This is a genomic window from Neisseria flavescens (assembly GCF_005221285.1).
Classification (GTDB): Bacteria; Pseudomonadota; Gammaproteobacteria; order Burkholderiales; family Neisseriaceae; genus Neisseria; species Neisseria flavescens.
In genome coordinates this window covers 343,294-399,196 of the sequence record NZ_CP039886.1, presented here as the reverse complement: position 1 = coordinate 399,196, position 55,903 = coordinate 343,294, and the positions used below count along the sequence as shown (strand labels likewise).

Here is a 55,903-nt window from a genome sequence, read left to right as displayed (position 1 = left end):
ATCGCGGATTTCAAATTTGTAGAGGGCATTGAGTTTGACTGCCGGAATAAAGATGTCCCAAATGCCGTTGTCGCGGTGGAAACGCATCACATGGCGGCGGCCGTCCCAGTTGTTGAACTCGCCGATAACGGACACGCGTTGCGCATTTGGCGCCCATACGGCAAAACGTACGCCCTTCACGCCGTCCAACTCGGCAAAATGCGCGCCTAAAGTCTCATAAGGACGCAGGTGTTTGCCTTCGGCCAACAGCCAGGAATCCATGTCTTGCAACGCGGAACTGAAATGATAAGGGTCTTCTTCAATTACATGCTCGGAGTCTTCGGTATAACGGATACTCAAAGCGTAATCGGGCGCATCATCGGGCAAAACAGCCACAAAGAAACCGCGTGCATCAATTTTTTCAGACGGCACGATGAGTTCGCCGCTGCGGCGGTTCACAATATCCACGCTTACTGCGCCGGGAATCAAAACGCGCACTACTTCATCGCCCTCTGCAAGGCGGTGTCGTCCCAGATAAGCGAACAAGTCGCTGTGGGTGGCAAGAAACAGGCTTTCGACCGTATCGCGCTCAATTTGGTCAAGTTCATGATAAGCCTTGATTTGGCTGTTTGTTTTCATGCGTACCTCGTCAATAATGGCAAGTTGGCCGCCCATGAGGCGGTGCTGTAGGAAATCTTCCAAAGAAACCGGCATTTTTTGCGCCCAGTTCGGATAGCCGTCCGGCACACCGGGGACATTCAAATTGTCAATGACGCCCAGCAGGTTTTCCAGTTGTACGGCGTAAAGCTTGCTGCGGCTCAATGCACCGTATTTGTGCAAAGCCGCCAGCAAGGTTTCATCGGCTTTTGCCGGCATTTGTACGTCTGCACCCAGACAGCCGGTATATTTCAATTTATCCAGCAAATCGGCTTTATCGTGTTCGCGCTCATCCAAGGCCGTCTGAAAAGCGGCTGCATCAGGCAAAGTACCGAGTTTGAACATCGTATCCAAATCTTTGCCTATCCAATAACCTGCCAAGGGCGCGACATCGTGGGTACTGATGACCGTAATCGCCTGCTCGGGGTATTCTTCAGGTAATTGGAAACCGTTCCAGCCCTTGCTAAAATACATCACTTTGTAGGAGAACACTTGATAGCGGTTGAGCAGATAACGCACTTGATCGGGTACCGTCCCCAAATCCTCGCCAATGATGACGCAACGGTTGCGTTGGCTTTCCAAAGCCAATATGGCAAAAGTCACTTCGGCGTCGTAATGCACATATGCGCCGAAATCTGCTGTTTTATCGTTTAAAACCCACCACAAACGACACAATGCCATCACATGGTCAATCCGCAACACGCCATACAGGCGCATGTTTTCGCGCAACAGATGGGCAAACTTTTCATAGCCCGTATGTTTCAACATCGACGGATTAAGCGGCGGCAAATTCCAATTCTGCCCGGTCGGCCCCAAAGGATCGGGCGGTGCACCGACTGACAAGTCCATACAATAATCTTGGCGGTTTAACCAAGTATCTGCGCTGCCTCGCGCCACGCCGACCGCCAAATCGCCGTAAATACCGAGTTTGACACCATATTCGGCAGCGGCTTGGTTAACTTCTTGCAACTGTTCCGCGCAAAGCCATTGCAGCCACATATAAAAACGGATTTCCCGCTCATGACTGCGCGCGAATTTTTCTACTGCTTCGCCATCAGGCTGATGAAATTCAGACGGCCACGACTGCCAACCCACTTGTCCGGGGCGGCTGTAATACTGGTCCAAAGCCTCAAACAAACCGAGGCCTTGCAAAGCTTTGCCTTTTTCTAATACAAATGCTTCAAATGCAGCGCGTTCATTTGCTGCAGCTTCGCCAGTATCTTGTTCAAATGCGTTAAACGCCATATGCAGCGCATCACGTTTGCATGCCCAAACTGCCGTATAAGTTACCGTTTCTGTAACACGCAAAGCAGCGATGCGCTGACGGATTTTCGGTTGTGCCAGCCAGTTTTTCAGTTGTTCGTTATAAGTAAACGCACCGACTTTCTCGATATCCAAATAAATCGGATTGAGCCATTCGCGCGAAGAAGGGCTATACGGGCTGGCAAAGGCAGGCTTGCTGGTAAACAAGGCGTGCAAAGGGTTGATACCGACAAAATCCAGCTTTTTCTCTGCCGCATATTTCATCAGGTTCAGCAAATCGGTAAAGTCGCCTATGCCCCAGTTGCGCTCGGAACGCAGGCTGTACAAATGCATGGTCAAACCATTCATCCGTCCTCCATTCGCAAGCAGTTTGGGTTGGTAAACCGATTCAGGCGCAACAATCAGGCGTACAAGGCAACATTTTCCGTCGGTCTCGGCCGACAAAGTGTAATAACCGCAAGCCAGCTGGGGCAGCTTAATCCAAAGCGTATCGTTGTCGCCCGGATATAAAGTCAAGGTCTGGCACTCATCCGCCTCATCAATCAATACGACCACTTCCGCACCATGAAATTCAGACGGCATCTGTAAAGACTCTTCGCCGTTTTCATGCGCGACTATCGTATTCAGATAAAGGCCGTCTGAATCCGGTTTGCTTTTGTCCAAAACAGCAACGATCGATTCCAAAACTTCAGGCTTGGTCGCATGATATGTACCGTTGATGTCGTGGTAGCCTAAATCAATACCGGCCTCTACAGCCTGCTGCTCCAATGTCTCACTCATTGCATTCTGCCTGTTTTACCAATATCTGAATCTTAATACAGATTTTGTCGCACCGTTACATGTAATTCATTGTAGTCTCTAACAAAATCCATATTTTCCTGTTTGATTTGACCTGCGCCAAAATTTCCTATTTATCTGTCTTGTAAAAACTTAAAGGCCGTCTGAAAAGGAAGGTTTCATTCCTTTTCAGACGGCCTTTATCATGCTTCAAGCCTGATTAGTGGTGGTGATGACCGTGCGGGCCATGTACGTGACCGTGGGCAATTTCTTCCTCAGTCGCATCGCGTACACCTTCAACAGTCGCTTTGAACAATACTTTCATACCGGCCAAAGGATGGTTGCCGTCCACTACGGCTTTACCGTCGGCAACATCGGTTACACGATAAATCAATACATCGCCGGTTTCCGGATCATCGGCTTCAAACATCATGCCGACTTCAACTTCAACAGGGAATACGCTTACATCTTCAATACGCACCAGCTCAGGATCTTGCTCGCCGAAGGCATCATCAGGCGACAAAGCCACTTCAACAGTATCGCCTACATTTTTGCCGTGCAACGCTTCTTCCACCAAAGGGAAAATACCGTCATAACCGCCATGCAGGTAAGCAATCGGCTCTTCGGTTTTGTCCAACAACTGGTTGTTTGCATCGTACATTTCATAATGCAGGGAAACTACGGAATTTTTAACAATAGACATCATGTCGTCCTTAATCAATATTTAAAAGTCAAGTTCAGGCTATTCTATCACAGCTGTAACTAAACAATCGGTTTACCTTAAACAAATACTTTTGGCGGACACAACAAAACCGAAAAAGTCCATATGAAAAACAAAATTGAATGATCCCAATCCATAAAAGTTGCTTTTTCACAACACGAAGTTGCTAAATTACAAAAAACTTCCCAAACGCAAAAACATTCCAAACCCTTAAAACCAACAACAGTTAAAAATAATCAAACTATTGAATATAAATAACTTTTAAAATTTTCATTAATTATGAATATTTTTAGATGATTTTTTACCTGCCTCCCTGATTTACATATTTTCGCTAATTTTGTATTGATTTTAGTATGCAAACGGTTAAGCAACGTTGCATTGACCAACCCCGTGGGGCATAATAACGACAATTCAGCAATGAATTTCTACTGTACAGGCCGTTTGACGGCTATTTTTAGTTTAAATCGATTTAAAAAAGGTCCTCAAAAATGAAAAAATCTCTGTTCGCTGCTGCTTTGTTGTCTTTAGCTTTGGCCGCTTGTGGCGGTGCTGATAAAGCTGCTGAAACTGCTGCTTCTGAAGCAGCTGCTTCTGCTACTGAAGCTGCTGCTTCTGCTACTGAAGCTGCTGCTTCTGCTGCCGAAGCTACCGAAGCTTCTGCTACTGAAGCTGCTGCATCTGCTACTGAAGCTGCTGCATCTGCTACCGAAGCTGCTGCTTCTGCTACTGAAGCCGCTGCTTCTGCTACTGAAGCTGCTGCTTCTGAAGCTGCTAAATAATATTCTTTTGAATATAAGAAAAGCAGGATACCATTGCGTATCCTGCTTTTTTACATTCTTCATACTCTCCTTCCCGACTTTTCCGCCTGACTGCCATGCACCTTCACGACCGTTTTGCTGAGTTTCTTTCCGCCTCTGAAATCATTGAAGCCACTCCGGCCTTGTTAAACGACCAACGCCGCCGTTTTGTTTCTTCACCGGATATTGTCTTACAGCCGAACTCTGTCGAAAGCGTGCAGAAAATCATGCGTTTCTGTTTTGAAAACAGCATCCGCGTAACCCCGCAAGGCGGCAATACCGGATTATGCGGCGCAACGGTAACCACCGAAGGCGTACTGCTCAATCTCTCCAAGCTCAACCGTATCCGCGATATCAACCTTGCGGACAACAGCATGACGGTTGAAGCAGGCGTGATTTTGCAAAATGCTCAAAAGGCAGCAGCCGAAGCCGGACGACTGTTTCCACTCAGCCTTGCCAGCGAAGGCTCTTGCCAAATCGGCGGCAATATCGCCTGTAATGCCGGCGGTTTAAATGTCTTGCGTTACGGCAGTATGCGTGATTTGGTATTGGGTTTGGAAGTCGTTTTACCAAACGGCGAACTGGTTTCCCACCTTCAGCCCCTGCATAAAAACACAACCGGCTATGACTTGCGCCATCTTTTTATCGGCAGCGAAGGAACACTGGGCATCATTACCGCCGCCACACTCAAACTCTTTGCCCAGCCCAAAACCAAAGCAACCGCATGGGTAGGTTTAGACAATATTGAATCCGCCGTCTTACTTTTGACTGCGGTGCAAGGCCATTTTGCCGAACGCTTGACCAGCTTCGAGCTAATCAGCCGCTTTGCCCTCGATTTATCTTCGGAATTCAGCCAACTCAAAAAGCCTGCCGATGCGGAATGGCATATTTTGATTGAACTTGCAGATTCCGTTCCCGATGCAGGACTGGATGAAAAGCTTGCCGAATTTCTCTATCAAAACGGATGGGAAAACAGCATCTTGGCGCAATCCGAGCAAGAGCGCTCCGACTTATGGACCTTGCGTGAAAATATTTCCGCTTCCCAACGCAAACTCGGCACCAGCATCAAACACGACATCGCCATCCCTATCGCCCAAGTGGCCGCCTTTGCCCGCCAATGCGCCCCTGCCTTGGAAACCCGCTTTCCCGGCATAAAAATTGTCTGCTTCGGACATTTAGGCGACGGCAGCCTGCATTACAATACATTCCTGCCAAACGTATTGAGCAACGAAGCCTACCAATACGAAGACGCCGTCAATACCATTGTTTATGAAAATATCCTTGCCTGCCACGGTACGATTGCCGCAGAACACGGCGTAGGCATCATCAAAAAACATTGGCTGCCCCGTGTGCGTACGCAGGCCGAACTCGTTCTGATGCATGCCATCAAAAATCAGCTTGACCCTTATGGCATTATGAATCCAGACAAACTCCTGCCTTCTTTAGATTAACCAATACGAAAAGGCCGTCTGAAACGTGAACTGGCCCCCAAATCTTGGACACTCATAAAAGCCTATTCAGGCACTCTGTGTAAGCCGGGTTCTGTATGCGACAGGACTCAGCTTTTTCAATTTCAAACTGCAACGCTCGCGGTTGTAGTAATCCATATAGTCATCTATCTGTTTCATCAATTCGTCCACCGTCAATTCTCCTGCACGGTAGAAACACTCCGTCTTCAGCACCGCAAAGAAGCTTTCCATCGGTGCATTGTCCCAACAATTCGCCTTTCGTGACATGCTTTGAACCATGGAATACTCCGCAAGCAATTCCCTATACCCCGCCGTACGGTACAGCACACCTTGGTCCGAATGAAGCATCGTTCCTTTATCAGTCAGCCGGGGCGCCGCTTTTTCGAGCATTTCCTTCACCATTTCACTGTCGGCTCTGCGGCTCATGGCGTAGGCGACGATCTCGCGGTTGAACAGGTCCAATATCGGCGAGAGGTACAGTTTGCTGTCCTTTCCTTTGAGTTCGGTTACGTCGGTCAGCCATTTTTCGTTGGGCTTTCGGGCTGTGAACCGGCGTTTGAGGAGGTGTTCCGATATTTCGCCCATGGCGGGATGGCGGTAGGCTTTTTTTGCCCGTATAAGGGCTTTCAGTCCTAGCTGCCTCATCAGCCGCGCCACTTTTTTGCGGTTCCAATCCAATGCTGCGGCAATGCGCCTTTGCCCGTAGCGTCCTTTATGCCGCCGGTAGGTTTCGACGAGGAGGGCTTTGTCGGCTTCATCGGGGTCGGGTCGGTCTTGGTGGTGGTAGTAAAAGCTGCTTTGGGGCAGGTTTGCGATGTGCAGCAGGTATTTGAGCGGGTGTTGCGCCCTCAGTGTTTGGACGGTTTGGCTTTGTCCTTTTCGGTCTGTTTTTTGCTGAGGGCTTTTAACTCCTTTAGGTAGGCAACCTTTGCGCGCATATAGCACAACTCTTCGATAAGCTCTGCCTGTGTTTTTTCGTGGTCGGGTTTGTCGGCGATGAAGGGGTTTTTGCGGTGTTGGGGCATGGTTTTGGATTGGGGATGTTCGAGTGCGCCGATACCGCCTTCTTGATAGGCGCGTATCCATCGTCGCAGGTGGGTTCGGGAGATGCCGTAGTGGTCTGCGGTACGCTGTTGGCTGCGTATGTGCAGGTAGTGGAGTACGGCTTGGTATTTGAAGTGTAATGTATATTTGCCCATAAAAAAACTGCACCTTGTGAGTTGGAGGGGGATGTCCAACTTTTGGGGTGCAGTTCAACATTTCAGACGGCCTTTTATCTTATCCAAACTATTTCAATGCCGTTTTCCAATCCAATCCGCCCAAGGACGGTACCTGTATCACTTCATTGGTATCCAAATTGACCGCTGTCAGCTCTCCGCCCCACAACGCTCCGGTATCCAAAGCGATAACCTGATCGGTATTAACGTAGCCCAATGACGACCAATGTCCGAACACGGTAATATAATCCAAATTCTGCCTATCAGGCGCTTTAAACCAAGGGCGCAGGTAAAGCGGCATTTTTTTCAAAGTAGATTTATATTCGTAATCCAATTCGCCTTTGTACGTCAGCGCCCGCATACGGGTAAAGACGTTGATAATCATGCGTAGGCGCTCATAGCCTGTCAAATCGTCCGTCCACTCGGTCGGCTTGTTGCCGTACATTTTGCCAAAAAATTTCCTGTATTTTTTACCTTGCAACTCATCCTCAGCTTCACGGGCAAGGCTTTCTGCCTTATCAACCGACCATTGCGGCAAAATACCGGCATGCACCATCACATGTCTGTCGCCGCGCACCAAAAGCGGTTGATGGCGCAGCCAGTCAAGCATGGCATGACCATCGGGATGGGTCAAAATCGGCTCAACCGTATCACTGCGTTTGAGCGTTCCTTCACCGCAACCGACTGCTAAAAGATGTAAATCATGATTGCCCAAAACCATTTGCACACTGCTGTCATGCTCTTTGGCAAATTTCAGGGTTTCCAAGGACTTCGGGCCACGATTGACAATATCGCCAACCAGCCAAAGGGTGTCCGTACCATGATTAAAGCCGATTTTGGCAAGCAACAAAGTCAGCTCGTCAAAACAGCCTTGAATGTCTCCGATTGCGTAATGTGCCATTATTATTGTTTTCCGTTGTTATTATTTTCAGACGGCCTCAAGCCCAGCCCAGGCCGTCTGAAAACATCAATTATGCATTTAAAACCAATACTGCCTCTGCTTCAACCTGAACGCCTTTAGGCAGGCTGGCCACGCCAACCGCCGCGCGCGCAGGGAAAGGTTGTTCGATAAATTCAGCCATCACTTCATTGAATACGGCAAAATTGGCCAAATCGGTCAAATAAGCATTGAGTTTGACGATATCTTGCAGCGAACCGCCGGCCGCTTCGGCTACGGCTTGCAGGTTTTTAAATACTTGCACTGCTTCGGTGCGGAAGTCGCCATCGCCGACCACAGTCATCGTAGCCGGATCCAAAGGAATCTGACCGCTCATATAAACCGTATCGCCTGCACGGACTGCTTGGCTGTATGCGCCAATCGCGGCAGGAGCTTTGTCGGTATGGATAATGGTTTTAGACATGATATTCTCCTCAAGTAGAAATGTCAGAATCAGGTGGAAGCTTCGAATTTTACTTTCAACAGAAATACGTTTCAATAAAAGCATTCAATTAATGCGTTTAGCCCGTCTTGTTCTTCCCCGATTTTAAACCTACAATCCCACACATTATTCATTTCAAAGCCGAAATTATCATGTTTTTTGTCTTATCCCCAGCCAAAAACCTCAACGAAAAAGACCCCTCCCCCGTCAGCAGCTTTACCCAGCCCGACCTTCTGTCCAAAGCAGAAATCCTGATGCAGGAGTTGCGCCAGCTTGCCCCTCAACAAATCGCCGAGCTGATGCATGTTTCCGACAAAATCGCCCTGCTCAATGCTGAACGCAATGCCGTATGGCACACGCCGTTTACCCCTGAAAACGCCAAACAGGCCGTATTTATGTTCAACGGCGACGTCTACGAAGGCATCGCCGCCAATACGCTCAAACCGGAGCAAATCGACTACCTGCAACAACACGTCCGCCTGCTCTCCGGCTTATACGGCGTACTGCGCCCGCTCGACTTGATGCAGCCCTACCGCTTGGAAATGGGCACGGCCTTTGCCAACTCGCGCGGCAAAAATCTCTACGAATTTTGGGGCGATAAAATCACCGACCTGCTCAACCAAACGCTGAAGCAGGCCGGCAGCGATGTCTTAATCAACCTCGCCTCACAAGAATATTTCAAATCCGTCAACACCAAAAAACTCAACGCACGCCTGATTACACCGATTTTTAAAGACGAGAAAAACGGCAAATACAAAATCATCAGCTTCTACGCCAAGCGTGCGCGCGGTTTGATGGTGCGCTACGCGGCAGAATACGGCATTACCGATCCTGAAATGCTCAAAAATTTTGACTACGAAGGCTATTCATTCAATGAAGCAGCTTCAAACGAAGCCGAATGGGTATTCATGCGTAAAGAACAATCTAAATAAAAACAGAATACTAGATATTTTTTCTAAAATACCTCTTGGCAAAGGCTGTAAGTTCCATTAATATTACGGCTTCAAGAGTGGAAGCGTGGCAGAGCGGTTTAATGCAACGGTCTTGAAAACCGTCGAGGGTTGATAGCCCTCCGTGAGTTCGAATCTCACCGCTTCCGCCATTCTTGATATTTTTTTATCTAGTAAAAATGAAATGCGAGACTTGATGATTCAAGTCTTTTTTATTTTCAAATCCAAAGAATACCCAAGGGCCGTCTGAACTGAACTGGTCCCCAAATCTTGGACACTCATAAAAGCCTATTCAGGCACTCTGTGTAAGCCGGGTTCTGTATGCGACAGGACTCAGCTTTTTCAATTTCAAACTGCAACGCTCGCGGTTGTAGTAATCCATATAGTCATCTATCTGTTTCATCAATTCATCCACCGTCAATTCTCCTGCACGGTAGAAACACTCCGTCTTCAGCACCGCAAAGAAGTTTTCCATCGGTGCATTGTCCCAACAATTCGCCTTTCGCGACATGCTTTGAACCATGGAATACTCCGCAAGCAATTCCCTATACCCCGCCGTACGGTACAGCACACCTTGGTCCGAATGAAGCATCGTTCCTTTATCAGTCAGCCGGGGTGCCGCTTTTTCGAGCATTTCCTTCACCATTTCACTGTCGGCTCTGCGGCTCATGGCGTAGGCGACGATCTCGCGGTTGAACAGGTCCAATATCGGCGAGAGGTACAGTTTGCTGTCCTTTCCTTTGAGTTCGGTTACGTCGGTCAGCCATTTTTCGTTGGGCTTTCGGGCTGTGAACCGGCGTTTGAGGAGGTGTTCCGATATTTCGCCCATGGCGGGATGGCGGTAGGCTTTTTTTGCCCGTATAAGGGCTTTCAGTCCTAGCTGCCTCATCAACCGCGCCACTTTTTTGCGGTTCCAATCCAATGCTGCGGCAATGCGCCTTTGCCCGTAGCGTCCTTTATGCCGCCGGTAGGTTTCGACGAGGAGGGCTTTGTCGGCTTCATCGGGGTCGGGTCGGTCTTGGTGGTGGTAGTAAAAGCTGCTTTGGGGCAGGTTTGCGATGTGCAGCAGGTATTTGAGCGGGTGTTGCGCCCTCAGTGTTTGGACGGTTTGGCTTTGTCCTTTTCGGTCTGTTTTTTGCTGAGGGCTTTTAACTCCTTTAGGTAGGCAACCTTTGCGCGCATATAGCACAACTCTTCGATAAGCTCTGCCTGTGTTTTTTCGTGGTCGGGTTTGTCGGCGATGAAGGGGTTTTTGCGGTGTTGGGGCATGGTTTTGGATTGGGGATGTTCGAGTGCGCCGATACCGCCTTCTTGATAGGCGCGTATCCATCGTCGCAGGTGGGTTCGGGAGATGCTGTAGTGGTCTGCGGTACGCTGTTGGCTGCGTATGTGCAGGTAGTGGAGTACGGCTTGGTATTTGAAGTGTAATGTATATTTGCTCATAAAAAAACTGCACCTTGTGAGTTGGAGGGGGGATGTCCAACTTTTGGGGTGCAGTTCAGTGTTTTCAGACAGCCTTTTCCTTTTCTACAAATCAAATGCGGCGTTAATCAAACGTTTGGTGTAATCGTTTTGCGGATGGTGGAAAATCTGATCCGCGCTGCCGTACTCAACCATTTCACCCTGCTTCATCACAATCACATTATCGCTGACGGCGCGCACGACAGACAAATCATGACTGATGAACATATAAGTCAGGCCGTATTTCTTCTGCAAGTCGCGCAAAAGTTCGACCACTTTGGATTGTACGGAACGGTCAAGCGCAGAGGTCGGCTCGTCCAAAAGGATGAATTTCGGGCGCAGGATAACGGCGCGTGCAATCGCGATACGCTGACGCTGGCCGCCGGAAAATTCATGCGGATAACGGTTGAGCGCGTCAAGTGGCAAGGATACTTCCTTCATGACTTCCAAAACGCGCTGGATACGTTCTTTTTTGGTCATTTCAGGATGATGAACTGTCAAACCTTCGCCAATAATTTCGCCAACGGTCAAACGCGGAGAAAGCGAACCGAACGGATCTTGGAACACAATTTGCCGTTGCGATTTCAGACGGCGTGCTTCTTCAGCGGTATAGTTTTTCAGGTCTTTGCCTTCAAAGGAGATATGGCCGGTATAAGGCAGCATCTGCATGACAGCTTTGCCCAACGTGGACTTGCCGGAGCCGGACTCGCCGACGACGCCCAATGTTTCGCCTTCTTTAATTTTGAGGCTGATGCCTTTGACGGCGTCAAAAGTTTTGAGCGGTTTGCCGAAAAAGTTTTGCTTCAATACGAAAGAAACATTGACATTATCGGCATCGATTAACACACCGGCGTTGTTTTCTTCCGGCTCTTTCATGCCTTTGGGAATGGCATTGATGAGTTCAGCGGTATATTCGTGTTTCGGATGGGCAAATACTTCTTTGATTTTGCCGCGCTCGACAATTTCACCGTTGCGCATGACGCAGACGGTTTTGGAATAGTGTTCTGCCAAACCCAAATCGTGGGTAATGAAGATAATCGCCATGCCCATTTGCTGTTGCAAATCATGGAGCAAATCGAGAATCTCGGCTTGAATGGTTACATCCAAAGCCGTGGTCGGTTCGTCGGCAATCAGCAGGTCAGGTTCATTAATAAGCGCCATGGCAATCATAATGCGTTGCAGCTGACCGCCGGAAAACTCATGCGGATACTGCTTCATGCGGCGTTCGGCTTCTTTAATACCCACACGCTCCAGCAATGCCAATGCCTTCTGCCCTGCTTCTTTTTTGCCGAGCTTTTTATTATGCACACGCGCCGCTTCAATCAGTTGCGCACCGATACGCATAAACGGATTGAGCGAGGTCATCGGCTCTTGGAAAATCACGCTGATGCGGTTACCGCGCAAATCACGCAGGGTTTTCTCATCGGCATCCAAAATGGAAATGCCGTCAAAAGTAATGCGCGAATCTTTGCTGTATCGGGCAAATTTCTCAGGCAGCAGGCGCATAACGGACATGGAGGTTACAGACTTGCCCGAGCCGGATTCGCCGACCAAAGCCAATGTTTCGCCCTCTGCCACTTTAAAGCTGACATTACGCACGGCGTGCACGTTTTTTTCATGCAATTCGAAATTGATGTCCAGATTTTCTACAACCAGTAACTGTTTTGTCATTTTGATTATCCTTTTGGTTACGGTTTAGCGGTCTTTCGGGTCGAGCGCATCGCGCAGGCCGTCGCCGATAAAGTTGAAACAGAACAAAGTGGTTACCAAGAAGAAACTCGGCACGAGCAGCTGCCATGGCGCGGCTTCCATCGAAATCGCACCTTCTTGCAGCATCGAACCCCAACTGGTCATCGGCTCTTGCACGCCCAAGCCCAAGAAGCTCAAAAAGGATTCAAACATAATCATGCCCGGCACCAGCAAAGAGGCATACACCATCACCACACCCAAAACATTCGGAATAATGTGGCGCGTCACGATTTTACGTTTTGCCACGCCGCTCACACGCGCCGCTTCGACAAACTCTTTATGCTTCAAGCTCAAGGTTTGACCGCGCACGATACGCGCCACGTCCAGCCAAGACACCAAACCTACGGCGGCAAAAATCAAAAGCAGATTGCGGCCAAAGAACGTGGTCAGCAGAATCACGAAAAACATAAACGGAAACGCGTTCAAAATTTCCAAAAAGCGCATCATCAGCGAATCGAGCTTGCCGCCGATAAAGCCGGCAATCGCGCCATAAAGCGTACCGATGACAACGGCCACCAATGCGCCGGCCACACCGACCAGCAAAGAAATACGTCCGCCGGTTGCCGCACGCGACAACAAATCGCGGCCGAGCAAATCCGTACCCAAATAGTGATGGGTAGAAAAGGACGGCGGAATCTGCATATTGTCCCAGTCGGTGAAGTCGTAGGTATAGCGGACAATCCATGGCGCCACAATCACAAAAATGCTGATCAGCAACAGGATGATAATGCTGTACACCGCCGCTTTGTTCTGTTTAAAACGCCGCCATGCGTCGCTCCACAGGCTTTTGCCGTGCACTTGGGCGTATTCTGCTGCCTCTGCGAAGGCCTGAGTCTGCTTCTTTTTGAATAACATAATGTTCTCTCTCGCTTTTTTATTCTTTCTTCAGGCCGTCTGAACGTTTCAGACGGCCTTTGCGCAAATGGGATTAATAACGGATTTTCGGGTCAATAATGGCATACAGAATATCGAGGATGGCGTTGAACAAAATGGTCATAATGCCCACCAAAATCGTCAAACCCAAAATCATGCCGTAGTCACGGTTGAGCGCGCCGTTGACAAACAATTGTCCGACGCCGGGAATACCGAACACGTTTTCAATCACAATGGAGCCGGTAATGATGCCAACGAATGCCGGGCCTAAGAAAGAAACAATCGGCAACATGGCGGGACGCAGCGCATGGCGCAGAATGATGCGGCTCATGGGCAGGCCTTTGGCGCGTGCCGTGCGGATAAAGGGGCTGTTCAATACTTCAATCATCGCGCCGCGTGTAATCCGCGCGATACTGGATACATAACCGATGGACAAAGTAACGACGGGCAAAATTAAGTTCATCAGTGCGCCATCGTTCCAACCGCCCGCTGGCAGCCATTGCAGCCTGACGGCAAACACCAGCACCAATACCGGCGCCATCACAAAACTGGGAACGACAATGCCGGTCATCGCTCCGCTCATCAGCGAATAATCCAGCCAGCTGTTTTGTTTTAAGGCGGCAATGATGCCGATAAACATGCCGAAGATGGCGGCGATTAAAAAGGCGTAGAAGCCAAGTTCTGCCGATACCGGCAAAGATTGGGCAAGCAACTCATTAACGCTGAAATCTTTATATTTGAACGACGGTCCTAAATCCCCCTGCGCCAACTGCTTGAGGTAGTGGAAATATTGGAGGTACATCGGATCATTGAGGTGATATTTCGCTTCGATGTTGGCCATGACCGCAGGCGGCAAATTGCGCTCGCCTGTGAACGGGCTGCCCGGTGCGAGCCGCATCAGGAAAAACGATACGGTAATCAACACCAGCATGGTCGGGATGGAAGCACATATCCGTTTGATGATGAATTTCAACATAATCAGGCTGTCCTGTCTGAACATACCGGACTCATGAAAACAAAGCTGACCTGAAGCGGAAATCGGATGAATGGCAGCAGGCGTCTGTAACGTCGCCGCGCCGGTTTCTCTCTCTATTCCGACCGGGTTATTGTTTTTATTCGGAGTCGGGTAAGGTTTTTTTAGTTTTTAGATAATTGTTGTTATAAGGCCGTCTGAAACTTTGTATCCGCCGTTTCAGACGGCCTTTCACGTTAACGCGCCAAAGGTTCGGTGCGTTCAATCAGCCATGCTTTGGCCGCGCCTTCTGTCAAAGGCTCAAGACGGCGGCGCACTTCGGCGTGATATTGGTTCAGCCATTCGATTTCGCTGCCGGTCATCAGTTTGGTATCGATCAGGCGCGTATCGATTGGGCAGAGGGTAACAGTTTCAAAATACAGGAATTTGCCGAACTCGGTTTCCTCAGGATTTTCAACCGGACGGTTGATTACCAAACTTTCGATACGGATACCCCATTTACCCGGACGGTAAAGACCCGGCTCGTTGGAAGTCAGCATGCCTGACTTCATCGCGTGATGCGGTTGCGGCACGGCGGCAACGGCAATGCTTTGCGGACCTTCATGCACATTGAGGAAATAGCCCACGCCATGACCTGTACCGTGACCGTAATCGCATTGCGCCTGCCAGAGCAATTTGCGGCAGATGGCATCAATCATCGGGCCTTTGATGTTTTCAGGGAAAATAGTTTCCGCCAGAGAAATATGCGCTTTCAACACCAAAGTGTAATCGCGCTTCATGGCCGCACTCGGATTGCCGACAGGCACCACGCGCGTGATGTCGGTCGTACCGCCCCAGTATTGGCCGCCGGAGTCAATCAGCAGCATACCGTCGCCTTTGATTTTGCTGTTGTTTTCCGGTGTCGCGCTGTAATGAGGCAAGGCGGCATTGGCATTGTAGCCGGCGATGGTGTCGAAACTTGGCGAAATAAAGCCGGGACGTTGGCTGCGGTGTTTGTAGAGCATGCCGTCGATGTCCAGTTCGCTCAATTCGCCGCCGTCTGCCAAAATTTGTTCAAACTCGGCAAAGAAGCCGCACAATGCCGCGCCGTCTTCCGCCATGGTATTGCGGATATGGGCGATGTCGGCATCGGATTTGACTGATTTGAAGAATGTGCTTGGGTGGATGGCTTCAATCAAACGAACGTCTTCAGGCAGGCGGCGCAAAGTACCGACAGCAGTTTTGTTCGGATCAATCAGCAATGCGCCCTTAACGCCTGCCAAATAGTCCGCTGCTTGCGCATAAGGCAACACTTCAAAACCTGCCGCTTTCAAAGCTTCGGCAGATTCGGCTTTCAGACGGCCTGCATCGGTAAACAATACGGCTTTGTCTTGACTGATAAACAAATGGGACAAGAACACGGGGTTGAACGGCACATCATCGCCACGCAGATTGGTAATCCAAGCGATGTCGTCCAAAGAAGAAACCAAATGTGCATCTGCGCCCTGCTCTTTCATGGCCGCACGGATACGGGCCAGTTTTTCGGCCGCCGTTTCGGAAACATAGTCGGGGTGATGAACGTAGATTTCCGGAGTCGGCAATGCAGGACGGTCGTCCCACACTTCGTCCAACAAGATTTCAGGATATTCGAGGCGGATATTTTTGGCGGCAAGTGCCTGTTTCAAACCGCGCTCGCCGCTGAGTGCAAACATATCGGCAGGTGCGCCGACGACTGCACCCTCGGGCAGATTGTGTGCCAACCATTCGGTATAAGGCGCATCAACGCCCATTTTTTGCAGCTCAATGCCGTTTGGCGCAAGCTGTTGGCCGGCCTGTTCCCAATAGCGGCTGTCCGTCCACACGCCTGCTTTATCGGCGGTTACCACCAAAGTACCGGCCGAACCGGTAAAGCCGGAAAAATCGCGGCGTGCCTGCCAATGCTCGGGCAGGTATTCGGAAAGGTGCGGATCGGCGGAAGGAATGACAAACGCGTCCACGCCATGTTTTTTCATGGCTTCGCGTAAAGCGGACAAACGTTGTTGTACAGATTTCATGTGTTATGTCTCCTGTTGTTTCAGACGGACTCTGTCATCAAGGCCGTCTGAAAACTTGTACTGTCTATAATCAATCTATTTTTTCGGTGCGAACGACCAGCTCTTGACTGTATAGTTCCGCAAAGGATCTTTGTCGGAATAGCCGATAATATCGGGTTTGACCATACGCACTTCAACCTGATGATACAGCGGAATCAGTGCGGCGTCTTCTTGAAGCTGCTTCTCCGCATCGGCATAAAGCCGGCTGCGTGCTTCCTTGCTGACACCATCTTTCAGCGTATTGTTCATAAATGTATCAAACGCCGCGCTTTTGTAGCGGAATGTATTGTTTGAGTTGTTGGATTTCAAGATATTGAGCATACCCGCCGGATCGTTGAAATCGGAACACCAGCCGCTGAACGAAACCTTGAAATTGCCTTGCGCACGCGTATCCAAATAAGTTTTCCATTCCTCGTTGGACAAAGTCGGACGGATAAACGGAATGGCGGCTTTCCACACCGACTGCACGGCAGTAATTTGTTTTTTAGACGCTTCGCTGGTGCTGTACAAAATATCAAACTCAAGCGGATGGTCATCGTTGTAGCCTGCTTCGTTCAAGAGTTTACGCGCAGTTTCGATGCGTTTTTCAGGCGTCCACTCTTTCCACTCCGGGTAAACAGGAATCACACCCTGCATTTGCGGCGGCGTCAATTGGAACGCAGGCGTGTCGCCACGGCCGCCTACTTTGACAACGATGTCGCGGCGCGTCAGCATATTGAGCGCCTTGCGGACGCGCGGATCGTTAAACGGCGCCGCTTCGTGGTTCGGCTCCAAATACCAGCTGCATAAAGAAGTTGTACGTTTCACTTGTCCCGGAAACTCAATATCCGCCACTTTGACCTGATCGCTGGGAATACCGTAAGTCACATCAATTTCATTGGCGCGATAACGGTTGTACTCGCCGCTGCCTGACAAGAAAACCGCCTTCGGAATGGCCACTTTGTCTTTATCGTAATAGTTGGGATTGCGTTCCATATTGATGTGGCTGTTGACTTTCCAATCCGTTAACAGATAGGCACCACTGGAAACATAATGACCGGGCTGCGTCCACTTATTGCCATATTTTTCGACAGTGGCGCGGTGAACCGGAAAAGTGAATTGCTGAATCAGCATATCGGGGAAATAAGGCACGGGCGCAATCAGCGTAAATTGCAGGGTCTTCGCGTCCAACGCCTTGACGCCCAATGTCTCAGGCTTGGCTTTGCCGTTTAATATATCTTCCGCATTTTCCACTTGGGCATCGACCAAATAGCTGCCGAAAGGTGCGCCGGTGGCCGGATCGGCAAGACGGCGGAAGCTGTACACGAAATCTTCGGCAGTAATCGGATCGCCATTGCTCCATTTGGCATCACGCAGATGGAAGGTCCAAATACGCTCGCCCTCGCTCTCCCATTTTTCCGCCAAAGCAGGAATGGTTTTGCCTTCGGCATCCGTACCGACCAAACCATCCATCAACTGACGGATAATCGCACCGGCCGCCATATCGCCGCTCATCTGAGGATCCAGCGTACCCGGCTCGACGCCGTTGCTGACCACCACGCGCTCATAATCGGTACGTTTAAACTCAGGAGCAGGCTTGACATCGCGGCTGCACGCCGACAACGCGAATACGGCAGCCAATGATGCAGCCAACAGCGGATAGGTTTTTCCGGCCATATTTCATTCCTTCTTTTAGATATTCTTCTTTTTCAGACGGCCTGATTATCAAACTACACTCAACTACATTTATTTAGAATTTTTTCAATGCAGTTAAATCATCTATTTCAAACCATAAAAATAGCGTTATAAACCACATATTCCATCAGAATAACAGTGAGCCGTCCAAGATTGTTGGCAAATTAACACAAAAATACGTAATTGAAAACTATTTTTCAATTTATCCTACGATAAGTTACAAATGTATTGATTTTTTATAATTTGTCAAATAAGATTATCCGAATTCCCCGTCCCCCAATTAAGAAAAAGACATAAAAGGAGAACAAAATGAACAAGTTATCTTGTTTTGTTGCCATTACCCTCATCGGCTCTTCCATGAGCATCGCCCACGCCGAACCTAAAATGAACGGTACCATCTACTTCATGACCGAGGTCGAGCACAACAATAAAACCGGTGTCACCAATACAACCATTTCCGATAAGAGTTCCAGTCTTTATCTCTCCGATGAAGTAGCACTCAACAACGACTTATGGCTGAAATGGCAACTTGGCTCCTTTATTTACTTCGATTCAGACAACTGGAACGGCTGGGGCACTGCCGACTCATACGTCGCACTCAACAGCTACAAAAATCTTGGCACCGTCAAAATGGGCTACATCAGTACACCAATGAACAGCATTTATCTGAACCCGTTCGACACCAACAGCTCGATTTTGAAATTCAGCAAAATTTCCCGCTTCGGCCAACGTCGCGTTTCCATGGCTTATGAGTCTCCTTGGAAAAACGGTTTCCAATTCAAATTCAACGTTTCCCCAGGTTCCAATGTTCCGCGTAGCAACAACGACTGGAAGCCGGATAAAAAACGTGACGGCGACTGGGTCTTCGGCTGGGGGGTAGACTACTACCACCCAAACAACGGCTTTAACGCGCACTACGCTGCCGAATACGCGTCCAACAACTCTCCGACCGAAACCAAAGACTTCCAAGCCCATGCATTCATGGCCGGATACAGCAAAGACAAAATCTCCGTCGATGCCGCGTTCCAATACGCCAAAAATACTTGCGACGGCTTCAGCTGCTGGGGCGTATGGAAAGATGAGAAAGGCAACGTAGCCGGTTCTTACGACACAGAAATCAACAACACCAAAGAATTTATGGTGTCCGGCTCATACAAAGTAGGCAATTTCAAACCTAAAATCGGCTTCGCCTACGGTAAAAGCTCTATCGGCGAGGACTACAAACACGTCGCCGTCAGCACCGATTACAGCTTCTCCAAACAGACGAGCGCCACACTCGGCGCCGGCTGGTTGAAAGAAAACGTCAATCCGAAATACGAGGGAGATTTGCCGAAAAAATCTTCTTACGCAGTGGGCATGGTATTCAAACACCGCTATTAATGCCTGACAGATTAAAGGCCGTCTGAAACAATTGTTCAGACGGCCTTTTCTACATCCTATAATTAAACTTGCAGCCCACCTTAAAAATCATTACATTGCCCACACTCAAGCAACAAAAACGTCATCATGAACGCCCACCGCACCCTCATCATCTCCGTTTTTATCGTCGCCAGCTGCGGCCTCGCTTACGAGCTCATCATTGCCGCGCTCGCAAGCTATCTTTTGGGCGACAGTATTTTGCAGTTTTCCTCCGTCATCGGGCTTTATCTGTTTTCAATGGGTATCGGTGCCCACCTGACCCAATACATTAAAGATAAAGACGTGTTGCACCGCTTTATCGAAATCGAACTTCTGGTCGGCATCATCGGCGGCATTTCCGCGCTGGCATTATTTGTGGCCTTCGGTTTATCCGCCGCCCCGTTCCGCACCCTGCTCTACGCCTTCGTGCTGATTGTCGGCATGGTTGTCGGCATGGAAATTCCTTTGGTCATGCGCGTGTTAAACCAAAAAGGGGCGGAATTTAAAGAACTCGTTTCCAAAGTATTGACCTTCGACTATTTGGGCGCACTTGCCGTCTCGTTATTATTTCCACTCCTGCTCGCCCCCAAACTCGGCATGGCGCGTTCCGCCTTGTTGTTTGGCATTTTCAACGCTGCCGTCGCCTATCTGACCGCCCGTGTATTCAAATCCGAATTACCCCGCTACCATGCCATCCGTACGCGTGCGTTTATCGTATTGACCGCGCTCATTACGCTCTTCGCCTACGCCGACCGTATCTCTTTCAAAGCCGAACAAAGCTATTTCGGCGATCCCGTTGTCTATCAAAGCCATTCTCCCTACCAACGGCTGGTCGTGACACGCTGGAAAGACGACACCCGCCTCTATATCAACGGCAACCTGCAATTCTCCTCACGCGACGAAGCCCGCTACCATGAGGCACTCGTTCTGCCTGCCATGCAGATGGTTCCCGATGCCGAACGCGTCCTGATTCTCGGTGGCGGCGACGGATTGGCGGCACGCGAAGTCTTAAAATATCCGCAGGTCAAAAATGTTACTTTGGTCGATCTCGACCCCGACATGACTGCTACTTTTAGAACCTCCGCCACTTTGAGCGCACTCAACCAAGGCTCGCTGTCCCATCCCAAAATGCACGTCGTCAACGACGATGCCGCCAAATGGCTGGAAGGGTCGTCTGAAAAATTCGACGTTATCATCATCGACCTGCCCGACCCGTCCAATTTCTCGCTGGGCAAACTCTACTCCGTCCCCATGTACCGCCTCGTTGCCCGCCATCTTCAGCCGCAAGGCAAGATTGTTGTGCAATCGACTTCGCCTTATTTCGCCCCTAACGCCTATTGGTCGGTCGTTGCCACCCTCGAAGCGGCCAAGTTGAATACCGCGCCCTATCACGTTTACGTCCCTTCCTTTGGCGAATGGGGATTTGTGTTGGCAGGCTTCGACCAAAACTTCCCCATTCCGCAAAAATTCGACGTACCCACCCGCTATCTCAATGCCCAGACCGCCGCCGAAATGTTCCGTTTTCCACCCGATATGGCAAGGCGCAAGGTTGAAGCAAATTATTTGAACAACCAAATTCTCGTCAGTTATTTTGAAAGTGATTGGAACAATGTGATGCGATAGAATATCTAAAGGCCGTCTGAAACATCTGCCTTCTTTTTATCTCCGTTCAGACGGCCTCATCGCCCGTTTACCCTTTTTCACACAGCATTTGCTTGAAAAAATAAGGTTTATCTTTATCTAGATAGAACACAATCGACACTATCCGTTGAATGAAGGAACAAACACTTATGCAGTATTTTGGAATCGGTTTTTTGGTTTTAATCTTTTTGGAAATCATGTCCATCGTCTGGGTTGCCGACTGGCTTGGTGGCGGTTGGACGCTGTTTGTGATGGCTCTCAGCTTTATCAGCGGTATCTTTATGCTGCGCCATACCGGTATCTCCGGCTTATTGCTCGCAGGCGCAGCCGTCCGCAGCGGACAAAACATTTCCCTCTATCAGATGCTGTGGCCGATTCGCTATACTGCCGCCGCGGTTTTCCTACTCAGCCCCGGCTTTATTTCAACCGCCGTTGCCCTGCTCTTGCTGATTCCGTTTAAAGGCAATGCGGCTGTTTCTTCTACGCAGTCTTTCCAAAGCCGTCAGACTTACAGCTCCGCCAAAGATGATGAAGACATTATCGAAGGCGAATATACGGTTACGCGCACCGGCAAAGCCGACAAACCGCAAGACTATATCGAACACAAACCCGATTGACGGCTTCCTTCATAACAGGCCGTCTGAAATAGGAATACCTCAAAAGTGTTTCATATTTCAGACGGCCTTAGTCATTTCCGGGCTTTGAAAATGTAAATATCGGTTTGTAATTCGGTTATTCCGCATAAATCATTTAAAATAAGCAGTTATTTTGATTCTAAAAACGACACGGTATCCAATGAACGTTCAACGTCTTTTCCCCCTCTCCCTCAGCTTGATTACCGCCGCTGTTTTATCGGCGTGCGCCACCCAAAACACACCGACTGCTTCGAAAAGCGAAACCGTCGTTCAGCCTAAATCCACTTCTATTCCTTCACGCCGCGCCGACAGCGAATCCAAAGTCCTGTCCGATTACAGCCAATACCAAAGCGCCATCGATGCCGCCAAACGCGGCGACGATGCTTGGGTACAACAATTTTTATCCCAAGCCAGCGACAGCGCAATGGCTGAAAACGTCCGCAACGAATGGCTGAAAACCTTGGGCGCGCGCGGCCAATGGGATTTGTTCCGTCAAGAATTCAGCAAATTGAACGCCGCCGGCGTCGCACAAGAAGTGCAATGTTATGCCGATTTGAGCAGCGGCAATTACAGCAAAGCCGCCGAGCTGGTTCGCGTGACCGGCAAACTGCCTGCCGGTTGTACCCGCTTGGTTGAAAGCGCGGCAGCTTCAGGCCGTCTGAACACCAACGACGCATGGCGTCGCGTGCGCGGCTTGTTGAGCAACAGCCAAACCACAGATGCACGCAACCTCGCTGCCGCATTGGGCAGCCCCTTTGAAGGTGGTGCGCAAGGTGCGACCGAATACAGCCTGTTGAGCGTGATCGGCAAAGATGCACGCAAATCCGCTTCTGCCGCCGCTACCCTGTCCGACATGGAATCCGGCCTCAGCCGCGAACAACGCAGCTTTGCATGGGGCGTATTGGGCCACCACCATGCACAAAGCCAAAACATGCCGACTGCTTTGAGCTACTACGGCCGCGTTTCCGACCGCAAACAACTGACCGACGAACAATTGGAATGGCACGCACGCGCCGCTTTGCGCCTGCAACGTTGGGACGAACTGGCAAGCGTGATTCAGCATATGCCTGAAAAACTGCAAAAAGACCCGACATGGCAATATTGGCTGGGCCGTAGCTTTGCCGCACAAGGCAAAAGCGGCCAAGCCAAAGAAATGTACGAAAAAGCCGCCGCTTCCGGCCGCAATTTCTACGCCGTAATAGCAGGTGAAGAATTGGGCCGCCGCATCAATACACGCAACAACGTTTCTGATGCCGATGCCAAAGACGTCCGCCGCATGAGCGAAGACGGCGCCATCAAACGCGCATTGGTTCTGTTTAAAAACAGCCAAAGCAACAGCGATTCCAAAATGCGCCGTCAGGCACAGGCAGAATGGCGTTTTGCCACCCGCGACTTCAACGAAGACAACCTGCTGACTGCCGCACAAGTCGCTTTTGACAACCAGTTCTACGACATGGCAATCAACAGCGCAGACCGTACCGACCATAAGCTCAACTACAAACTGCGCTACCTCTCGCCATTTAAGGATATTACCGTCCGCTATGCCGCACAGGCAGGCGTTGACCCTGCATGGGTTTACGGTTTGATTCGCCAAGAAAGCCGCTTTGTCATGGGCGCGCAATCCAGCGTCGGCGCACAAGGCCTGATGCAGGTCATGCCTGCAACCGCCCGCGAAATCGCCGGCAAAATCGGCATGAGCAGCAGCGAACTCTACACCATGGACGGCAACATCCGCATGGGTACTTGGTACATGGCAGATGCCAAACGCCGTCTGCAAAATAACGAAGTGATGGCCACCGCAGGCTACAATGCCGGCCCTGGCCGCGCCCGCAAATGGCAGGCTTCTTCGCCTTTGGAAGGCGCAATTTATGCTGAGACTATCCCATTCACCGAAACCCGTGACTACGTCAAAAAAGTCATGACCAACGCGACTTATTACGCGTCATTGTTCAACGAACCGCAAACTTCGTTGAAACAACGTATGGGTACGGTTCCCGGCCGTTATTAATACCCGATAGGCCGTCTGAAAAGTGAGACAGAATCAAACGTTCAGACGGCCTGCAACCTTGACAGACTATCGGGTTTATAAGATAATCGCCCGATTGTTTCTGACCGCAAAGGTCACTTGCACGGCAAAAGCCGACTTGTTAGGAGGTGATGTTTACATCACGGCGCGTATCCCGCCCTGCCCTAGGCAAACCAGCGATACAACAACTCCCCCATTATGACAAACCGTCCTCTATTTCTTAAAACGGTTTGATTGAACAAAATTTAAAGGAAATAAAATGCCTGCTATTCGTGTTAAAGAGAATGAACCATTTGAAGTTGCCATGCGTCGTTTCAAACGTGCCGTAGAAAAAACCGGTCTGTTGACCGAACTGCGCGCCCGTGAAGCGTACGAAAAACCAACTACTGAGCGTAAACGCAAAAAAGCTGCTGCAGCTAAACGTCTGCAAAAACGTCTGCGCAGCCAACAACTGCCTCCTAAAATGTACTAATTACAGGCCTGCCCTGTGATAAACGACACACCGCAAGGGCAGCTTTGCGGTGTGTTTTGTTTTTCAGACGGCATCTTTTTATATAAAGTGAGAACATTATGAGCCTAAAAACACAATTAACCGAAGACATGAAAACCGCCATGCGTGCCAAAGACCAAGTATCTTTAAGCACCATCCGCCTGATTAATGCCGCCATCAAACAATTTGAAGTAGATGAGCGCACTGAAGCAGATGACGCAAAAGTCATCTCTATTCTGACCAAAATGGTGAAACAGCGCAAAGACAGCGCCAAAATCTACACCGAAGCCGGTCGTCAAGATTTGGCCGACAAAGAAAACGCGGAAATCGAAATCCTCAACCGCTACCTGCCGCAAATGATGTCCGCAGAAGAAATCAAGACTGTCGTTGAAGCAGTCATTGCAGAAACCGGTGCATCAGGCATGGCAGATATGGGTAAAGTCATGGGTGTATTGAAAACCCGTCTGGCCGGCAAAGCTGACATGGGTGAAGTCAATAAGGTTTTGAAAGCCGCATTGACTGCTTAATCATCAATAATCAAAAAGGCCGTCTGAAATATTATTTTCAGACGGCCTTTCTTATTGTGCCAATCAAGCAGCAGTTACTTTGCTCTCATGACGCAACAAGGTAATCAAATCGCTGATACGTTTTTTCATGGAACGGCGATCGACGATTTGGTCGATTGCCCCCTTCTCCAACAAGAATTCTGCACGTTGGAAACCTTCCGGCAAGGTTTCACGTACAGTCTGCTCGATAACGCGCGGACCGGCAAAACCAATCAGCGCATTCGGTTCTGCCAAAACCACATCACCCAAGAAGGCAAAGCTGGCAGACACGCCGCCCATGGTCGGGTCAGTCAATACGGAAATAAACGGCAGACGTTTTTCAGTCAGCAAATGCAAAGCCGCGCTGGTCTTCGTCATCTGCATCAAAGAGTTAATCCCTTCCTGCATACGCGCACCACCGGAAGCCGCCACGCAAATAAACGAACAATTATCTGCAACGGCACGACGTACACCCTGAACGAAACGCTCACCCACGACCGAACCCATAGAGCCGCCGATAAAACGGAATTCAAACGCAGCTACAACGACAGGCAGGCCGTTCATGGTGCCTTTCATAACAACCAATGCATCGTCTTCGCCGGTTGCTTTACGCGCAGCCGCGAGGCGGTCGGGATATTTTTTGCTGTCTTTGAATTTCAGCGGGTCGGTCGGTTTAATATTGGCTGCAATCTCTTCACGGCCTTCTTCATCCAAAAGTAAATTCAAACGTTCGCGCGCAGAAAGCGGATTGTGGTGATTACATTTCGGGCAGACTTCGCTGTTTTGCTTCAACTCGGTTGAATAAACCGTTGCCGAACAAGACGGACATTTGTGCCACAGGCCTTCAGGGACGCTGGACGAACTGCTTCGGTTTTTAATTTTCGGAGGAAGAATTTTATCTAGCCAGCTCATGAATGACTCCTTGGAATTCAGAATTCAGACGGCCTGTTGAATGTAAGGCCGTCTGAAATAATGGAATAAAAAATATTAGCGAATCGCGTCTTTCAACTCTTTAACCAACACGCCTACCGCTTCGGCCTCGCTACCTGCGTGGCTTTCAATCTCTTTGACGATACGGCTGCCGACAATAACAGCATCCGCTACTGCACCAATTTTACGCGCATTCTCCGCATTATTGATGCCGAAGCCGACACCAATCGGAATATCGATGTATTTGCGCAAAAGATCTATTTTACGCGAAACTTCTTCAGTATCCAAACTTGCCGCACCGGTCACGCCTTTGAGCGATACATAATACACAAAACCGCCGGCCACTTTGGCAATCGTTTGAATACGCTCCTCAGTTGTTGTTGGCGCAATAAGGAAAATACAATCAATACCTTGCGCTTTCAACGAGTCATGCAGCGGGGTAATGGTTTCTACCGGAGAATCCACAGTCAATACGCCATCCACGCCCGCGTCGGCAGCCGCTTGTGCAAACGCTTGATAACCCATTTTATGTACTGGGTTCAAATAGCCCATTAACACAACCGGCGTTTTATCATTGGTTTGGCGGAACAAGCGTACTGTTTCCAATACGTCGTGCAAGGAAACATGATTTGCCAACGCCCTTTCAGCCGCACGTTGAATAGTCGGGCCATCCGCCATCGGGTCAGAAAACGGCACACCCAGTTCCAAAATATCAGCACCATTAGCCACCAGGCTATGCATCAATGCCAAGGTCGTCTCAAGGCTGGGATCACCCACCGTAATATAAGGAATCAGTGCTTTTGCGCCATTGAGCGCTGAGAAAGTTTGTTGGATTCTGCTCATTTCCTGCTATCCATTTCATCGATTTGAATGTTGTTCGACAGCCTGTTTATTCTGCCGTTACATTTGTTTTAAAAACCTCAGTCTGCCATGAAAAGGCGGCATCCATCCGCATTATCTAATGACTGTTTCTTCCCAATCGGCAAACAAGAGGCTAAGTATAACATTTACGGCTATTTCATAGAATCATTTGCAATCAAGATTCTGATATTTTGAAAGCAATATAAAACAATAAAGGCCGTCTGAAAATCATTCAAACAGCCTTTATTAGAATCAATTATGCAAATCTTTGTATGCCTTCGCACTTTTGATCAGAATTTCCCTATCGATTACAGCTCGACATGGTGGTTTTGTTGCTCAGAACCAAGATGACGCTCCAAATCAGACAAAACCTGCATCAGACCATGACGGACTTCTTCTGCATTGGCGGCAGGATTGCCGTTTACATCCAAAGCACCATGGCTGAACGTATCGATATATGGTTCAAACGTATCTTTCAGTTTCAACAACTTAACTACATCTGAACGTGTATATCGATCGCCACCGTATCCAATCACAACATTATTTTCATGTTGCCATTGGGCAAACTGAGCCGGACTGATTTGCACCAATTGGCACATTTCATCCAATGTAAAATAACGCTTGGCAGGAATAACCGGATTATTGTTGTTTGTCATAGTAATGCTCCACCATGCCTTTGAGTTTTTGGCTGGCATGGAAAGTCACCACACGGCGTGCGGTAATCGGCACTTCTTCGCCTGTTTTAGGGTTACGACCTGGGCGTTGAGGTTTGTCGCGCAATTGGAAATTACCGAAACCGGAAATTTTAATTTCTTCACCACGCGCCAAAGTGCTGCGGATTTCTTCAAAAAAGAGCTCGACGATTTCTTTGGCATCATTCTTGGTGACGTTGCTGACTTTGTCGACCAAAATATCAGCCAATTCTGCTTTAGTTAGTGTCATGTGTTTACCTTCATTCAAACTGGTGCAATTATTACCAAAATTCTTTTAAAAATCAAGTCCTCACCAAAAAATCAAATATTATTGGTGATTTTTGACGACAACTTTTATCTTATGTTAAGCGCGAAGCTGTGCGTCTTTTTCGGCTGCCGCTTTAATCATTTTCGCAACCAAAGGCTCGATGACTTCATCTGTCAGCGTGTTTTCCATATCTTGCAAAATGATTTTGACAGCAACGCTCTTCATGCCTTCAGGCACGCCCGTACCGCGGTAAACGTCAAACACGCTGATTTCTTGAACCAGCTTGTTCGCCGCCGCTTTCAGGGCATTTAACAAATCATCATGTGTTACAGCCTCAGGCATTACAAATGCCAAATCTCGGCGTGCAGGTTGGAATTTGGATACGGACTGATAACGGGTTTTCTCACGGCCCAATACCGCATCCATATCGATTTCAAATACCAGTGGCGCTTGTGGCAAGTCATATTTTTGCAGCCATTTCGGATGCAACTCGCCAACAAAACCAATTACTCGGCCGTCTGAAACGATATTGGCGGCACGTCCAGGATGCAATGCCGGATGTTCGGTCTTAACAAAGGATACTTCCTTGTTTTTCAAAAGGCTTTCAACATCGGCTTTCATATCGTAGAAATCCACGTTGCGTGTTTTCTCGCCCCATTGCTCAGGCAACACGGAGCCATACCACAAACCGCCGATACGTTCGTTTTGAACAAATTGATCAGCCGAATCTTTGCTGAACACACGGGCAATTTCAAATACGCGCACACGGTTTTGCTTACGGTTCAAATTATTTTGTAAAACTTCCACCAAACCGCCGATAAGCGTAGAACGCATGACGGCATACTGCGCCGCCAACGGATTTTGCAGACGGATAGGATTGGTATTCGCAGCAAAGTCTTGCTCCCATTGCTCATCCACAAACGCATAGCTGACCACTTCGCGGTAACCGCGTGCCGCCATTTCGTTATAAACCGCAAAACGCGGGCGTTTGGTTTCAGGCAATGCCAACATTTTCAGACGGCCTGAAGTATAGTCGTCAGGAATATTTTCATAACCGTAAACACGGCCGATTTCTTCAATCAAATCAGCTTCAATCTCAATATCGAAACGGAAGCTAGGAGAAGTGACACGGAAGCCTTCTGCGGTTTTCTCAGGCTGCAAACCCAAATGTTGCAAGATAATTTCTACTTGCTCGGCAGGGATTTCAACGCCCAATACCATTTTCAGACGGCCTAAACGCAATTCGACCTGTTTTGCCTCAGGCAATTTTCCTTGTGCCTCAACCATTTCACCGGCTGCACCACCGCAAATCTGCAACACCAATTCGGTAGCACGCTCGATAGCATCAGCTTGCAAGCGGTAATCCACGCCACGTTCAAAACGGAAAGAAGAATCCGAGCCAAAACCGTATTGACGGGATTTACCAGCAATAATCTCCGGAGCAAACCAAGCAGCCTCCAGTACGATATTCTGGGTGTCGTCTGAAACCGCACTTGCCTCGCCGCCCATCAAGCCCGCCAAGCTCAACGCACCTTTTTCATCAGCAACCACCAGTGTATTGTCAGCCAAAGTAACCGTCTTCTCGTTCAGACACGCCAAAGTCTCGCCATTTTGAGCACGGCGGACAATCAAACTGCCTGACAGCTTGTCAGCATCGAAAACATGCATAGGCTGACCGATTTCCAGCATGACATAGTTGCCGATGTCCACCAATGCGGAAATGCTGCGGATACCGCTGCGTTCCAAACGCTGCTTCATCCAATCCGGTGTCGCGGCGTGCGCATTCACGTTTTCAATCACACGACTAATAAAACGACCGCAATCGGCCGGTGCATCAATACGGACAGCCTGTTTTTTCTCACTGCCGATAGAGGCCGTCTGAATTTCAACAGGCGTAAACGCGCATTGAGTCAACGCAGAAACCTCACGCGCGATACCCTTAACGCTCAAGCAATCAGCGCGGTTAGGCGTAATTTTCAACGTAAACAGCGTATCGTCCAAATCCAAGTATTCACGGATATTGGCACCGACAGGCGCATCTTCAGGCAGAATATGCAGACCGTCTACACCATCATCAGGCAAACCCAGTTCATTGGTCGAACACAGCATACCGTTTGATGGTACGCCACGCATTTTAGTCGGCTTAATTTTGAAATTACCCGGCAAAACGGCCCCCGGCAACGAACACGGCACTTTAATACCCGGCTTGACATTCGGCGCACCACAAACAATCTGAACCAACTCGCCCGTACCGGCATCAACTTGGGTAACGTTCAAACGGTCTGCATCAGGATGTTTCTCAACGAATTTTACTTCGGCAACAACCACGCCACTGAAAGCAGGGGCAGCAGTATCGATTTCTTCCACTTCCAAACCGGCCATGGTCAAAAGATGTTCCAGTTTATCGGCAGAAAGATCAGGATTGGCTTGAGTTCTCAGCCATGAATAAGGAAATTGCATATTATTTTCTCTACTATCAGGCCGTCTGAAACAAATCTTTATCAGACGAAATCAGTAATATCTATTCACTTTTCAGACGGCCTATTAAAAGACCATCTTAAATTTATTTAAACTGCTTCAAAAAGTTCAAATCATTATCGAAGAACAGGCGCAAATCATTGACGTTGTAGCGCAACATAGCAAAGCGGTCGAGACCGATACCGAAAGCGAAACCGGTATATTTCTCAGGATCGATATTCACATTTTTCAACACGTTAGGATGTACCATACCGCAACCACCTACTTCCAACCATTTACCGTTTTCGCCCATGATGTCAATTTCAGCAGAAGGCTCGGTAAATGGGAAGAAAGACGGACGGAAACGTACTTGCAGGTCATCGCGTTCAAAGAAGCGGCGGATAAAGTCAGTAAACACAGCTTTCAAGTCGGCAAAAGTCACACCCTCTTCTACCCACAAACCTTCAGCCTGATGGAACATAGGCGAATGTGTGGCATCACTGTCCACGCGGTAAACGCGGCCGGGAGCAATAATACGGATAGGCGGCTCTTTTTTGTCGAGCATATAGCGGATTTGAATAGGCGAAGTGTGTGTACGCAAAACATCGCCGTTTTCAACGTAGAAAGTATCTTGCATCGCACGCGCTGGGTGATTTGCAGGAATATTCAAAGCTTGGAAATTATGGAAATCGTCTTCGATTTCAGGGCCGTCCGCCACTTCAAAACCCATACCGTGAAACAGCTCGACCACACGTTGCAAAGTCAAAGTAACTGGATGCAAACCGCCATGTTCTTGCGCACGGCCCGGCAACGTAATATCCAATGCTTCTGCAGCCAATTGGGATTGCAGCTTGGCTTCATTCAGGGCATCGCGTTTGCTATTAAAGGCCGTCTGAAACTGATTTTTGCATTCGTTGATGTGCGCACCTATGGTTTTACGCTCTTCAGGAGACATTTGGCCCAAAGTTTTCAAAAGTCCGGTCAATTCGCCGGTTTTACCAAGATAGCGTGCTTTAATTTGTTCTAAGGCATTGAAGTCTTGCGCGGCTTCAATAGCGGCAATACCTTCTGCAACGATACGGTTTACATTTTCCATAGTGGTTTATCGTCTGTTTGTTGATGGCAGGCCGTCTAAAACAACAAAGCCGTCTGTTGGATTTGATTGCAAACCCGTTCAGACGGCCTTTTGTCTTACTGCGGCCAATCCGTTTGATAAGAGAGGCCTATTTTATCGCAAATTAGTATAAAAAAATAGAGTTTAAAGAAAGAAAATCAACTACATAGGATTTCTTTAAGAAAAGAAAAAAGGAAGCATAAGCTTCCTTTTTAAATAATCTTATCGAATTAAGCAGCCAAAGCAGCTTTAGCTTTTTCAACCAATTGTGCGAATGCAGCTTTGTCGAATACAGCCAAATCAGCCAATACTTTACGGTCGATTTCGATGGCAGCGCGTTTCAGGCCGTTCATGAATTTGCTGTAAGACAGACCATTTTCACGGGCACCTGCGTTGATACGAACGATCCACAGTTGACGGAATTGACGTTTGCGTTGGCGACGGTCACGGTATGCGTATTGACCGGCTTTCATTACCGCTTGTTTGGCAACACGGTAAACGTTTTTACGACGACCGCGGTAGCCTTTGGCTAACGCGAAGACTTTTTGATGACGAGCACGAGCGGTAACACCGCGTTTTACGCGTGGCATATTCTAAACTCCTTAAGCGTAGGGCAACATTTTAGCAACAGAAGCCAAATCGCGTGAATCCACCATAGCGGTGCCGCGCAATTGACGTTTAGTTTTAGTGGTTTTTTTGGTCAGGATGTGACTTTTGAACGCATGACCGCGTTTTACACCACCGTTACCCAGTACTTTAAAGCGTTTTTTCGCGCTAGACTTGGTTTTCATTTTAGGCATTGGAAAACTCCATTCGTTATTAGATAAGGTATAAGGGGTTTTGAAATAAATTTCAAACACTTGGAACCCAAAATACCACGGTTTTTGCCGCTAATTAAACCTTATTCCGAGCGGCAATCGAAATAAGCCTTGCATTATAGCTTTATTTTTTCTTAGGCGCAATCATCATCACCATTTGGCGGCCTTCCATTTTAGGGAAAGACTCGATTTGTGCCACTTCAGCCAACTCTTCTTTTACGCGTTCAAGCAATTGGGCACCCAATTGTTGGTGAGCCATCTCACGACCGCGGAAACGCAATGTCACTTTGACTTTGTCACCATCGGCAAGGAAGCGGTTGATGTTGCGCATCTTGATTTGATAGTCGCCTTCATCAGTACCCGGACGGAATTTAATTTCCTTGATTTGTACCTGCTTTTGGTTTTTCTTGGCTTCGTCGCGCTTCTTGGCTTGTTGGTATTTGTATTTACCGTAATCCATCAGTTTGCATACAGGCGGTTTGGCAGTCGGGGAAATTTCTACCAAATCGACATCTTGCTCTTCGGCCATAGCCAGAGCTTCACGAACTGAAACGACACCAAGCTGATTGCCTGACTCACTGATTAATCGCACTTCTTTGGCGGTAATTTCACCATTGATTCGTGCTTCGCGTTCTTGAGCGATGATGAATACTCCTATAAAAATTAATGATTGACGAGGGCGTCAGTGATTTCTTGCTGCAATTGAGCAATAAAATCATCTACATTCAAAGAACCCAAGTCTTCTGCTTTGCGGCGTACCGCAACTTTGTTTTCTTGTTTCTCTTTATCGCCGACGACAATTTGATAAGGGAAACGGTATTGGCTGTTGTCACGGATTTTGTAACCGATTTTTTCGTTACGCAAATCCAATTCGACACGGAAGCCTGCCGCCTGCAACTTGGCAGCCACTTCGCGACAATAATCTGCTTGGTTCTCGGTGATATTCATAATCACCATTTGAACCGGCGCAAGCCACAATGGGAATGAGCCTGCATGATTTTCAATCAGAATACCGATGAAGCGCTCCAATGAACCCAAAATAGCACGGTGCAACATTACAGGACGCGCACGGTCGTTGTTTTCTGTTACATATTCGGCATTCAAACGCTCTGGCAATACGAAGTCCAACTGCAGGGTACCACACTGCCAAGAGCGACCCAAGGCATCTTTAACATGGTACTCAATCTTAGGACCATAGAATGCACCTTCGCCAGGCAACTCTTCCCACTCTACGCCGCAAGCGGTCAATGCATCACGCAGGCCTTGTTCGGCTTTATCCCAAACTTCGTCAGAACCTGCACGTTGTTCAGGGCGGAGGGACAACTTCACGGCAACATCATGGAAGCCGAATTGTTTGTAAATGCGAACCAGCAATTCATTGAATGCGCGTGCTTCATCAACGATTTGATCTTCGGTACAGAAGATGTGCGCATCATCTTGTACAAAACCGCGAACACGCATCAGACCATGCAATGCACCGCTTGGTTCATTACGGTGGCAAGAACCGAACTCAGCTAAACGCATTGGCAAATCGCGATATGAGCGCAAGCCGTTATTGAAAATTTGCACATGACCCGGACAGTTCATCGGTTTAACCGCGTATTCACGTTTTTCAGAACTGGTCACGAACATATTGTCTTTATAGTTTTCCCAGTGGCCGGATTTTTCCCAGAAGGTTTTATCCATAATCTGAGGCGTTTTCACCTCTTTATAACCGGCAACATTTAACTCTTTGCGCATATGCTGCTCAATCACTTGCCACAAAGCCCAGCCTTTAGGATGCCAGAACACCATGCCCGGTGCTTCATCTTGCAGGTGGAACAAATCCAATTGTTTACCCAGCTTACGGTGGTCGCGTTTTTCCGCTTCCTCTATGCGTTGGATATAGGCTTTCAATTCGTCTTTACTTGCCCAAGCCGTACCGTAAATACGTTGCAACATTTCATTGTTGCTGTCGCCGCGCCAGTATGCGCCTGCCAGTTTGGTCAGCTTGAAGTTTTTCAGAAAGCGGGTGTTTGGAACGTGGGGACCGCGGCACATATCGACGTATTCTTGATGATGATACATACCCATTGCTTCCACTTCAGGCATGTCTTCAATCAGACGCAATTTGTACTCTTCGCCGCGATCTTGGAAAATTTTGACGGTTTCTGCACGAGGCGTCATCACTTTAATAACGTCATAATCTTGTGCAATCAACTCTTTCATGCGCGCTTCGATAGCAGCCACATCATCAGGGGTAAATGGTTTTTCAGTTGCGATATCGTAATAGAACCCGTCTTCAATAACCGGACCGATAACCATTTTGGCATCAGGATAGAGCTGCTTGACCGCATGACCAACCAAGTGCGCGCAGGAATGGCGGATAATTTCCACACCTTCTTTGTCTTTAGGCGTAATGATTTGAACATGGGCATCTTCGGTAATCGGATCGCAAGCATCCACCAATTTACCGTTAACCTTGCCCGCTACCGTTGCCTTTGCCAAACCTGCACCGATAGACGCTGCAATTTGCGCCACGGTAACGGGTGATTCATATTGGCGGACCGAACCGTCCGGCAAGGTAATGTTCAACATCAGAAAGCTCCAAAACATTAAAAAATAACGGCATAAAGCCGTTATGGAAATTTGGTAGGCACAATTGGACTCGAACCAACGACCCCCACCATGTCAAGGTGGTGCTCTAACCAACTGAGCTATGTGCCTTCATCTAAGTCGCTTATTGTAACGAAGCGTGTTCCCTTTTGCAAGCATCTGTAAATACTTTTCAGACGGCCTGAATATTTTTGTTTGATTTATACCTCATTTTTTATTTCCCTCATCATTCAGGCCGTCCGAAGCATTGTTTTGACAAAGATAAAATCCAGCCGTCAATCAACGAAAAATCCTTTATAATCTGCCCTTTCATTTCGCACACGCGCGAACGTCCAATCTATTATTACTATGCTCAAATTTACCTTACACAAAAAAGACGGTCATGCCCGACGCGGCACTTTGAAACTGAACCACGGCAAAATCGAAACGCCGGTATTTATGCCGGTCGGCACTTACGGTTCGGTCAAAGCGATGAACCCGCAAAACCTGCATGACATCAAAGCGCAAATTATCTTAGGCAACACTTACCATCTGTGGCTGCGCCCCGGTTTGGAAGTCATCGAACAATTCGGCGGCTTGCACGAATTTATCGGCTGGGATAAGCCGATTTTGACCGACTCGGGCGGTTTCCAAGTATTTTCGTTGTCCGATATGCGTAAGCTGACCGAAGAAGGCTGTACATTCCAAAGCCCGATCAACGGCGACAAACTGTTCCTCTCGCCCGAAGTATCGATGAAAATCCAAACCGTATTGAATTCCGACATCGTGATGCAGCTGGACGAATGTACCCCGGGCGAAGCAACACACAGCCAAGCGCAAAAATCGCTGCAAATGAGCCTACGCTGGGCGGAACGAAGCAAAAAGGCTTTTGAAGACCTAAAAAATCCGAATGCGCTGTTTGGCATTGTACAAGGCGCGATGTATGAAGATTTGCGTGAAGAATCTCTGAAAGGCTTGGAAGAACTCGACTTTCCCGGCTTGGCCATCGGCGGCTTGTCCGTTGGCGAACCTAAGCCCGAAATGTACCGTATGTTACGCGCTGTCGGCCCTATCCTGCCGGAACACAAACCTCATTATTTGATGGGCGTCGGCACGCCTGAAGATTTGGTGTACGGCGTGGCACACGGCGTGGATATGTTCGACTGCGTTATGCCTACCCGCAATGCGCGTAACGGCTGGCTGTTTACCCGTTTTGGCGATTTGAAAATCAAAAACGCCAAACACAAACTCGACAAGCGTCCAATTGATGAAAGCTGCACCTGCTACGCCTGTCAGAATTTCAGCCGCTCCTACCTCCACCATCTGCACCGCGTCGGCGAAATCTTGGGCGCACAGCTCAACACCATCCACAATCTGCACTTCTACCAAGTCATCATGGCAGAAATGCGCGAAGCCATCGAACAAGGCAAATTTGCCGATTGGCAGGCGCAATTCCATGAAAACCGCGCCCGCGGTGTGGATTAATCCTTTTAAAGACCGTCTGAAATCAGGTTTTAATTCAAACTGCTTTTCAGACGGCCTCAATATTCTTAATTAATAAAGTACAATCATGTCCCGTTTCCATACCGAACCGCCCTTAGCCTACACCGCACAAAACCGTACCGCCGTCCTGCTGCTCAATCTCGGCACGCCTGACGCACCCACTGCTGCCGCAGTCAAGCCTTACTTGAAAGAATTTCTGTCTGATCAACGCGTTGTCGAACTGCCTAAACTTTTATGGCAACCGATATTGCGCGGCTTGGTATTGACTTTTCGCCCGAAAAAAAGCGCGCATGCCTATGAAAAGGTTTGGTTTAAAGAAGGTTCGCCGCTTGAGGTTTACACACGCCGCCAAGCAGAAGCCCTGGCCAAACATTTGCCCAATGTCATCGTCCGTCATGCCATGACTTACGGCAATCCAAGCGTTGCCGACGTTTTGGCGGAACTCAAAGCCCAAGGCGTGGGCAAATTACTGGTCATCCCGCTCTATCCGCAATATGCCGGTTCCTCTACCGGCGCGGCTTTGGACAAAGTGTTTCAAGAGTTATTGCTGCAACGCAACCAAATGAGCGTCCGCACCGTCTCCCGTTATTACGACGATGCCGCCTATATTCAAGCCATGAAGCAGCATATTGAAGCCTATTGGACCCAAAACGGACGCAGCGAAAAACTAATGTTGAGTTTCCACGGCATTCCGCAAAAGCATCATGACGACGGCGACCCTTATCCTGACGAGTGCCACCATACTGCCAAGCTGTTGGCGCAGGCATTGGGCTTGTCCGAACAAGAATACATCGTTTCTTTCCAAAGCCAATTTGGCAAATCCCAATGGGTCAAGCCCAGCACGCAAGCCCTGTTTGATCAGCTGCCGAAACAAGGCACGACCAAACTCGACGTATTCTGCCCCGGCTTCCTGGCCGACTGCCTTGAAACCATGGAAGAAATCGCCATTATGGGACGCGAACAATTCCACGCCGCAGGCGGCAAAGAATACCGTTACATCCCCTGCCTCAACGATTCCGCCGACTGGATTGCCGCACTTGCACAATTAAGTCGGGCCAATCTGCAAGGCTGGATTTGACCTAAACCAAAGGCCGTCTGAAAAATCCACTTTCAGACGGCCTTTAGCGTTATCATCAAGCTATTAAAACGCAAACCAAGCGTGTGGCCATCCAAAAACACCACTCAAAAAGGAACACATCATGACTGCACTCCGCCCTATCCTCATCCTTCTGACCGCACTCAGCCTCCCAACTGCTTTTGCCGCTGATGCCGCGCTGATGAGCAAAGGACAAAAAATTTACGAAACCAACTGCGCTGCCTGCCACGGTAAAAAAGGCGAAGGCCGGGGTGCCATGTTCCCGCCTTTATTCCAGTCCGACTATATCAATAAAAAACCGCAAGTGCTGTTGCAAAGCATGACCAAAGGCATCAACGGCCCAATTAAAGTAAACGGCAAATCCTACAACGGCTTTATGCCTGCTACCGCCATCAATGATGCCGATGTTGCCGCCGTTGCCACTTACATCATGAACGCCTTCAACAATGGCGGCGGTACGATTACTGAAGCAGATGTCAAAAAATCTCACGGGAAAAAATAAAACGTCTCTCCTCTGTGATGTGGTAGCCGCCTTCGCCTTGCTTCTTTTTGTCTCTTACGCATATTGCTCCATTAATGCCACGATAGGCATTAGCTCCGGTTCTGAATCTGAGCGATAGCTGTCTATAACTGTTTCGTTTCCATTAAAAAAATGAACATTAGCACCACTATCAAGCATAGCTTTCAAAACATCTAATCGTTCAGGCATATAGCCTATCATTGCTAGAGGAATCATATTGTCTTCATCGGCTATATTCGGATTTGCTCCTGCCTCCAGCAACGCTAATGATGCATCGCCGTTTCTGGCACGCATGGCGTAATGTAGTGGAGTCATGCCGTATATATCTTGGGCATTGACTGCTACGCCTTTGTCCAGATAGAACCGGACGGTTTCTAGCGGTGAAGGACTGTGAGGATTCATATTAATGCGGTGCAGATAGCTCCATTTTTCAGACGGCGTGATTTTCAAAGGATCAAACTGGCCGCTGTCTGCCGTTTTTTGCAGAAATTTGATATCGCCTAGTCTGTTCGCTCGAACAACCTGCATGCCGATATCATTTTTATAAGGATCTAGTCTCATTTTATTTTCCTGTCGTTAAAAATTTTTCCATATCATCTCTAATATCTTCTAAGTCATCAATGCCTGGTTTCTCATAGCGATGACTCAAATTATCCTTAGCATTTTCCAGCTTAAAGATACTCGGCCGCGCATTAACATAATCGTTCACTTGTTGTTGCGTCATACCCAATTCATCGGCAGCTAAAGGCCGTCTGAAATGTTCAGACGGCCTTATATATTGCGTTCCATCAGGGGCGCATATTCTTAATTCTTGTAAAGCCCCTTAACTAAGCCAGTGAAGGGGCTTTAATCATGCTTATTTTCTACACCGTAAATCCCGAACCAGTATCTTTTCCAAAGGCATATATCCTCAAAGTTTTCAAGGATATAAATGATGAATCTCAATGTGTCAAAACCCTTTGCTTTCCTATTTCCTATCCAGCTTTAAAACACAAGGCTGAAAACGCTGCAAACGAATGCGGAAGACTTTTAGTAAGGGAATTGATGAATAAGGAATATCGCCGTGAAATCTTGGGAAGATAAATCCGTGGCGGTGGTCGCGGATATGGCGGACGCGTCAGCGGACGGCAATCCTGCGCCAACCGCCGAAGGCTGCCCCCCTAGGCTAATAGGGGGGGAGCAAAATAAAACCCCTAATCCGAAGGGTGCTGAAAAATCGGAGAACCAAGACTTCGAATTCGAATATTTCAGCCATTTCGTATCGGATGGAAAAGGCAAATTCATCGAAATACCGTTAAGAAGAGGAAGGGATGACGGCGCATTTATTGACCAAATCACTTTCACGATTCACGAAGACAGTTTACCGAAAGTAACAGGTAAAGGATTGGTATCAGATACAGAATTTGTTGTGAAGTATAGCGAGCTGTTAGAAGAAATTTTAGGTTTTGGCATTACCCAAAAACTACCGTTCAAAGGAAAGTTTTTCTACAAAAGCTGTTACCAACTAGGACCCGATAACGTCGAATACGGAAAGGTTCATTATGGCGGTCAGCGAGAAACAATGCTGGTTGAATTGAATGGTACAGGTTGTCAGGCTGCCATACCCGGTTGGGAAAACAGACTGTATGAGTTTTTAAGTAAGTGTATACGTCCAAAAATTACCCGTGTTGATGTCGCCCATGATTTTTTCAAAGGCGAATACACACCCGATCAGGCATTACTTGATCATGATAACGGTCATTTTGACGTTCACAATATGAGGCCAAAAAGCGAATGTCGCGGTACTGCATGGCGCAATGATGATGGTAGCGGCAAAACCTTTTATGTAGGTAAACGCGGAAATTCTAAATTTACCCGCGTTTATGAGAAAGGAAAACAATTTGGCGATGTCAATAGTCCTTGGGTCAGGTTTGAAACTGAATTTAGGGCAGGCGATATAGAAATCCCCTTAGATGTTTTGCTTTATCCCGGTTCGTATCTTGGCGGTGCTTATCCGATATGTACAGGGATATTCAAAACAGAAGCCAAGCGGATGGATGCCAAGACAGAAACAGTGAATCTATCTTTCGATCACAAACTGTTCCATGCGCGTAATCAGGTTGGAAAGATGGTTAATTTCCTTCGTGATATAGGTTGGGATGATACAAAAATTGTCGATGAACTTGTAAAAGGCATTGAAGGTTATCCCAAAGGTTTACAACCTGAACAATACGACTGTAGAGATCAGACACAAAAGATCCAGTATATACACGAAGAGCAAAAAGCAATTGATGATTTGAACATGCAAACATTACTTGATGATTTGCTTGATGAGAAAGAAACCGCATTCCCACAAGACAGGGAAAAACAGCACATTAAAGACATCGAACTCGAAGAAAAAATTATTTCAAATTTTTTAAACAGTAAAGGAAATTCAAATGTTTGAGCAAAGCCAAGTAACCACATATTCAGCAACCTTTTTGGGCGCAAAACAATTTAAAGGCGAAATCGACGGTAACAAAATCGATTCATGCACCGTTTTAGTAGCCAGCCCCATGCCTTCAAACGGCAATGCCGTGGGCTTTACCGCTGCAAGCATGAAATTTGGCGATAGCCATAATTTTGAAAAGCTGAAAAATCTTAAATTCCCTTGTGCGGTTGAAGTAACCGTCTCCATGGAATCAACAGGTAAAGGTCTTATTCCAAGATTGCTTGATTTCAAAGTTAAAGGCGCAACGCCCAAAGCCTAAGAAAGTCTGAATCATGAGTAAGTATCAGCAAAAATTTATTGTTCAAGAACTCGAAAATCATGAATTCATCTATCCTGATCCATTCGGCGATATTGGCTTTACGCCCAACATTAAATCTGCCGGCCAATATGAAAGTTATGAAGATGCTTTCAGTTCGGCGATTGAAGAAATCGGCGGAGAATTTTTAATTTTCAGTTTTTATACAAAAGAAGATTAATTTTAAGAGGCTCTCGGCGGGCGGTCTCTAAAACCTTCACATAGCCCGCAAACACATTTTTTTAAACATTTCGTAAAGGAAAACATCATGAAGTTGATGAACTCTTGCCGTAAATACGGCGCAAAACTGGCCGTTGTTGCCGCTGCTCCTCTGGCTTTGGCTACACAAGCCTATGCCGCTTTGCCCGAAGCCGCAAAAACAGGTATTGAATCAGCGAAAGCCGACGGCCTTGAAGCCGGTTGGTTGGTAGTCGGTGTATTTGCTGCCCTGTTCGTGATTGCCATCGTGAAACGCTTGTTGCGATAAAAGGTAATTAAGATGTACTACCAAGTTGGGAATAAATGTCTTGAGCAAAGCCAAGCTGAAAACGTCTATTTCAGCTTGGTAGTACCTCAAATAACACAAGACGGCAAAATCATCAAACCTGAGTACAACGGCACATTATGGAAACTGAACGGACAGACGATTAAAGCTGATTTACCCAAATGCGACCCTGCCGATAATCTGAAAAGCGGTTTAGATACAGGATGGCTTTTATTCGGCGTGATGGCATCGGTTTATTTCGTATCCATTTTGAAAAGGGTACTTAAATGATGGATTACTATTTTTACTTGGGTCTTGTAGTACCTGTTTTGATAGGGGCAATTTTATTTAAGGATTGATACCCTATTCGGGTAATGGCAGAATCTAACTTTCAGCAACCATTACGAAAGTTAGTATTATGAAACCGTTTATTACAGAAGCCCAATTAGCACTCTTTAAATATCAAGCAGGCGGAAAATATTTTAATTGCCCAATGTCATATATAGCTCAGCAGGAGTTTGTAGAGTTTTCTAAAATTAATCGTTCTATTAAATTTAACATTATTGAATATTTCGATTTTCTTTATCATAGAAAACTTAATGAAGAGGTTTGGGAAATTGTTTTTGATGATGATTCTTCTCTTTTAATAAGGGAATTTTACAAAAATGACAAAAAATTCTTTGAGTTCAAAGTCGGTAATAGCGATCGTATCTATAATCTTAGTTCTATATTTTCCGATTGAATCATTTGCTGCTAGAAAAGTTTCTAAAATTCCGGGTACTGATTCAGTTAATTTGGTATGGGATAGCGATAAAGATTTAGTTAAAAACTTTAGGAGAGAAGGTAATAACTATGCTTTTAAATCAAATATTAGAACCATTTTAGAACATTCGCCAACTGGTGCAACGCGTGCTGGCGTACCTACAATTTTTGAAGCTTCAGTCTCCCGAAAAGCCGTACTATCAGGCGCATTTCGCCTTGTAAAAGCAGGTGCAAAACTTGCTTTAAAAGCTGCTCCATACGTTGGAGCTGCATCATATGCATATGATGCCTATCAACTCGTAAATCCTACATTAGAATCAGCAGGTTATCATTATTCTGCAAATGCCGATACATATCTTAAAGTTTATGATAATGCGCTTTGTTTAGGTAAATTTATGAGTCAACCCGGTTATTACTCCTGTGTTGGCGTAGATTCTTCCGTAATGCTTGCTCTTTCAAAGGGGGGAAAATCAGCAAAAGATGCTCAAACCCTCCTAACAATGCAAGTTCAATCCGACTATGAAAAAATTCATAAAGGTTTAATGGATCAATATTTCGGGGATGAATATGCTAGAACGTCTCCAAAATGTAGATGGAATGGCTGGGGGGTTAGTTGCCATATTCAAACCTTATCAATTGCATATGGTTTTATAAAAAATTACAGCGAAGAACTTACTCCCGATAAGTTTTTAGAAATTGCTACAAATACAATAGATTCAAATCCTACCCCTTTTGTTGAAGGAACTGGCAAACCTGAATATAAAGAAAATATCAAAGTTCCTGCCGGTACAGTCGTAACCATTGGCCCTGTAACCCCTGAAAACGGTAAGCCGGTGCAAATTACCATAACTTTCGGTCAAGATTCAAACGGCAATACAACGGCAAATGTTTCAACAACTCAACGACCTGATCTTGATCCAGGTAGCCCAGAAGCACCTAAATCTAAACCTGACGGTAATCCCGACAGTAATCCCGATGGAAAGCCCGATAAAAAACCTGACGGTAATCCCGATGATAAGCCTGATAAACGTCCAGATGATAAACCTGATCCGGATGATGATCCATCTGATAAAGATAAAAGAAAAGAAGATAAAAAAGATGATAAGAAAGAAGAATCAAAAGGCTTACTTTGTGATTTTTTTCCAGACATTTTAGCCTGTGACAAAATGGGCAAACCTGAAAAAGGTATGTTTGATGATATTAAAATTCCACAGGTAACTGATGAAAAAACGTGGGATAGTGACAATTTCTTGCCGCCAAATGGCGTTTGTCCTCAACCCAAAAGTTTCAACATTTGGGGAAGACCGGTACAAATAAGTTATGAACCGCTCTGCGTTTTCATGGAAAAAGTTCGTTTTGCCGTTCTACTTGGATTCATTATTATGTCTGCCTTTATCGTTTTCGGCTCTTTGAGAAAGGGATAATATGCCGCTGCTCGCCGGATTGATTCCTCTTTTAGGAATCCTGTTAAAAATGCTCATTGTCAGAATAATTATTGCTACTGGCATGACGTTTGTGACATATGCAGGCTATATGATTGCGCTAAACAAATTTAAGGATTACACCCTAAATGCCATAAATTCCATGTCGTCTGATATTCTTAATTTACTTTTAATCGGTGGTTTTGGCCAAGGTCTCGGTTATTTATTCGGTGCATTCAGTTTTTATATTGGAATGAATACATTAAGTAAATTAACTTTTGTTATGCCAAGGTAGCCTTATGATTTATTTGTTTACAGGAAACATGGGTACGGGCAAGACTTCGCGCGTCGTGTCCATGATTCTGAACAATGAAGACGGTTTGTTCAAAATGAAACTAGAAGATGGTACTGAAGTAGATCGCCCGCTCTATTTCTGCCATATTGACGGTTTGGATAAACGCAAATTCAATGCCCATGAACTCACTGAAGAAGAAATCATGTCTGCACCGTTGCGCGATATTATTCCGCAAGGCGCCGTCTTGATTGTAGATGAAGCACACTATACCTATCCTGTTCGCGCTGCCGGTCGTCCTGTTCCGCCCTATATCCAAGAATTAACTGAACTCCGCCATCACGGCCATACAGTTATTTTGATGACACAGCATCCAAGTCAGCTTGATGTATTTGTGCGTAATCTTGTGTCAAAACATACACATCTTGAACGAAAAGCCGTGGGGATGAAGCAGTATTCTTGGTATAAATGTGTAACAAGTTTGGATAATCCCGCCGGTGTCAGCGGTGTTGAATCAGCTAGTTGGAAACCGCCTAAAGATGCCTTTAAGTATTACAAATCATCCAGCCAGCATCAGAAGTTTAAAAAGAACATTCCGCTTGCTGTTTGGGCTTTGATAGGTATATTTGCTTTCATGGCTTGGAAAGGTTTCAACGTCTATCAGATTTATAAACAAGGTAGCGGCCAATCTGAAGTAGTTCAATCTGTTTCTGATTCGTCTGCAAGTGAACCGCAGGCAATTACAGAAACTGACCAATTCAAAAGTACACAAGATATAAATTCAAATCTTAAGCCTGAAGATTTTGTACCTACTCTAGCCGAAAAACCTGAAAGCAAGCCCATTTATGACAATGTAAGACAAGTTAAAACCTTTGAATACATCGCCGGTTGCGTTGAAGGTGGTAATAGTGGCTGTACTTGTTATAGCGTTCAAGGAACACCGCTTAAAGAAATCACTAAGGCAATGTGCAAAGATTATGTCAAAAATGGCTTGCCTTTCAATCCGTATAAGGACGAACAACAACAGGCAGCACAACAGTCACAAACGGCACCGCAGACAGCCTACACGCCTGAAAATGGACAAGTTCTTACAATGGGCGGTAAAAGCCCTAAAAACCTGATGTATGATGGTTATGTCGAAGCAGGAGAAACAACCGGATTCCAAAACGGTGCAAAGGTCGGCAGTTAAGAGATATTTATTTAATTGTTGATGTAGCCTAAGCGGAATCAACGGTTAAATAAATATCAACGGGGTGCGGGAACTCCCGCCTTTTTGAAATTGGGTAAATTAAATTGAAACCTGTAAATCGTTTTATTTGAGGCGGTTTACAGGTTTTTGTTTAAGCGCAAAACAAAAGCCTGGGCGGTTTAGACAGTATAACGGCCAAAGTTAAAAACTGACGAAAAGAAATGTCGAACCGTCCAATTACCTTAAAGATTGAATATCATCATAGCCATTTTAGGCTGAATAGATAAGGAAAATGAAAAATGAATGTAATAGGGTTGGACGTGTCGAAAGACACGATAGATGCAACGTTGATTACAACTAAAGGAAGCAAAGACTATATAAAAATATCCAATAATATACAAGGATTTGAGAATCTGATTAATTGGATAAAAACAAAACGAATTAGAAAAATTGCCATAAGCATGGAAGCAACAGGCATTTACTACGAACAGGTGGCAGAATATTTGAGCGCACTATATACCGTTTATGTTATTAATCCCTTAAAAATCAAAGAATACGCAAAAAGTCAGTTCAGCAATACCAAAACAGACAAAGCAGATTCAAAACTTATTGCCGAATTTGCAAACCGACACTTAGACAAACTGACACCGTTTAGGCCGTCTGAAAATCCCATACTCTATAAGCTGGTTAATCTGCTGCAACAACTAAAAGAACAGCAAAAAGAAACACAAAACAGGTTGCATACCGCAAAAGACATATACATAAAATCAACCCATGAAGCAATCATAGAACTGCTTGAAGAAAAAATAGATCAGACATCAAAGCGGATAGAAGGCATGATAAAGCAGAAAGAAAGTCTAAATATCGAATATCAAAACCTGCAAACCATACCGGCAATAGGAAAAGAAACCGCAGTGATACTACTAAGACACCTGACAGATAAAAATTTTGAAACAGCGAATAAATTTGTAGCCTTTGCCGGTCTAAGTCCAAAAATTGAACAATCAGGGACAAGTGTCAATAAAAAAGGCCGATTGAGCCGATACGGACACCGCCAATTAAAACGCGCCTTGTTTATGCCTGCCCTTGTTGCCTACCGCATGAATGCATTTCCTCAACTTGTAAGCAATTTGGAAGCGGCAAAAAAGCCTAAGATGATAATCATCGTTGCACTAATGCGGAAATTGGCGAAAATCGCCTTTTATATACACAAGACTAAAAAGCCGTTTGATAAAGCGCGACATCAGACGGTTTAACGAATTTATACAAAACAAAACGGCTGTAAAACAGCCGTTCTTTGTCGTTTCTGTTGGAAATGCAATAACTAAATACCAATTAAAAACAGAAACATATGAAATTAACTTATTTTAATAATTGACAGGTCAATATATCATCTTTTCGATATGGAACACATTTTTGTTTCTATATGTATGGTTATGCAACATCAACAAACATACGCAAAAAACCGTCAATCCCAAAAAAGCATATGCGTTTTGTGTTAAAGTAAACATTATTTATCGGCTGTTTTGCGTCTAGGCCGTCTGAAAGGTTTTCTGTTATGAACTTTTTCCGCAAGACTGTTTTATTTTTAGTCGTCCTCTCCATATTTGCCGCCTGCGGCTCCTTTATTTCCCAATACGTTTTGGGCATGAACCCGTGCGTATTGTGCATCCTGCAACGCTTGTGCGTATTGGCTGTCGGGCTGTTGGCCATTGTTACGGCATTCAGTTCTCAATCTTCCAAATTTGCCCGCTCACTCTCGGCATTGTTGATTGCCGCTCCGGCCGTTTACGGCGCAGGTGTCGCCGCCTATCAAATTTGGCTGCAAAGCCTGCCGCCCGGCACCGCCCCTTCTTGCGGCGCACCTTGGACTTTCCGCCTGCGCGACTGGCCTTTGTTCGATTGGTTTGAACCCATCGTCCGCGGCTTCGGCAACTGCGCCGAACCGGACTATCTATTCGGCGTCGCCCTGCCGGTGTGGAGTATTTTGTATTTCAGCTTTGTGGTATTGCTGCTGCTTTGGGCTTGGTTGAAAACCAGAAAAATCTGATTGGTTTCGATATAAAAAGGCCGTCTGAAATTTCAGACGGCCTTTTATTCTTTAAACTGTTCAGTCCAAATCCAACACGGCAGAAGTGTAAACGTCTTGTACGTCGTCCAAATCTTCCAATGCGTCAATCAGTTTTTGCATCTTAACCGCATCTTCGCCGCTCAACTCAGTTTCGTTTTGGGTGCGCATGGTAACGTCGCCGTCAACAGATTTGTAGCCTGCGGCTTCCAAAGCCGATTTCACACCGGCCCAGTCGTTCGGCGCGGTAACCACTTCGATGGAACCGTCGTCGTTGGTGATCACATCTTCCGCACCGGCTTCCAAAGCCGCTTCCATCAGTGCATCTTCGTCAACGCCCGGTTCAAACACCAAATAGCCTTGATGAACGAAGTTGAACGCTACGCAACCGTCGGTACCCAAGTTGCCGCCGTTTTTAGTGAACGCATGGCGCACATCGGCAACGGTACGGGTTTTGTTGTCGGTCAGGCAGTCTACCATCAAAGCCGCGCCGCCGATGCCGTAGCCTTCGTAACGCAACTCGATGTATTCCACGCCTTCCAGATTGCCCGTACCTTTGTCGATCGCACGTTGCACGTTGTCTTTAGGCATATTGTTTTCAGCGGCTTTTTCCAAAGCCAGGCGCAGGCGCGGGTTTGCGCCGGGGTCGCCGCCGCCCATGCGGGCAGCAACGGTAATTTCTTTAATCAGACGGGTGAAGATTTTGCCGCGTTTGGCATCTTGTCGGGCTTTTTTGTGTTGGATATTTGCCCACTTACTATGGCCTGCCATGTTGATTCCTTTCGTTTTTTCACGCGCTGAGGCGGAATTTGCTTCATTTGTAAGGCGTGCATTTTATCATAAGTTAGCTTTAGCCAAAATATTCAGACGGCCCAAACATTTGCAAAAACAGGCCGTCTGAAAACAAAGAAACCTTTTTTAAATAAAGAAGCATATTTGCGGCAAACCTTTGTCAGTTTTTCGTTTAAATTCACGAAGGTTTACGGTATGATGACAAAACCGGTAAAAATTGTTAACAACTTAACCGGTATCGAATGGCAAAACGGCCTGCTCGCCGATGTTGCCATACCCGAAAAATGAGTGGGAGTAGTTACCCGTATCATTTTATTTTTATTGTTTTTATTAAAGGTTTTATTATGGAAGAAATATTGTCTGCTCTGGTGGGTGCAGTCAATCAGGTTCTTTGGGACTACCTGCTGATTTATGCCTTAATCGGTATCGGCCTGTTTTTTACCCTGTACTTGGGCGCGCCGCAAGTGACCAAATTGGGGGTGGGTTTCAAATCCGTTTTCGGCGGCTTGTTCAGCAAAAAAGACAAAGACCATGAAGGCAAATCCCTGTCTCAATTTCAAGCGCTTGCCGTGGCGATTTCCGCGCAAATCGGTACCGGCAACGTTGCCGGTGTCGCCACTGCGATTACTGCCGGCGGTCCGGGTGCCATCTTTTGGATGTGGCTGTCTGCCATTTTGGGTATGTCCACCATTTTTGCAGAAGCCGTTTTGGCGCAAAAATACCGCGTGGTCAGCCACGGTAAATACATTGGCGGCCCTGCGTTTTACATTACGCACGGCCTGACTCCGAAAATCGGCCGTGGCGCGGCGCGTTTCCTGTCCGGCTTTTTCTCCATCGCCTTGATTATCGCGCTGGGTTTCATCGGTAACGCGACCCAATCCAACTCCATCGCTTCGGCCATGAATTTGGCTTTCGATATTCCTCCGATGGCTGTCGGCATTGCTTTGGCGGTATTCGCCGGCCTTATCATCATCGGCGGCATCAACCGCATTGCCGGTATCGCGCAATTTGTTGTGCCGTTTATGGCGGTAATTTACATCTTGTGTGCCGTGATTATTTTGTTCAAATTCTCCGACCACATCATCCCGATGTTCCACAATATCTTTGTCGCCGCCTTCAATCCTGAAGCCGTATTGGGCGGTGCGGCCGGTATCGGTATGCGCGAGGCAGTCCGCTTCGGTGTGGCACGCGGCCTGTTTTCCAATGAAGCCGGTATGGGTTCGACCCCGCACGCTCATGCGACCGCCAACGTCAAACACCCTGTGCAACAAGGTATGGCCGCGTTTATTGGTATCTTTATCGATACGCTGATGGTCTGCACGGCAACCGCGCTGATTATTCTGATGACCGATGCCAACCTGTCCGGCGAAACCGGCGCGGCAGTTACCCAACTGGCGTTTAACAAAGCCTTCCCGGGTTTCGGTTCGCAACTGCTTGCCGTCTGTCTGACCTTCTTCGCCTTTACCACCATCATCGGCTGGTACTACTTCGGCGAATCCAATATCCGCTTCCTGTTCCGCGGCAAACATTTGGGCATCTACCGCGCACTGGTTTTGGTGGCCATCGTATTGGGTACATTGGGCAAAGTGGATTTGGTTTGGAGCATGTCCGATATGTTCAACGGCTTCATGGTCTTGCCGAACTTAATCGCCCTCTTCCTGCTGCGTAAGGAAATCCGTGCGGTTTACGATGATTATCTGGCACAAACCAAAGCCGGAAAAGAGCTGACCTACAACTATGAATTCCACGAATTCCACGACAAAAACCCAGGTTGACGACAAACAAAAACCTCTCAGTCAAACTGAGAGGTTTTTTATTTCAGGCCGTCTGAAACTACAATACATAAAAATAAATGCTGATAAATTGCGTCAAACTGCCTGCCAAGACAAACAAGTGCCAGATACCGTGGCCGTGGCAGATTTTCGTATCGTTGATAAACCAATAAATCCCCGCGCTATACAATACGCCACCCAACACCAGCCAAAATAATCCACCGGCCGAAAGCGACTGTATCAGCGGCCATACCGCCACCACAATCAGCCAGCCCATCAACACATAAATCACCATCGACAACAGCCGCTTCTCGCTTTTGCGCCCGATCGTCAGCTCCTGAACAATGCCCAGCAAAGCCAGTCCCCACGACACGCCGAAAAGCGACCAGCCCCAACCACCCTGCAGAGTAATCAGCGTAAACGGCGTATAGCTGCCTGCAATTAAAAGATAAATCATGCAATGATCGACCTTTTGCAAAATCGCCTTGGCCTTCGGCTGCGGAATACTGTGGTATAAGGTTGAGCCCAAATACAGAAGCAGCAGGCAGACTCCATAAGTCAATGCACCGGCAATCCGATAGCCGTCCGCCGATTCGACCGCCTTTACCAGCATCAGCACCAATGCCACCACTGCCAATAAGAAACCGACCAAATGGCTGTACGCATTAAATCTCTCGCCGTGATACATAAACCATTCTCATTTATGAAAAACCAAAGTGTACGCCAAGACAAGCGCTTCGTCAGAGAAATCGGTTTAAAAATAAGTTAAAGCGCAAAGGCCGTCTGAAAAATACGGCCTTGCAATATAACAAAAACATCTTTGCAACAAACAAACCATTCTTTCCCTTTTTCAGACGGCTCCTATATATTTCAAACCCGAACAACACGGCAAAGCCATCCGCCGCTGCCGTGTTGTTTGCTTTATTATTCTTGCAAATATCATTTAACAACAAAAGCTTAATTAAAAATCCTAACAAAGCGACAAACAATAAAACATAAACAAACATGGTATAATAAACGCTTACAGGCAGAGATTTAAACAAAAGTCTCAGGCCGTCTGAAGGAGGAGAAACATGAATCGACGCGTTTATATCGTACATGGCTTTGAAGGCAATCCGCACGGCAACTGGTTTGACTGGCTTTGCGCCCAAGTCAAAAGCACCGGCGCACAAGCAATTTCCCTCGCCATGCCCAATCCCGACAAACCAAGCACGACCGCGTGGCAGTTTACCCTTGACCAGCACATCGGCAAGCCTGATGCCCATACCTTCCTAGTCGGCCACAGTCTCGGCTGCATTACCCTCCTTCACTTCCTCAGCCGCCAACAGCCGCAAAAAATCGGCGGTCTGTTGCTTGCCGCCGGTTTTGCCGATACGCTGCCGCCCCTGCCCGCGCTTGATGCCTACATTAAAGCAGCATCCCCCGATTTCGACATCCTGCGCAAAATCGATATGCCCAAACACTGCCTGGTTTCCGACAACGACACCCATGTTCCGCCCGAACTGACTTTGGACATGGCGGCCAAACTCAAAAGCCCTGTTACCCATATCCCCGAAGGCGGCCATTTGATGGCTTCGGACGGCTTTACCCAACTGCCGCAGGCTTGGGAAGCTCTGAAACCCATGTTGACCGAATAAATACACACTCTAATCCTGTTTTCAGACGGCCTGTCTATCTTCCCTTCCTATAACAGGCCGTCTGAACGACAATAAAAAACAACCTGCCCTTTCAAGCAGGTTGTTTCTTTTTATGCCTCATTGACGGCAAATCTAATATTGTACCGTCCATTCAATCTCGCCGCCGGCCCTCATCGGTACAAGCTCGCCATCGCCGTAAGGTACGCTGGCAGGAACGGTTTGAGATTGTTTGATCAATGTGATGGTATCGGAATTTTCAGGCAGACCGTAGAAACGTGGGCCGTTTTTAGAAGCAAAGGCTTCCAGTTTATCCAACGCGCCTGCTTTCTCAAACACTTCGGCATAAAGCTCGATGGCGGTCATCGCGCTGAACATACCGGCGCAACCGCAAGCATTTTCTTTGGCAGTTTTGGCATGTGGCGCAGAGTCCGTGCCGAGGAAAAATTTGTGCGCCTTATCGCCGGTAACGGCGGCAACCAAAGCCTGACGGTGGGTTTCGCGTTTGAGTACGGGCAGGCAGAAATGATGCGGACGCACGCCGCCGACCAAAAGGTCATTGCGGTTGAGCAGCAAGTGTTGCGGCGTCACGGACGCGGCCACATTATCGCCTGCTTCCAATACCAGTCGGGCAGCCTCGGCAGTGGTGATGTGTTCAAACACGACTTTGAGGTTGGGCACTTGCGCCAAAACCGGTTTCATCACGCGCTCGATAAAGGCGGCTTCGCGGTCGAAAATATCGATTTCTGAATCAGTCACTTCGCCGTGAACCAAGAACAAAATGCCCTGTTTCGCCATTTCTTCCAACACGGGAATCAGTTTGAACAAGTCGGTCACGCCGGAATCGGAATTGGTGGTCGCACCGGCAGGATAAAGTTTGAAAGCCACAATACCGGCAGCCTTGGCTTCACGCACGAGTTCGGGAGTAGCGTTGTCGGTCAAATAAAGCGTCATCAACGGCTGGAAGGTGCTGCCTTCTGGCAGGGCGGCCATAATGCGCTCTTTGTATGCTTGGGCATCGGCAACGCTGACGACGGGCGGCTTCAGGTTGGGCATGATAACCGCGCGGCCCATTTGTCGGGCGGTGTACGGGGCAACGGCTTTGAGCGCGTCACCGTCGCGCAGGTGTAAGTGCATATCGTCGGGGCGGATGATGGTCAGGGTTTGCATAGCTTACTTTCGAGTGGTTTGGTTTGATAATGTTTCAGACGGCCTTTATTCGGCGGTAACGGTTTCTATTAATTTAATGTTTCAATCGTCAACCGGCCTAAGGCAAAACGGCGGCCTTATTGTCGTAAGAATGATGGGTCAAATAAAAAACAGCCTGTACCGGAAAATGCTCGGACGACGTTGTTTTAACGGTCAGCAAGGTTTCTTTCGGACTGCCGGACGCGCGCCATGCGTAGGAAATCTGACGCATAGGCAACGGGGTTTCCGCCAAATTATCGGCACGCAATTCAGCGTTCAAACCTTGCGGCGGATTTTCTGCCAAAGCCAAAAATTGTTTGAAAATCAGATGGTCGTCGGCTTTAGCCGTGCGTACGCTGCAACTGTCTTCAGTCAGGCTCAAATAATAATCTGCACCGTTTTCCGTTTTCTTCCAAATACTTAATGCCTCAAAATCCATTATTCCGGCAGGCAAATCGGCAATATCCTTTTTCGACAATAAAACCAGTTTGTTGGCATTGGCAAACTCGCCGACAAGGGCAGCATCGCCGTCTGCGGCCACGCAGCTTTGGCGGAACAAGTCGGTTACATTTTGGGCATAATCGGCAGCGTTCTGCGGCGAAACACCTTCATTGCCGCATGCACTCAGGCAGACAGCCAATACAGCAGCAGACAACGCGACGGCTTTAGACATTTCAGACGGCCTTTATTTGTGCTTCAACACCAGCTTGAACACGCCGTCGGCTTCGCTCGATTCCAACAAAACATGTCCGGTCTGACGGCAAAACGCTTCAAAATCGCCGGGCGCGCCGCCATCGGTGGCCAATACGGTCAGCACTTCGCCCTCCTGCATTTGCGCCAAAGCTTTTTTGGCACGCAAAATCGGCAACGGGCATTTCAAACCGATGACATCCAGAGTTTGTGTATTCATGATGAAAACTCGTCATATTAATCAGAATTAACGTCAATTATACCGCACTTACTTGCACCCCACCCTGCAAGCCCATAAAATAAAGCCGTTTTTCACTTTGGAGCTGTCTATGCGCCGTTTTGCCCTTCTCGCTCTCAGCCTTGCCGCGACTCAAGTATTTGCTTTGGGTTTCAGCCAAAAGGATACGCTGACCAACACGCGTTATCAGGAAAGCCCTGAAGAAGTTGCCGCACGCGAATTTAAAGAACACAAAGCCGAGTTGCCGCCCCTGCCCGATACCCAATCGGGCGATTGGTTCGACCTCTATGTCAACGAAACCTACGGCAAGCAGCCCAAAATCCTGCTCAGCAGCCTGCAAATTATGCCTGCGCCGGACAACAGCATCCGCTACGTCTTGAATGTGCGCTCCGACAAAGGCTACGACAACCTCTCCGTCGAAGGCCTCTATTGCGCCCGCACGTCCTTTACTTACAGCAACGACAAGCGTTCGTCTTACAAAGTATTCGCTTACGGCGACACAGTAAACCACCGCTGGATCGAGCCGCGTAAAGGCGATTGGAAGCTGATCGGCAATGCGTTCAGCCGCAACGACGCCCTGCACACTGCCCTGTATCAGGCATTCTGTATCGACGGCATGCCGACAACGGTCGAAGGCTTGGTACAACGTTTGAAAGAACGCGGCGGCCGTCACGGCACAACGCTGACCAACCACGACAAATAAACCGCTTTAATCAAGAAAAAGGCCGTCTGAACTTTTTCAGACGGCCTTGTCTTTAGAGACGGCTTAGAATTTGTGATACAGGCCCACAGAAGCGGCTTTTTGCTCAACGCCGCCTTTGTTGGCTGCAGTCAGACGGGTTTTGTTGCCGACTTTCAGATACGCCAGTTGGGCATTGACGCCGGTGCGTTTGCTGAAGATGTATTGGCCGCCGACAACGACTTGCTCGAATTTATCCACCAATTTCTCGCCGCTGTTCACGCCCTTGGCAGGCCAGCCGTGTGCGTAAGTAATGCGTGGGGTGACATTACCCAATTTGTAGCCGACTGTTACCGCTGCATCAACCACTTTCACGGCTTCCTCTTTGCCTAAGTCGGTAGTGATGTCACTACCCTTGTACTTATTAAAACCATCGGTGAAATAGCCTAAATATTGGTTGGCTGTCTCATGGCCTTTGGCATAGTGTACGCCGCCGCCGACAAAGAGATTGTCTTTGTTGTAGTAAGTTTCGACTTTGGCGATTTGCGCTGCTTTGAATTTGCCGGAATTGTCGGTGTACGCGCCGTTGTAGTGGCCGTAAGCCGCATTGGCAGTAAAGCCGTTTTTAGAGAAGCTCACGCCGCCGGTGTATTGGTCTTTGGCCGCTTCGGTGTGCGTGTATTTGTCTGAAGGATTGCGGTTGTCGCGCGGTGCGTAAGACACGTTGAATTTGAATCCGCCGAAATCCGGGCTGTCGTAGCGTACAGCGGCGTTACGGTTGCCGGTACGGGTAAAGATGCCCAAACCTGCGGCATTGGTTTTGTACATCCATGGATCGATGGTGTCCATTTCGTTCAGCATATTGCTGAGTTTACCGGCACGGACTTTACCGAATTTACCTTGCAAACCGATGAAGGAATCGCGATTGGCAAAACCTTGAGAGCCGCCGGTAATGGCTGTTTTTTGTTCAACTTGCCAGATGGCTTTCAAATCGCCGCCCAAGTTCTCGCTGCCTTTAAAGCCGATACGGGAGGTATTGTCATTGATGCTGGTTGCAGTAGAACTGGTTTCAGAACCTGCGTCACCTTTGATTTTTACTTGACCAACGGTCACGCTACTTTTGATTTGACCATACAGAATCACTTCTGCAGAGGCAGCCAGCGGCAAACCGGCAATAACCAAAGCGATAATCGATTTTTTCATTATTCTCTCCAAAACAAAGTTAAAATCTCGTGAAAACACGTTTAGCGATATTAATGTTTTCCAACGCTACAAACAACTACTTTCATCTTGATAGACACTTTTATTCATTAGAGTTTAGACTTTTTACAACATTTTCAAATAAAACAGGCCGTCTGAAAGAAATTTCAGACGGCCTCTCCCATTCAAAGTCACAGCAAGGACAATTATCCCTATTATTGTAATCATTTAATCAAAAATGATTGCTTGATAAATGTTTGCCATATATCAATCCAATATTCCCAAATTTCCACTATCATTAACTTTCTTCTTATAAATAAGCCTTTTTATATCAATAGTTTATTTGGTATGAATTTTTCCTTTTACATAATATGAATAAACAGAAACCCTTATGTTGAACAAACATCTCTTTTTATCTTTGCTAATAGCTGTCTCTACTACAACGGTATCCGCCGAAACCATCATGCACATTGGTCTTACACAGGTGAAAACGGTGCTGCATACTGGGGCGATTTGAGTGAAGACTTTGCTGTCTGCAAAACAGGCACTTCCATACGCCGAGCGAACATACTTTCAAAGGCAAACATTTCCCAATGGAAGCGCATTTCGTCCATCAAGCCGAAGACGGTACTTTGGCAGTAATCGGCTCTGTATTTAAACCGGGCAAAAATAATCCTGCCTTATCCGCACTCACAGCCAAAAAACCGAAAGCAGGCGAATCCGTAACCTTGAAAAACTTGAATATCCAAGCCCTGCTGCCTAAAGATAGCAAGTCCTTCCAACTGAAAGGCTCGCTGACAACGCCGCCTTGCAGCGAAAACGTTACTTGGGTTGTCTTAAAAACTCCGGTTCAGGCAGATGCGGCGCAGTTTAAAGCCATGCGCGACATTATCGGCGGCGAAAACAACCGTCCCGTACAACCTTTGAACGACCGCGAAGTCAATGAAGTCAAATAACTTCTAAGGCCGTCTGAAAACAAAAAAGCACCCGGAAACGGGTGCTTTTTCAATCACATCAATCAGGCTTTTTTGTTACCCAACGCGGCTTTCACAAACGCGCTGAACAAAGGATGGCCTTTGCGCGGATTGGAAGTAAATTCCGGATGGAACTGACACGCGAAGAACCAAGGATGATTTGGCAGCTCGATGGT

60 protein-coding genes and 2 tRNA genes (2 of these 62 running past the window's edge) are annotated in these 55,903 nt (G+C 47.5%); 29 read left to right on the top strand and 33 right to left on the bottom strand.

Annotated features, from left to right (window positions below; translation table 11 throughout):
• Window positions 1-2,679: the 5' portion of a 1,4-alpha-glucan branching protein GlgB gene (gene glgB, locus FAH67_RS02130; RefSeq protein ID WP_003681080.1), read on the bottom strand. The gene continues 1,608 nt to the left of window position 1, outside the view; 2,679 of the gene's 4,287 nt are visible here — the first part of the coding sequence; the start codon lies at window positions 2,677-2,679; the stop codon falls past the left edge of the window.
• Window positions 2,680-2,896: 217 nt separating this feature from the next.
• On the bottom strand, window positions 2,897-3,379 hold the full coding sequence (locus tag FAH67_RS02125; protein ID WP_003683125.1) for an FKBP-type peptidyl-prolyl cis-trans isomerase: 483 nt from the start codon (window positions 3,377-3,379) through the stop codon (window positions 2,897-2,899).
• A gap of 506 nt (window positions 3,380-3,885) precedes the next feature.
• Here FAH67_RS02125 and FAH67_RS02120 point away from each other — a divergent pair.
• Both FAH67_RS02120 and FAH67_RS02115 read left to right on the top strand, forming a co-directional pair.
• Window positions 3,886-4,176, top strand: coding sequence for a hypothetical protein (locus tag FAH67_RS02120; protein ID WP_115287635.1), 291 nt, complete (start codon window positions 3,886-3,888; stop codon window positions 4,174-4,176).
• A 95-nt stretch (window positions 4,177-4,271) separates the two neighbouring features.
• Window positions 4,272-5,645 (top strand): FAD-binding oxidoreductase, encoded by a 1,374-nt coding sequence (locus FAH67_RS02115; RefSeq protein WP_003681083.1) that lies wholly within the window; start codon window positions 4,272-4,274, stop codon window positions 5,643-5,645.
• Between the two features lie 66 nt (window positions 5,646-5,711).
• Here the strand turns inward: FAH67_RS02115 and FAH67_RS02110 are convergent, their stop codons facing one another.
• The 4 genes from FAH67_RS02110 to FAH67_RS02095 all read right to left on the bottom strand — a co-directional run bounded on the left by FAH67_RS02110 (window position 5,712) and on the right by FAH67_RS02095 (window position 8,241).
• Window positions 5,712-6,608, bottom strand: a complete 897-nt coding sequence (locus tag FAH67_RS02110; protein ID WP_115287636.1) for an IS3 family transposase — start codon at window positions 6,606-6,608, stop codon at window positions 5,712-5,714.
• Complete coding sequence (locus tag FAH67_RS02105; protein ID WP_115287637.1) at window positions 6,512-6,862, bottom strand: helix-turn-helix domain-containing protein; 351 nt, start codon at window positions 6,860-6,862, stop codon at window positions 6,512-6,514. The genes FAH67_RS02110 and FAH67_RS02105 overlap by 97 nt, the downstream gene beginning before the upstream one ends.
• A gap of 88 nt (window positions 6,863-6,950) precedes the next feature.
• Window positions 6,951-7,781: a symmetrical bis(5'-nucleosyl)-tetraphosphatase gene (locus tag FAH67_RS02100; protein ID WP_003679265.1), complete on the bottom strand. Its 831-nt coding sequence runs from the start codon at window positions 7,779-7,781 to the stop codon at window positions 6,951-6,953.
• 70 nt (window positions 7,782-7,851) lie between these two features.
• Complete coding sequence (locus tag FAH67_RS02095) at window positions 7,852-8,241, bottom strand: RidA family protein (protein ID WP_039863514.1); 390 nt, start codon at window positions 8,239-8,241, stop codon at window positions 7,852-7,854.
• A gap of 170 nt (window positions 8,242-8,411) precedes the next feature.
• Between FAH67_RS02095 and yaaA the strand changes: the two genes are divergently transcribed.
• Window positions 8,412-9,191: a peroxide stress protein YaaA gene (gene yaaA, locus FAH67_RS02090; protein WP_039863515.1), complete on the top strand. Its 780-nt coding sequence runs from the start codon at window positions 8,412-8,414 to the stop codon at window positions 9,189-9,191.
• A gap of 79 nt (window positions 9,192-9,270) precedes the next feature.
• Window positions 9,271-9,361, top strand: a tRNA-Ser gene (locus FAH67_RS02085).
• A 140-nt stretch (window positions 9,362-9,501) separates the two neighbouring features.
• Here the strand turns inward: FAH67_RS02085 and FAH67_RS02080 are convergent.
• The 7 genes from FAH67_RS02080 to FAH67_RS02050 all read right to left on the bottom strand — a co-directional run bounded on the left by FAH67_RS02080 (window position 9,502) and on the right by FAH67_RS02050 (window position 17,993).
• Window positions 9,502-10,398 (bottom strand): IS3 family transposase, encoded by an 897-nt coding sequence (locus tag FAH67_RS02080; RefSeq protein WP_115287638.1) that lies wholly within the window; start codon window positions 10,396-10,398, stop codon window positions 9,502-9,504.
• Complete coding sequence (locus FAH67_RS02075) at window positions 10,302-10,652, bottom strand: helix-turn-helix domain-containing protein (protein ID WP_039863907.1); 351 nt, start codon at window positions 10,650-10,652, stop codon at window positions 10,302-10,304. Before FAH67_RS02075 ends, FAH67_RS02080 begins: the two co-directional genes overlap by 97 nt.
• Before the next feature lie 84 nt (window positions 10,653-10,736).
• Entirely contained in the window at window positions 10,737-12,341 is a 1,605-nt protein-coding gene (locus FAH67_RS02070) for an ABC transporter ATP-binding protein (RefSeq protein WP_003680913.1), read from the bottom strand.
• Between the two features lie 24 nt (window positions 12,342-12,365).
• On the bottom strand, window positions 12,366-13,274 hold the full coding sequence (oppC, locus tag FAH67_RS02065; protein ID WP_003680914.1) for an oligopeptide ABC transporter permease OppC: 909 nt from the start codon (window positions 13,272-13,274) through the stop codon (window positions 12,366-12,368).
• 73 nt (window positions 13,275-13,347) lie between these two features.
• Window positions 13,348-14,268 (bottom strand): oligopeptide ABC transporter permease OppB, encoded by a 921-nt coding sequence (gene oppB / locus FAH67_RS02060; protein WP_036472303.1) that lies wholly within the window; start codon window positions 14,266-14,268, stop codon window positions 13,348-13,350.
• Window positions 14,269-14,501: 233 nt separating this feature from the next.
• Window positions 14,502-16,298, bottom strand: coding sequence for an aminopeptidase P family protein (locus FAH67_RS02055; RefSeq protein WP_003680918.1), 1,797 nt, complete (start codon window positions 16,296-16,298; stop codon window positions 14,502-14,504).
• A 75-nt stretch (window positions 16,299-16,373) separates the two neighbouring features.
• The gene (locus FAH67_RS02050) at window positions 16,374-17,993 is read right to left on the bottom strand and encodes an ABC transporter substrate-binding protein (protein ID WP_003680919.1); all 1,620 of its coding nucleotides are present in this window, start codon (window positions 17,991-17,993) and stop codon (window positions 16,374-16,376) included.
• Window positions 17,994-18,320: 327 nt separating this feature from the next.
• Between FAH67_RS02050 and FAH67_RS02045 the strand changes: the two genes are divergently transcribed.
• From FAH67_RS02045 to FAH67_RS02020, 6 genes are all read left to right on the top strand, one after another.
• The gene (locus tag FAH67_RS02045; protein WP_039864094.1) at window positions 18,321-19,391 is read left to right on the top strand and encodes a porin; all 1,071 of its coding nucleotides are present in this window, start codon (window positions 18,321-18,323) and stop codon (window positions 19,389-19,391) included.
• 126 nt (window positions 19,392-19,517) lie between these two features.
• Window positions 19,518-21,032, top strand: coding sequence for a polyamine aminopropyltransferase (locus tag FAH67_RS02040; RefSeq protein WP_003680923.1), 1,515 nt, complete (start codon window positions 19,518-19,520; stop codon window positions 21,030-21,032).
• Window positions 21,033-21,199: 167 nt separating this feature from the next.
• Window positions 21,200-21,667, top strand: coding sequence for an FxsA family protein (locus FAH67_RS02035; RefSeq protein WP_039864096.1), 468 nt, complete (start codon window positions 21,200-21,202; stop codon window positions 21,665-21,667).
• A 178-nt stretch (window positions 21,668-21,845) separates the two neighbouring features.
• Window positions 21,846-23,693 carry a lytic transglycosylase domain-containing protein gene (locus FAH67_RS02030; protein ID WP_003680925.1) on the top strand — a complete coding sequence of 616 codons (1,848 nt, stop codon included), beginning with the start codon at window positions 21,846-21,848 and terminating at the stop codon, window positions 23,691-23,693.
• 277 nt (window positions 23,694-23,970) lie between these two features.
• A complete protein-coding gene (gene rpsU, locus FAH67_RS02025; protein WP_003680926.1) occupies window positions 23,971-24,183 on the top strand; it encodes a 30S ribosomal protein S21 in 213 nt (70 codons plus the stop codon).
• 98 nt (window positions 24,184-24,281) lie between these two features.
• Window positions 24,282-24,728, top strand: coding sequence for a GatB/YqeY domain-containing protein (locus tag FAH67_RS02020; RefSeq protein WP_003680927.1), 447 nt, complete (start codon window positions 24,282-24,284; stop codon window positions 24,726-24,728).
• Window positions 24,729-24,791: 63 nt separating this feature from the next.
• Here FAH67_RS02020 and accD read toward each other — a convergent pair whose 3' ends face one another.
• The 11 genes from accD to FAH67_RS01965 all read right to left on the bottom strand — a co-directional run bounded on the left by accD (window position 24,792) and on the right by FAH67_RS01965 (window position 34,592).
• Entirely contained in the window at window positions 24,792-25,658 is an 867-nt protein-coding gene (gene accD / locus FAH67_RS02015; protein ID WP_039864097.1) for an acetyl-CoA carboxylase, carboxyltransferase subunit beta, read from the bottom strand.
• A 75-nt stretch (window positions 25,659-25,733) separates the two neighbouring features.
• Window positions 25,734-26,519 carry a tryptophan synthase subunit alpha gene (trpA, locus tag FAH67_RS02010; RefSeq protein ID WP_003680930.1) on the bottom strand — a complete coding sequence of 262 codons (786 nt, stop codon included), beginning with the start codon at window positions 26,517-26,519 and terminating at the stop codon, window positions 25,734-25,736.
• A 326-nt stretch (window positions 26,520-26,845) separates the two neighbouring features.
• Window positions 26,846-27,193 carry a hypothetical protein gene (locus FAH67_RS02005; RefSeq protein ID WP_003680932.1) on the bottom strand — a complete coding sequence of 116 codons (348 nt, stop codon included), beginning with the start codon at window positions 27,191-27,193 and terminating at the stop codon, window positions 26,846-26,848.
• Entirely contained in the window at window positions 27,177-27,479 is a 303-nt protein-coding gene (locus tag FAH67_RS02000) for an integration host factor subunit alpha (RefSeq protein ID WP_003680933.1), read from the bottom strand. The genes FAH67_RS02005 and FAH67_RS02000 overlap by 17 nt, the downstream gene beginning before the upstream one ends.
• A 114-nt stretch (window positions 27,480-27,593) precedes the next feature.
• Window positions 27,594-29,957, bottom strand: coding sequence for a phenylalanine--tRNA ligase subunit beta (gene pheT / locus FAH67_RS01995; RefSeq protein ID WP_003680934.1), 2,364 nt, complete (start codon window positions 29,955-29,957; stop codon window positions 27,594-27,596).
• Between the two features lie 103 nt (window positions 29,958-30,060).
• On the bottom strand, window positions 30,061-31,050 hold the full coding sequence (gene pheS / locus FAH67_RS01990; RefSeq protein WP_003680936.1) for a phenylalanine--tRNA ligase subunit alpha: 990 nt from the start codon (window positions 31,048-31,050) through the stop codon (window positions 30,061-30,063).
• 248 nt (window positions 31,051-31,298) lie between these two features.
• Window positions 31,299-31,658, bottom strand: coding sequence for a 50S ribosomal protein L20 (gene rplT, locus FAH67_RS01985; protein ID WP_003675502.1), 360 nt, complete (start codon window positions 31,656-31,658; stop codon window positions 31,299-31,301).
• A gap of 12 nt (window positions 31,659-31,670) precedes the next feature.
• Window positions 31,671-31,868 (bottom strand): 50S ribosomal protein L35, encoded by a 198-nt coding sequence (gene rpmI / locus FAH67_RS01980; RefSeq protein ID WP_003675505.1) that lies wholly within the window; start codon window positions 31,866-31,868, stop codon window positions 31,671-31,673.
• Window positions 31,869-32,010: 142 nt separating this feature from the next.
• Window positions 32,011-32,532 carry a translation initiation factor IF-3 gene (gene infC / locus FAH67_RS01975; RefSeq protein WP_081451167.1) on the bottom strand — a complete coding sequence of 174 codons (522 nt, stop codon included), beginning with the start codon at window positions 32,530-32,532 and terminating at the stop codon, window positions 32,011-32,013.
• A gap of 17 nt (window positions 32,533-32,549) precedes the next feature.
• Window positions 32,550-34,463, bottom strand: coding sequence for a threonine--tRNA ligase (gene thrS, locus FAH67_RS01970; RefSeq protein ID WP_039864102.1), 1,914 nt, complete (start codon window positions 34,461-34,463; stop codon window positions 32,550-32,552).
• A gap of 52 nt (window positions 34,464-34,515) precedes the next feature.
• Window positions 34,516-34,592 (bottom strand) — tRNA-Val (locus FAH67_RS01965).
• Between the two features lie 237 nt (window positions 34,593-34,829).
• Between FAH67_RS01965 and tgt the strand changes: the two genes are divergently transcribed.
• From tgt to FAH67_RS01950, 3 genes are all read left to right on the top strand, one after another.
• Window positions 34,830-35,945, top strand: a complete 1,116-nt coding sequence (tgt, locus tag FAH67_RS01960) for a tRNA guanosine(34) transglycosylase Tgt (protein ID WP_003680940.1) — start codon at window positions 34,830-34,832, stop codon at window positions 35,943-35,945.
• A gap of 85 nt (window positions 35,946-36,030) precedes the next feature.
• Complete coding sequence (hemH, locus tag FAH67_RS01955) at window positions 36,031-37,041, top strand: ferrochelatase (RefSeq protein WP_003680941.1); 1,011 nt, start codon at window positions 36,031-36,033, stop codon at window positions 37,039-37,041.
• Between the two features lie 121 nt (window positions 37,042-37,162).
• Window positions 37,163-37,561: a c-type cytochrome gene (locus FAH67_RS01950; RefSeq protein ID WP_112890896.1), complete on the top strand. Its 399-nt coding sequence runs from the start codon at window positions 37,163-37,165 to the stop codon at window positions 37,559-37,561.
• 54 nt (window positions 37,562-37,615) lie between these two features.
• On the opposite strand, the gene FAH67_RS01945 is transcribed toward FAH67_RS01950, so the two are convergent.
• Window positions 37,616-38,140 carry an ankyrin repeat domain-containing protein gene (locus tag FAH67_RS01945; protein ID WP_003680944.1) on the bottom strand — a complete coding sequence of 175 codons (525 nt, stop codon included), beginning with the start codon at window positions 38,138-38,140 and terminating at the stop codon, window positions 37,616-37,618.
• A gap of 1 nt (window position 38,141) precedes the next feature.
• Window positions 38,142-38,303 (bottom strand): GH-E family nuclease, encoded by a 162-nt coding sequence (locus tag FAH67_RS01940; RefSeq protein ID WP_112890897.1) that lies wholly within the window; start codon window positions 38,301-38,303, stop codon window positions 38,142-38,144.
• Between the two features lie 128 nt (window positions 38,304-38,431).
• Between FAH67_RS01940 and FAH67_RS01935 the strand changes: the two genes are divergently transcribed.
• The 12 genes from FAH67_RS01935 to FAH67_RS01880 all read left to right on the top strand — a co-directional run bounded on the left by FAH67_RS01935 (window position 38,432) and on the right by FAH67_RS01880 (window position 46,542).
• A complete protein-coding gene (locus tag FAH67_RS01935; protein WP_112890890.1) occupies window positions 38,432-38,662 on the top strand; it encodes a hypothetical protein in 231 nt (76 codons plus the stop codon).
• 22 nt (window positions 38,663-38,684) lie between these two features.
• Window positions 38,685-40,004, top strand: coding sequence for a replication initiation factor domain-containing protein (locus tag FAH67_RS01930; protein ID WP_244284787.1), 1,320 nt, complete (start codon window positions 38,685-38,687; stop codon window positions 40,002-40,004).
• Entirely contained in the window at window positions 39,997-40,308 is a 312-nt protein-coding gene (locus FAH67_RS01925; protein ID WP_112890701.1) for a hypothetical protein, read from the top strand. The genes FAH67_RS01930 and FAH67_RS01925 overlap by 8 nt, the downstream gene beginning before the upstream one ends.
• Window positions 40,309-40,321: 13 nt before the next feature.
• Window positions 40,322-40,525, top strand: coding sequence for a hypothetical protein (locus FAH67_RS01920; protein ID WP_049336678.1), 204 nt, complete (start codon window positions 40,322-40,324; stop codon window positions 40,523-40,525).
• Window positions 40,526-40,612: 87 nt separating this feature from the next.
• Complete coding sequence (locus tag FAH67_RS01915) at window positions 40,613-40,831, top strand: major capsid protein (protein ID WP_112890669.1); 219 nt, start codon at window positions 40,613-40,615, stop codon at window positions 40,829-40,831.
• A 12-nt stretch (window positions 40,832-40,843) separates the two neighbouring features.
• Window positions 40,844-41,119: a hypothetical protein gene (locus tag FAH67_RS01910; RefSeq protein WP_003682796.1), complete on the top strand. Its 276-nt coding sequence runs from the start codon at window positions 40,844-40,846 to the stop codon at window positions 41,117-41,119.
• 127 nt (window positions 41,120-41,246) lie between these two features.
• Entirely contained in the window at window positions 41,247-41,570 is a 324-nt protein-coding gene (locus FAH67_RS01905) for a DUF1132 family protein (protein WP_112890670.1), read from the top strand.
• Window positions 41,494-43,014 carry an IgG-binding virulence factor TspB family protein gene (locus tag FAH67_RS01900; protein WP_112890671.1) on the top strand — a complete coding sequence of 507 codons (1,521 nt, stop codon included), beginning with the start codon at window positions 41,494-41,496 and terminating at the stop codon, window positions 43,012-43,014. The genes FAH67_RS01905 and FAH67_RS01900 overlap by 77 nt, the downstream gene beginning before the upstream one ends.
• A 1-nt stretch (window position 43,015) precedes the next feature.
• Window positions 43,016-43,306: a DUF2523 domain-containing protein gene (locus tag FAH67_RS01895; RefSeq protein ID WP_003681097.1), complete on the top strand. Its 291-nt coding sequence runs from the start codon at window positions 43,016-43,018 to the stop codon at window positions 43,304-43,306.
• A 4-nt stretch (window positions 43,307-43,310) separates the two neighbouring features.
• Window positions 43,311-44,492 (top strand): zonular occludens toxin domain-containing protein, encoded by a 1,182-nt coding sequence (locus FAH67_RS01890; protein WP_112890672.1) that lies wholly within the window; start codon window positions 43,311-43,313, stop codon window positions 44,490-44,492.
• A gap of 299 nt (window positions 44,493-44,791) precedes the next feature.
• Entirely contained in the window at window positions 44,792-45,748 is a 957-nt protein-coding gene (locus FAH67_RS01885) for an IS110 family RNA-guided transposase (RefSeq protein ID WP_112890673.1), read from the top strand.
• A gap of 302 nt (window positions 45,749-46,050) precedes the next feature.
• Window positions 46,051-46,542 carry a disulfide bond formation protein B gene (locus FAH67_RS01880; protein WP_039864291.1) on the top strand — a complete coding sequence of 164 codons (492 nt, stop codon included), beginning with the start codon at window positions 46,051-46,053 and terminating at the stop codon, window positions 46,540-46,542.
• Between the two features lie 60 nt (window positions 46,543-46,602).
• Here FAH67_RS01880 and FAH67_RS01870 read toward each other — a convergent pair whose 3' ends face one another.
• On the bottom strand, window positions 46,603-47,331 hold the full coding sequence (locus FAH67_RS01870) for a YebC/PmpR family DNA-binding transcriptional regulator (RefSeq protein WP_003681907.1): 729 nt from the start codon (window positions 47,329-47,331) through the stop codon (window positions 46,603-46,605).
• A gap of 365 nt (window positions 47,332-47,696) precedes the next feature.
• Here FAH67_RS01870 and FAH67_RS01865 point away from each other — a divergent pair, with 365 nt between their 5' ends.
• Window positions 47,697-49,127, top strand: coding sequence for an alanine/glycine:cation symporter family protein (locus FAH67_RS01865; RefSeq protein WP_039864293.1), 1,431 nt, complete (start codon window positions 47,697-47,699; stop codon window positions 49,125-49,127).
• A 58-nt stretch (window positions 49,128-49,185) separates the two neighbouring features.
• On the opposite strand, the gene trhA is transcribed toward FAH67_RS01865, so the two are convergent.
• The gene (gene trhA / locus FAH67_RS01860) at window positions 49,186-49,812 is read right to left on the bottom strand and encodes a PAQR family membrane homeostasis protein TrhA (protein WP_003681916.1); all 627 of its coding nucleotides are present in this window, start codon (window positions 49,810-49,812) and stop codon (window positions 49,186-49,188) included.
• A gap of 385 nt (window positions 49,813-50,197) precedes the next feature.
• Between trhA and FAH67_RS01855 the strand changes: the two genes are divergently transcribed.
• On the top strand, window positions 50,198-50,761 hold the full coding sequence (locus tag FAH67_RS01855; protein WP_003681918.1) for an RBBP9/YdeN family alpha/beta hydrolase: 564 nt from the start codon (window positions 50,198-50,200) through the stop codon (window positions 50,759-50,761).
• A 132-nt stretch (window positions 50,762-50,893) separates the two neighbouring features.
• Here FAH67_RS01855 and pyrC read toward each other — a convergent pair whose 3' ends face one another.
• From pyrC to FAH67_RS01840, 3 genes are all read right to left on the bottom strand, one after another.
• The gene (pyrC, locus tag FAH67_RS01850; RefSeq protein ID WP_003681922.1) at window positions 50,894-51,928 is read right to left on the bottom strand and encodes a dihydroorotase; all 1,035 of its coding nucleotides are present in this window, start codon (window positions 51,926-51,928) and stop codon (window positions 50,894-50,896) included.
• Between the two features lie 97 nt (window positions 51,929-52,025).
• Window positions 52,026-52,619, bottom strand: a complete 594-nt coding sequence (locus tag FAH67_RS01845; protein WP_003681927.1) for an NMCC_0638 family (lipo)protein — start codon at window positions 52,617-52,619, stop codon at window positions 52,026-52,028.
• A 12-nt stretch (window positions 52,620-52,631) separates the two neighbouring features.
• On the bottom strand, window positions 52,632-52,856 hold the full coding sequence (locus FAH67_RS01840) for a sulfurtransferase TusA family protein (protein WP_003681929.1): 225 nt from the start codon (window positions 52,854-52,856) through the stop codon (window positions 52,632-52,634).
• Window positions 52,857-52,965: 109 nt separating this feature from the next.
• Between FAH67_RS01840 and FAH67_RS01835 the strand changes: the two genes are divergently transcribed.
• Window positions 52,966-53,577, top strand: a complete 612-nt coding sequence (locus tag FAH67_RS01835; protein WP_039864296.1) for a CNP1-like family protein — start codon at window positions 52,966-52,968, stop codon at window positions 53,575-53,577.
• Between the two features lie 63 nt (window positions 53,578-53,640).
• Here the strand turns inward: FAH67_RS01835 and FAH67_RS01830 are convergent, their stop codons facing one another.
• On the bottom strand, window positions 53,641-54,756 hold the full coding sequence (locus FAH67_RS01830; protein WP_003681933.1) for a porin: 1,116 nt from the start codon (window positions 54,754-54,756) through the stop codon (window positions 53,641-53,643).
• 590 nt (window positions 54,757-55,346) lie between these two features.
• Here FAH67_RS01830 and FAH67_RS11990 point away from each other — a divergent pair.
• The gene (locus FAH67_RS11990) at window positions 55,347-55,709 is read left to right on the top strand and encodes a carbonic anhydrase family protein (protein WP_244284780.1); all 363 of its coding nucleotides are present in this window, start codon (window positions 55,347-55,349) and stop codon (window positions 55,707-55,709) included.
• Window positions 55,710-55,771: 62 nt separating this feature from the next.
• Here FAH67_RS11990 and FAH67_RS01815 read toward each other — a convergent pair whose 3' ends face one another.
• Window positions 55,772-55,903 carry the end of a CTP synthase gene (locus FAH67_RS01815; protein ID WP_003681948.1) on the bottom strand. It continues 1,503 nt past the right edge of the window, so only the last 132 of its 1,635 coding nucleotides appear in the window; its start codon lies off the right edge, out of view — the gene reads right to left on this strand; the stop codon is at window positions 55,772-55,774.

What these genes read in the sequence shown, in the direction of transcription:
- FAH67_RS02125 (WP_003683125.1), bottom strand. Translation starts at nt 3,379, where the DNA reads ATGTCTATTGTTAAAAATTCCGTAGTTTCCCTGCATTATGAAATGTAC.
- FAH67_RS02120 (WP_115287635.1), top strand. Translation starts at nt 3,886, where the DNA reads ATGAAAAAATCTCTGTTCGCTGCTGCTTTGTTGTCTTTAGCTTTGGCC.
- FAH67_RS02115 (WP_003681083.1), top strand. Translation starts at nt 4,272, where the DNA reads ATGCACCTTCACGACCGTTTTGCTGAGTTTCTTTCCGCCTCTGAAATC.
- FAH67_RS02105 (WP_115287637.1), bottom strand. Translation starts at nt 6,862, where the DNA reads ATGGGCAAATATACATTACACTTCAAATACCAAGCCGTACTCCACTAC.
- FAH67_RS02100 (WP_003679265.1), bottom strand. Translation starts at nt 7,781, where the DNA reads ATGGCACATTACGCAATCGGAGACATTCAAGGCTGTTTTGACGAGCTG.
- FAH67_RS02095 (WP_039863514.1), bottom strand. Translation starts at nt 8,241, where the DNA reads ATGTCTAAAACCATTATCCATACCGACAAAGCTCCTGCCGCGATTGGC.
- yaaA (WP_039863515.1), top strand. Translation starts at nt 8,412, where the DNA reads ATGTTTTTTGTCTTATCCCCAGCCAAAAACCTCAACGAAAAAGACCCC.
- FAH67_RS02075 (WP_039863907.1), bottom strand. Translation starts at nt 10,652, where the DNA reads ATGAGCAAATATACATTACACTTCAAATACCAAGCCGTACTCCACTAC.
- FAH67_RS02070 (WP_003680913.1), bottom strand. Translation starts at nt 12,341, where the DNA reads ATGACAAAACAGTTACTGGTTGTAGAAAATCTGGACATCAATTTCGAA.
- oppC (WP_003680914.1), bottom strand. Translation starts at nt 13,274, where the DNA reads ATGTTATTCAAAAAGAAGCAGACTCAGGCCTTCGCAGAGGCAGCAGAA.
- oppB (WP_036472303.1), bottom strand. Translation starts at nt 14,268, where the DNA reads ATGTTGAAATTCATCATCAAACGGATATGTGCTTCCATCCCGACCATG.
- FAH67_RS02055 (WP_003680918.1), bottom strand. Translation starts at nt 16,298, where the DNA reads ATGAAATCTGTACAACAACGTTTGTCCGCTTTACGCGAAGCCATGAAA.
- FAH67_RS02050 (WP_003680919.1), bottom strand. Translation starts at nt 17,993, where the DNA reads ATGGCCGGAAAAACCTATCCGCTGTTGGCTGCATCATTGGCTGCCGTA.
- FAH67_RS02045 (WP_039864094.1), top strand. Translation starts at nt 18,321, where the DNA reads ATGAACAAGTTATCTTGTTTTGTTGCCATTACCCTCATCGGCTCTTCC.
- FAH67_RS02040 (WP_003680923.1), top strand. Translation starts at nt 19,518, where the DNA reads ATGAACGCCCACCGCACCCTCATCATCTCCGTTTTTATCGTCGCCAGC.
- FAH67_RS02035 (WP_039864096.1), top strand. Translation starts at nt 21,200, where the DNA reads ATGCAGTATTTTGGAATCGGTTTTTTGGTTTTAATCTTTTTGGAAATC.
- FAH67_RS02030 (WP_003680925.1), top strand. Translation starts at nt 21,846, where the DNA reads ATGAACGTTCAACGTCTTTTCCCCCTCTCCCTCAGCTTGATTACCGCC.
- rpsU (WP_003680926.1), top strand. Translation starts at nt 23,971, where the DNA reads ATGCCTGCTATTCGTGTTAAAGAGAATGAACCATTTGAAGTTGCCATG.
- FAH67_RS02020 (WP_003680927.1), top strand. Translation starts at nt 24,282, where the DNA reads ATGAGCCTAAAAACACAATTAACCGAAGACATGAAAACCGCCATGCGT.
- accD (WP_039864097.1), bottom strand. Translation starts at nt 25,658, where the DNA reads ATGAGCTGGCTAGATAAAATTCTTCCTCCGAAAATTAAAAACCGAAGC.
- trpA (WP_003680930.1), bottom strand. Translation starts at nt 26,519, where the DNA reads ATGAGCAGAATCCAACAAACTTTCTCAGCGCTCAATGGCGCAAAAGCA.
- FAH67_RS02005 (WP_003680932.1), bottom strand. Translation starts at nt 27,193, where the DNA reads ATGACAAACAACAATAATCCGGTTATTCCTGCCAAGCGTTATTTTACA.
- FAH67_RS02000 (WP_003680933.1), bottom strand. Translation starts at nt 27,479, where the DNA reads ATGACACTAACTAAAGCAGAATTGGCTGATATTTTGGTCGACAAAGTC.
- pheT (WP_003680934.1), bottom strand. Translation starts at nt 29,957, where the DNA reads ATGCAATTTCCTTATTCATGGCTGAGAACTCAAGCCAATCCTGATCTT.
- pheS (WP_003680936.1), bottom strand. Translation starts at nt 31,050, where the DNA reads ATGGAAAATGTAAACCGTATCGTTGCAGAAGGTATTGCCGCTATTGAA.
- rplT (WP_003675502.1), bottom strand. Translation starts at nt 31,658, where the DNA reads ATGCCACGCGTAAAACGCGGTGTTACCGCTCGTGCTCGTCATCAAAAA.
- rpmI (WP_003675505.1), bottom strand. Translation starts at nt 31,868, where the DNA reads ATGCCTAAAATGAAAACCAAGTCTAGCGCGAAAAAACGCTTTAAAGTA.
- thrS (WP_039864102.1), bottom strand. Translation starts at nt 34,463, where the DNA reads ATGTTGAACATTACCTTGCCGGACGGTTCGGTCCGCCAATATGAATCA.
- tgt (WP_003680940.1), top strand. Translation starts at nt 34,830, where the DNA reads ATGCTCAAATTTACCTTACACAAAAAAGACGGTCATGCCCGACGCGGC.
- hemH (WP_003680941.1), top strand. Translation starts at nt 36,031, where the DNA reads ATGTCCCGTTTCCATACCGAACCGCCCTTAGCCTACACCGCACAAAAC.
- FAH67_RS01950 (WP_112890896.1), top strand. Translation starts at nt 37,163, where the DNA reads ATGACTGCACTCCGCCCTATCCTCATCCTTCTGACCGCACTCAGCCTC.
- FAH67_RS01945 (WP_003680944.1), bottom strand. Translation starts at nt 38,140, where the DNA reads ATGAGACTAGATCCTTATAAAAATGATATCGGCATGCAGGTTGTTCGA.
- FAH67_RS01940 (WP_112890897.1), bottom strand. Translation starts at nt 38,303, where the DNA reads ATGACGCAACAACAAGTGAACGATTATGTTAATGCGCGGCCGAGTATC.
- FAH67_RS01935 (WP_112890890.1), top strand. Translation starts at nt 38,432, where the DNA reads ATGCTTATTTTCTACACCGTAAATCCCGAACCAGTATCTTTTCCAAAG.
- FAH67_RS01930 (WP_244284787.1), top strand. Translation starts at nt 38,685, where the DNA reads ATGGCGGACGCGTCAGCGGACGGCAATCCTGCGCCAACCGCCGAAGGC.
- FAH67_RS01925 (WP_112890701.1), top strand. Translation starts at nt 39,997, where the DNA reads ATGTTTGAGCAAAGCCAAGTAACCACATATTCAGCAACCTTTTTGGGC.
- FAH67_RS01920 (WP_049336678.1), top strand. Translation starts at nt 40,322, where the DNA reads ATGAGTAAGTATCAGCAAAAATTTATTGTTCAAGAACTCGAAAATCAT.
- FAH67_RS01915 (WP_112890669.1), top strand. Translation starts at nt 40,613, where the DNA reads ATGAAGTTGATGAACTCTTGCCGTAAATACGGCGCAAAACTGGCCGTT.
- FAH67_RS01910 (WP_003682796.1), top strand. Translation starts at nt 40,844, where the DNA reads ATGTACTACCAAGTTGGGAATAAATGTCTTGAGCAAAGCCAAGCTGAA.
- FAH67_RS01905 (WP_112890670.1), top strand. Translation starts at nt 41,247, where the DNA reads ATGAAACCGTTTATTACAGAAGCCCAATTAGCACTCTTTAAATATCAA.
- FAH67_RS01900 (WP_112890671.1), top strand. Translation starts at nt 41,494, where the DNA reads ATGACAAAAAATTCTTTGAGTTCAAAGTCGGTAATAGCGATCGTATCT.
- FAH67_RS01895 (WP_003681097.1), top strand. Translation starts at nt 43,016, where the DNA reads ATGCCGCTGCTCGCCGGATTGATTCCTCTTTTAGGAATCCTGTTAAAA.
- FAH67_RS01890 (WP_112890672.1), top strand. Translation starts at nt 43,311, where the DNA reads ATGATTTATTTGTTTACAGGAAACATGGGTACGGGCAAGACTTCGCGC.
- FAH67_RS01885 (WP_112890673.1), top strand. Translation starts at nt 44,792, where the DNA reads ATGAATGTAATAGGGTTGGACGTGTCGAAAGACACGATAGATGCAACG.
- FAH67_RS01880 (WP_039864291.1), top strand. Translation starts at nt 46,051, where the DNA reads ATGAACTTTTTCCGCAAGACTGTTTTATTTTTAGTCGTCCTCTCCATA.
- FAH67_RS01870 (WP_003681907.1), bottom strand. Translation starts at nt 47,331, where the DNA reads ATGGCAGGCCATAGTAAGTGGGCAAATATCCAACACAAAAAAGCCCGA.
- FAH67_RS01865 (WP_039864293.1), top strand. Translation starts at nt 47,697, where the DNA reads ATGGAAGAAATATTGTCTGCTCTGGTGGGTGCAGTCAATCAGGTTCTT.
- trhA (WP_003681916.1), bottom strand. Translation starts at nt 49,812, where the DNA reads ATGTATCACGGCGAGAGATTTAATGCGTACAGCCATTTGGTCGGTTTC.
- FAH67_RS01855 (WP_003681918.1), top strand. Translation starts at nt 50,198, where the DNA reads ATGAATCGACGCGTTTATATCGTACATGGCTTTGAAGGCAATCCGCAC.
- pyrC (WP_003681922.1), bottom strand. Translation starts at nt 51,928, where the DNA reads ATGCAAACCCTGACCATCATCCGCCCCGACGATATGCACTTACACCTG.
- FAH67_RS01845 (WP_003681927.1), bottom strand. Translation starts at nt 52,619, where the DNA reads ATGTCTAAAGCCGTCGCGTTGTCTGCTGCTGTATTGGCTGTCTGCCTG.
- FAH67_RS01840 (WP_003681929.1), bottom strand. Translation starts at nt 52,856, where the DNA reads ATGAATACACAAACTCTGGATGTCATCGGTTTGAAATGCCCGTTGCCG.
- FAH67_RS01835 (WP_039864296.1), top strand. Translation starts at nt 52,966, where the DNA reads ATGCGCCGTTTTGCCCTTCTCGCTCTCAGCCTTGCCGCGACTCAAGTA.
- FAH67_RS01830 (WP_003681933.1), bottom strand. Translation starts at nt 54,756, where the DNA reads ATGAAAAAATCGATTATCGCTTTGGTTATTGCCGGTTTGCCGCTGGCT.
- FAH67_RS11990 (WP_244284780.1), top strand. Translation starts at nt 55,347, where the DNA reads ATGGAAGCGCATTTCGTCCATCAAGCCGAAGACGGTACTTTGGCAGTA.